56 protein-coding genes, 1 tRNA gene, 1 pseudogene and 1 riboswitch (1 of these 59 running past the window's edge) are annotated in these 57,671 nt (G+C 50.6%); of the genes and pseudogenes, 49 read left to right on the top strand and 9 right to left on the bottom strand.

The features are described 5' to 3' along the window. The first annotated feature begins 132 nt into the window (after positions 1-132). The 15 genes from B5E77_RS13055 (at position 133) to B5E77_RS13125 (ending at position 12,987) form a co-directional block, all read left to right on the top strand. The gene (locus B5E77_RS13055; protein WP_087165794.1) at positions 133-621 is read left to right on the top strand and encodes a PTS system mannose/fructose/N-acetylgalactosamine-transporter subunit IIB; all 489 of its coding nucleotides are present in this window, start codon (positions 133-135) and stop codon (positions 619-621) included. 94 nt (positions 622-715) lie between these two features. Beyond that, positions 716-1,459 carry a PTS mannose/fructose/sorbose/N-acetylgalactosamine transporter subunit IIC gene (locus B5E77_RS13060; RefSeq protein WP_087165795.1) on the top strand — a complete coding sequence of 248 codons (744 nt, stop codon included), beginning with the start codon at positions 716-718 and terminating at the stop codon, positions 1,457-1,459. A gap of 2 nt (positions 1,460-1,461) precedes the next feature. Continuing rightward, the gene (locus B5E77_RS13065; protein WP_087165796.1) at positions 1,462-2,283 is read left to right on the top strand and encodes a PTS system mannose/fructose/sorbose family transporter subunit IID; all 822 of its coding nucleotides are present in this window, start codon (positions 1,462-1,464) and stop codon (positions 2,281-2,283) included. A gap of 85 nt (positions 2,284-2,368) precedes the next feature. After that, positions 2,369-2,782, top strand: coding sequence for a PTS sugar transporter subunit IIA (locus tag B5E77_RS13070; RefSeq protein WP_087165797.1), 414 nt, complete (start codon positions 2,369-2,371; stop codon positions 2,780-2,782). 81 nt (positions 2,783-2,863) lie between these two features. After that, on the top strand, positions 2,864-3,049 hold the full coding sequence (locus B5E77_RS13075) for a hypothetical protein (protein ID WP_143468635.1): 186 nt from the start codon (positions 2,864-2,866) through the stop codon (positions 3,047-3,049). Between the two features lie 19 nt (positions 3,050-3,068). Beyond that, positions 3,069-4,109 (top strand): zinc-dependent alcohol dehydrogenase, encoded by a 1,041-nt coding sequence (locus B5E77_RS13080; RefSeq protein WP_087165799.1) that lies wholly within the window; start codon positions 3,069-3,071, stop codon positions 4,107-4,109. A 16-nt stretch (positions 4,110-4,125) separates the two neighbouring features. Then, positions 4,126-4,953, top strand: a complete 828-nt coding sequence (locus tag B5E77_RS13085) for a class II fructose-bisphosphate aldolase (RefSeq protein ID WP_087165800.1) — start codon at positions 4,126-4,128, stop codon at positions 4,951-4,953. Positions 4,954-4,957: 4 nt separating this feature from the next. Then, the gene (locus B5E77_RS13090; protein WP_087165801.1) at positions 4,958-5,782 is read left to right on the top strand and encodes an HAD-IIB family hydrolase; all 825 of its coding nucleotides are present in this window, start codon (positions 4,958-4,960) and stop codon (positions 5,780-5,782) included. A 4-nt stretch (positions 5,783-5,786) separates the two neighbouring features. Next, positions 5,787-6,944, top strand: coding sequence for an iron-containing alcohol dehydrogenase (locus tag B5E77_RS13095; RefSeq protein ID WP_087165802.1), 1,158 nt, complete (start codon positions 5,787-5,789; stop codon positions 6,942-6,944). A 151-nt stretch (positions 6,945-7,095) separates the two neighbouring features. Further along, positions 7,096-7,740, top strand: coding sequence for a ketohydroxyglutarate aldolase (locus tag B5E77_RS13100; RefSeq protein WP_087165803.1), 645 nt, complete (start codon positions 7,096-7,098; stop codon positions 7,738-7,740). Further along, a complete protein-coding gene (locus tag B5E77_RS13105) occupies positions 7,737-8,684 on the top strand; it encodes a phosphoglycerate dehydrogenase (RefSeq protein ID WP_087165804.1) in 948 nt (315 codons plus the stop codon). The genes B5E77_RS13100 and B5E77_RS13105 overlap by 4 nt, the downstream gene beginning before the upstream one ends. Positions 8,685-8,701: 17 nt before the next feature. Continuing rightward, the gene (locus B5E77_RS13110; RefSeq protein ID WP_087165805.1) at positions 8,702-9,880 is read left to right on the top strand and encodes a mannitol dehydrogenase; all 1,179 of its coding nucleotides are present in this window, start codon (positions 8,702-8,704) and stop codon (positions 9,878-9,880) included. Beyond that, positions 9,865-11,028: a 2-dehydropantoate 2-reductase N-terminal domain-containing protein gene (locus B5E77_RS13115; RefSeq protein ID WP_242963742.1), complete on the top strand. Its 1,164-nt coding sequence runs from the start codon at positions 9,865-9,867 to the stop codon at positions 11,026-11,028. The genes B5E77_RS13110 and B5E77_RS13115 overlap by 16 nt, the downstream gene beginning before the upstream one ends. Before the next feature lie 44 nt (positions 11,029-11,072). Further along, positions 11,073-11,726, top strand: coding sequence for a hypothetical protein (locus B5E77_RS13120; RefSeq protein WP_087165806.1), 654 nt, complete (start codon positions 11,073-11,075; stop codon positions 11,724-11,726). Between the two features lie 163 nt (positions 11,727-11,889). Then, the gene (locus B5E77_RS13125) at positions 11,890-12,987 is read left to right on the top strand and encodes a LacI family DNA-binding transcriptional regulator (RefSeq protein WP_162609699.1); all 1,098 of its coding nucleotides are present in this window, start codon (positions 11,890-11,892) and stop codon (positions 12,985-12,987) included. 46 nt (positions 12,988-13,033) lie between these two features. On the opposite strand, the gene B5E77_RS13130 is transcribed toward B5E77_RS13125, so the two are convergent. After that, on the bottom strand, positions 13,034-13,801 hold the full coding sequence (locus tag B5E77_RS13130) for a DeoR/GlpR family DNA-binding transcription regulator (protein WP_087165808.1): 768 nt from the start codon (positions 13,799-13,801) through the stop codon (positions 13,034-13,036). A gap of 227 nt (positions 13,802-14,028) precedes the next feature. On the opposite strand from B5E77_RS13130, the gene B5E77_RS13135 reads away from it, so the two are divergent. From B5E77_RS13135 to B5E77_RS13215, 17 genes are all read left to right on the top strand, one after another. Then, positions 14,029-14,997 (top strand): ROK family protein, encoded by a 969-nt coding sequence (locus B5E77_RS13135; RefSeq protein ID WP_162609700.1) that lies wholly within the window; start codon positions 14,029-14,031, stop codon positions 14,995-14,997. A gap of 95 nt (positions 14,998-15,092) precedes the next feature. Beyond that, entirely contained in the window at positions 15,093-17,501 is a 2,409-nt protein-coding gene (locus B5E77_RS13140; RefSeq protein ID WP_087165873.1) for a glycyl radical protein, read from the top strand. Then, entirely contained in the window at positions 17,498-18,400 is a 903-nt protein-coding gene (locus B5E77_RS13145) for a glycyl-radical enzyme activating protein (RefSeq protein ID WP_087165810.1), read from the top strand. Before B5E77_RS13140 ends, B5E77_RS13145 begins: the two co-directional genes overlap by 4 nt. Positions 18,401-18,826: 426 nt before the next feature. Continuing rightward, on the top strand, positions 18,827-19,753 hold the full coding sequence (locus B5E77_RS13150) for an Rpn family recombination-promoting nuclease/putative transposase (RefSeq protein ID WP_087165811.1): 927 nt from the start codon (positions 18,827-18,829) through the stop codon (positions 19,751-19,753). A 314-nt stretch (positions 19,754-20,067) separates the two neighbouring features. Then, positions 20,068-21,258, top strand: coding sequence for a hypothetical protein (locus tag B5E77_RS13155; RefSeq protein ID WP_087165812.1), 1,191 nt, complete (start codon positions 20,068-20,070; stop codon positions 21,256-21,258). A gap of 18 nt (positions 21,259-21,276) precedes the next feature. Continuing rightward, positions 21,277-22,293: a carbohydrate kinase family protein gene (locus B5E77_RS13160; RefSeq protein WP_087165813.1), complete on the top strand. Its 1,017-nt coding sequence runs from the start codon at positions 21,277-21,279 to the stop codon at positions 22,291-22,293. Beyond that, positions 22,290-23,195, top strand: a complete 906-nt coding sequence (locus B5E77_RS13165; protein WP_162609701.1) for a class II fructose-bisphosphate aldolase — start codon at positions 22,290-22,292, stop codon at positions 23,193-23,195. The genes B5E77_RS13160 and B5E77_RS13165 overlap by 4 nt, the downstream gene beginning before the upstream one ends. Positions 23,196-23,390: 195 nt before the next feature. Beyond that, entirely contained in the window at positions 23,391-24,134 is a 744-nt protein-coding gene (locus B5E77_RS13170; protein WP_087165815.1) for a D-lyxose/D-mannose family sugar isomerase, read from the top strand. Between the two features lie 24 nt (positions 24,135-24,158). Further along, positions 24,159-25,226 carry an aldose 1-epimerase family protein gene (locus B5E77_RS13175; protein ID WP_087165816.1) on the top strand — a complete coding sequence of 356 codons (1,068 nt, stop codon included), beginning with the start codon at positions 24,159-24,161 and terminating at the stop codon, positions 25,224-25,226. Position 25,227: 1 nt separating this feature from the next. Beyond that, positions 25,228-26,289: a substrate-binding domain-containing protein gene (locus B5E77_RS13180; protein ID WP_087165817.1), complete on the top strand. Its 1,062-nt coding sequence runs from the start codon at positions 25,228-25,230 to the stop codon at positions 26,287-26,289. A gap of 90 nt (positions 26,290-26,379) precedes the next feature. After that, positions 26,380-27,900, top strand: coding sequence for a sugar ABC transporter ATP-binding protein (locus B5E77_RS13185; RefSeq protein ID WP_087165818.1), 1,521 nt, complete (start codon positions 26,380-26,382; stop codon positions 27,898-27,900). Between the two features lie 13 nt (positions 27,901-27,913). Continuing rightward, positions 27,914-28,864, top strand: a complete 951-nt coding sequence (locus B5E77_RS13190) for an ABC transporter permease subunit (RefSeq protein ID WP_087165819.1) — start codon at positions 27,914-27,916, stop codon at positions 28,862-28,864. Between the two features lie 33 nt (positions 28,865-28,897). Beyond that, on the top strand, positions 28,898-29,569 hold the full coding sequence (gene alsE, locus B5E77_RS13195) for a D-allulose 6-phosphate 3-epimerase (RefSeq protein ID WP_087165820.1): 672 nt from the start codon (positions 28,898-28,900) through the stop codon (positions 29,567-29,569). Between the two features lie 14 nt (positions 29,570-29,583). Next, complete coding sequence (gene alsK / locus B5E77_RS13200) at positions 29,584-30,507, top strand: allose kinase (RefSeq protein WP_087165821.1); 924 nt, start codon at positions 29,584-29,586, stop codon at positions 30,505-30,507. Positions 30,508-30,509: 2 nt separating this feature from the next. Beyond that, positions 30,510-30,989, top strand: a complete 480-nt coding sequence (gene rpiB / locus B5E77_RS13205) for a ribose 5-phosphate isomerase B (RefSeq protein WP_087165822.1) — start codon at positions 30,510-30,512, stop codon at positions 30,987-30,989. Further along, a complete protein-coding gene (locus B5E77_RS13210; protein WP_162609702.1) occupies positions 30,986-31,741 on the top strand; it encodes a glutamine amidotransferase in 756 nt (251 codons plus the stop codon). The genes rpiB and B5E77_RS13210 overlap by 4 nt, the downstream gene beginning before the upstream one ends. 330 nt (positions 31,742-32,071) lie before the next feature. Beyond that, the gene (locus B5E77_RS13215; protein WP_330394701.1) at positions 32,072-32,644 is read left to right on the top strand and encodes a Uma2 family endonuclease; all 573 of its coding nucleotides are present in this window, start codon (positions 32,072-32,074) and stop codon (positions 32,642-32,644) included. A 131-nt stretch (positions 32,645-32,775) separates the two neighbouring features. Here B5E77_RS13215 and nrdG read toward each other — a convergent pair whose 3' ends face one another. After that, positions 32,776-33,339, bottom strand: coding sequence for an anaerobic ribonucleoside-triphosphate reductase activating protein (gene nrdG, locus B5E77_RS13220; RefSeq protein WP_087165875.1), 564 nt, complete (start codon positions 33,337-33,339; stop codon positions 32,776-32,778). A gap of 111 nt (positions 33,340-33,450) precedes the next feature. After that, on the bottom strand, positions 33,451-35,628 hold the full coding sequence (nrdD, locus tag B5E77_RS13225; RefSeq protein ID WP_087165824.1) for an anaerobic ribonucleoside-triphosphate reductase: 2,178 nt from the start codon (positions 35,626-35,628) through the stop codon (positions 33,451-33,453). Between the two features lie 297 nt (positions 35,629-35,925). On the opposite strand from nrdD, the gene B5E77_RS13230 reads away from it, so the two are divergent. The 4 genes from B5E77_RS13230 (at position 35,926) to B5E77_RS13245 (ending at position 40,512) form a co-directional block, all read left to right on the top strand. Next, complete coding sequence (locus tag B5E77_RS13230; RefSeq protein ID WP_143468636.1) at positions 35,926-36,405, top strand: hypothetical protein; 480 nt, start codon at positions 35,926-35,928, stop codon at positions 36,403-36,405. Positions 36,406-36,470: 65 nt separating this feature from the next. Next, positions 36,471-37,610 (top strand): leucine-rich repeat protein, encoded by a 1,140-nt coding sequence (locus B5E77_RS13235; RefSeq protein ID WP_087165826.1) that lies wholly within the window; start codon positions 36,471-36,473, stop codon positions 37,608-37,610. A gap of 11 nt (positions 37,611-37,621) precedes the next feature. Continuing rightward, complete coding sequence (locus B5E77_RS13240; protein ID WP_087165827.1) at positions 37,622-38,989, top strand: vWA domain-containing protein; 1,368 nt, start codon at positions 37,622-37,624, stop codon at positions 38,987-38,989. Beyond that, the gene (locus B5E77_RS13245) at positions 38,986-40,512 is read left to right on the top strand and encodes an ATP-binding protein (protein ID WP_087165828.1); all 1,527 of its coding nucleotides are present in this window, start codon (positions 38,986-38,988) and stop codon (positions 40,510-40,512) included. Before B5E77_RS13240 ends, B5E77_RS13245 begins: the two co-directional genes overlap by 4 nt. A gap of 27 nt (positions 40,513-40,539) precedes the next feature. Here B5E77_RS13245 and B5E77_RS13250 read toward each other — a convergent pair whose 3' ends face one another. Beyond that, complete coding sequence (locus B5E77_RS13250; RefSeq protein WP_087165829.1) at positions 40,540-41,184, bottom strand: Crp/Fnr family transcriptional regulator; 645 nt, start codon at positions 41,182-41,184, stop codon at positions 40,540-40,542. 238 nt (positions 41,185-41,422) lie between these two features. Between B5E77_RS13250 and rd the strand changes: the two genes are divergently transcribed. Beyond that, positions 41,423-41,584, top strand: coding sequence for a rubredoxin (gene rd, locus B5E77_RS13255; protein WP_087165830.1), 162 nt, complete (start codon positions 41,423-41,425; stop codon positions 41,582-41,584). Positions 41,585-41,689: 105 nt separating this feature from the next. Here rd and B5E77_RS13260 read toward each other — a convergent pair whose 3' ends face one another. Both B5E77_RS13260 and B5E77_RS13265 read right to left on the bottom strand, forming a co-directional pair. After that, positions 41,690-42,853, bottom strand: a complete 1,164-nt coding sequence (locus tag B5E77_RS13260; RefSeq protein ID WP_087165831.1) for an alanyl-tRNA editing protein — start codon at positions 42,851-42,853, stop codon at positions 41,690-41,692. Positions 42,854-42,965: 112 nt separating this feature from the next. Further along, positions 42,966-43,304, bottom strand: a complete 339-nt coding sequence (locus B5E77_RS13265) for a sporulation initiation factor Spo0A C-terminal domain-containing protein (protein WP_087165832.1) — start codon at positions 43,302-43,304, stop codon at positions 42,966-42,968. A 387-nt stretch (positions 43,305-43,691) separates the two neighbouring features. Continuing rightward, positions 43,692-43,865: riboswitch (Lysine riboswitch) on the top strand. Positions 43,866-44,050: 185 nt separating this feature from the next. Here B5E77_RS13265 and B5E77_RS13275 point away from each other — a divergent pair. Then, positions 44,051-45,676, top strand: coding sequence for a Na+/H+ antiporter NhaC family protein (locus tag B5E77_RS13275; RefSeq protein ID WP_087165834.1), 1,626 nt, complete (start codon positions 44,051-44,053; stop codon positions 45,674-45,676). Between the two features lie 286 nt (positions 45,677-45,962). On the opposite strand, the gene B5E77_RS13280 is transcribed toward B5E77_RS13275, so the two are convergent. Next, positions 45,963-46,175 carry a helix-turn-helix domain-containing protein gene (locus B5E77_RS13280; protein WP_087165835.1) on the bottom strand — a complete coding sequence of 71 codons (213 nt, stop codon included), beginning with the start codon at positions 46,173-46,175 and terminating at the stop codon, positions 45,963-45,965. An 87-nt stretch (positions 46,176-46,262) separates the two neighbouring features. Here B5E77_RS13280 and B5E77_RS16835 point away from each other — a divergent pair, with 87 nt between their 5' ends. The 3 genes and pseudogenes from B5E77_RS16835 to B5E77_RS17695 form a co-directional block, all read left to right on the top strand. Then, positions 46,263-46,592 carry a hypothetical protein gene (locus tag B5E77_RS16835; RefSeq protein WP_143468637.1) on the top strand — a complete coding sequence of 110 codons (330 nt, stop codon included), beginning with the start codon at positions 46,263-46,265 and terminating at the stop codon, positions 46,590-46,592. Positions 46,593-46,683: 91 nt separating this feature from the next. Next, on the top strand, positions 46,684-47,508 hold the full coding sequence (locus B5E77_RS13285) for a DUF2262 domain-containing protein (RefSeq protein ID WP_087165836.1): 825 nt from the start codon (positions 46,684-46,686) through the stop codon (positions 47,506-47,508). A gap of 21 nt (positions 47,509-47,529) precedes the next feature. After that, positions 47,530-47,634, top strand: a pseudogene (locus tag B5E77_RS17695) (NUDIX domain-containing protein); the annotation flags it as partial. A gap of 168 nt (positions 47,635-47,802) precedes the next feature. Here B5E77_RS17695 and B5E77_RS13295 read toward each other — a convergent pair. Continuing rightward, positions 47,803-47,873 (bottom strand) — tRNA-Trp (locus B5E77_RS13295). 197 nt (positions 47,874-48,070) lie between these two features. Here B5E77_RS13295 and B5E77_RS13300 point away from each other — a divergent pair. The 6 genes from B5E77_RS13300 to B5E77_RS13325 all read left to right on the top strand — a co-directional run bounded on the left by B5E77_RS13300 (position 48,071) and on the right by B5E77_RS13325 (position 54,190). Further along, complete coding sequence (locus B5E77_RS13300) at positions 48,071-48,394, top strand: PadR family transcriptional regulator (RefSeq protein WP_087165837.1); 324 nt, start codon at positions 48,071-48,073, stop codon at positions 48,392-48,394. Continuing rightward, the gene (locus B5E77_RS13305) at positions 48,387-49,319 is read left to right on the top strand and encodes a DUF1700 domain-containing protein (protein ID WP_087165838.1); all 933 of its coding nucleotides are present in this window, start codon (positions 48,387-48,389) and stop codon (positions 49,317-49,319) included. The genes B5E77_RS13300 and B5E77_RS13305 overlap by 8 nt, the downstream gene beginning before the upstream one ends. Continuing rightward, entirely contained in the window at positions 49,316-49,870 is a 555-nt protein-coding gene (locus B5E77_RS13310; protein WP_087165839.1) for a hypothetical protein, read from the top strand. The genes B5E77_RS13305 and B5E77_RS13310 overlap by 4 nt, the downstream gene beginning before the upstream one ends. A 162-nt stretch (positions 49,871-50,032) precedes the next feature. Beyond that, the gene (locus B5E77_RS13315) at positions 50,033-50,743 is read left to right on the top strand and encodes a response regulator transcription factor (protein ID WP_087165840.1); all 711 of its coding nucleotides are present in this window, start codon (positions 50,033-50,035) and stop codon (positions 50,741-50,743) included. Continuing rightward, positions 50,706-52,949, top strand: coding sequence for a sensor histidine kinase (locus B5E77_RS13320; RefSeq protein WP_087165841.1), 2,244 nt, complete (start codon positions 50,706-50,708; stop codon positions 52,947-52,949). The genes B5E77_RS13315 and B5E77_RS13320 overlap by 38 nt, the downstream gene beginning before the upstream one ends. Positions 52,950-52,990: 41 nt before the next feature. Continuing rightward, positions 52,991-54,190: a dipeptidase gene (locus B5E77_RS13325; RefSeq protein WP_162609703.1), complete on the top strand. Its 1,200-nt coding sequence runs from the start codon at positions 52,991-52,993 to the stop codon at positions 54,188-54,190. A 95-nt stretch (positions 54,191-54,285) separates the two neighbouring features. Here B5E77_RS13325 and B5E77_RS13330 read toward each other — a convergent pair whose 3' ends face one another. Next, positions 54,286-54,972 carry a gamma-glutamyl-gamma-aminobutyrate hydrolase family protein gene (locus B5E77_RS13330; RefSeq protein ID WP_087165843.1) on the bottom strand — a complete coding sequence of 229 codons (687 nt, stop codon included), beginning with the start codon at positions 54,970-54,972 and terminating at the stop codon, positions 54,286-54,288. Positions 54,973-55,200: 228 nt separating this feature from the next. Between B5E77_RS13330 and B5E77_RS13335 the strand changes: the two genes are divergently transcribed. Beyond that, entirely contained in the window at positions 55,201-55,899 is a 699-nt protein-coding gene (locus B5E77_RS13335; protein ID WP_087165844.1) for an ABC transporter ATP-binding protein, read from the top strand. 46 nt (positions 55,900-55,945) lie between these two features. Next, on the top strand, positions 55,946-57,671 hold the 5' portion of the coding sequence (locus tag B5E77_RS13340; RefSeq protein WP_087165845.1) for an efflux RND transporter periplasmic adaptor subunit. The gene runs 59 nt beyond the window's last position; only the first 1,726 of its 1,785 coding nucleotides appear in the window; it begins with the start codon at positions 55,946-55,948; its stop codon lies off the right edge, out of view.

A 57,671-nucleotide genomic window follows, 5' to 3' on the forward strand; every position in this document is an offset into this window, starting at 1 on the left:
ATTATACCAGAAAAGGGAGGTCAATGCTCTTTTTATTTGCAAACCTCCGAAAAATCAAGGTAAAGCGTAACTTTTACAATAAAAAAAGAAGGTAGTTTTGACACTACCAAAAGAAAGACAGAGGGTGTAAAAATGGAAAACTTGAAACTGACACGTATCGATTTCCGCCTGATCCACGGGCAGGTCATGACAAGGTGGTGCAAGGAGTATGAGACTGACGCGATTGTTGTAGTGGACGACCGCTCAGCTTCCAGCTCGCTGCTGAAGAAAATACTTCTTGGAGCGGCTCCGGCCGGAGTCGCGGTGACTGTGGAATCTGTGGAGAGCGCGGCAGAAAAATGGAAGGCTGACGAGCTTCCGAAATCCAACAGCGTTATGATTCTGTTTAAAAACACAGATACGGCTCTGCGCGCCTGGAAGGCTGGCGTAAAGTTCCCCTCCCTGCAGGTAGGAGGAATCGAGGGCGCTGGCAATAAAAAGAACATTTACAAGAATGTTGTAATGTCGGAGGAAGAGGCGGCACAGCTGAAGGAGCTTGGAGATGGCGGAGTAGATGTATATTTCCAGCCGATCCCTGAGGATGCGCATTATCCTCTTTCGGAGGCGCTGAAGAAATTTTAATCTGCTTGAATCATAGAGGAAGGAGGTGCTTGGAGACATTTACCTGTAGCTTACCATAACAGAAGAAAAAGTTTGAAGGAGGGAAAGTATTATTATGGTACAAGCGTTATTAATGGCACTGGTTGCACTCCTGAATGGTATTCAGGGGCCGTATATGTGGTATATGTTCCGTGAGCCGGTTATGGCTGGTTTCTGGGTAGGATTGATTTATGGAGATCCTGTCATGGGAACCGTTATCGGCGCTACAATCAATGTTTCTTATCTGGGCTGGATCAGCGCAGGCGGAGCGAATGCTTCTGACCTTTATTGGGCAGGACTTCTGGGAACCTTCGTAGCTATCCAGGGCGGCATGTCTTTGGATACGGCAGTTGCGTTTGCAGTTCCTATCGGTCTTCTGGGCAACTACGTGCATGTAGCTTATATGACTCTGGCTTCTGTATGGCCGACCCGTATGGATATCCTGGCCTCCAGAGGAGACTGGAAGGGGATCCGCAGGCTGCAGATCCTGGGAGGCCCTGCGTTCGTGCTGATTTTAAGAGCTCTTCCGGTATTCCTGATTGCTCTGTACGGCGGCGGCCTGATTCAGCAGATGATCGACGCTCTTCCCGTATGGGCGATGAACGGCTTAAGCGCGGTTGGAAAGATGCTTCCGGCCCTTGGAATGAGCATGCTGTTCAAGTTTATGTATAAGAAAGAGCTGCTTCCATTCTTTGTTCTCGGTTTTGTAATCGCGGCCTACACAGGACTTTCGGATCTTCTGATGTTCGCGGCTGTTGGAGTCTGCCTGGCTCTGCTTATGATTAAGCTTGGCTTTGGCAAAGAGAAAGGAGTGGAATAAGCATGGCAAATAAGGTATTAACACAGAAAGACGTCAGAAAAGCCGCTTTGTACTGGCATGCGACTTCTCATATGACTTACAACTACCAGAGACTGCAGGCAGGCTGTATGGCCTCTATGATGGGCCCCATCTTTGATAAGCTGTATCCGGACAATCCGGAGAAGATCAAAGAAGGACTGGAGCGTGAGATGCTGTATTTCAACACAGAGCCCCGCTGGGGAGCTATCATTCCCGGTATGACTGTGGCTCTCGAGGAAGCTTACGCGGTAGATCCGGACAGCGGAATTGACGGCAACACGATCACCGAGATTAAGACGGCCCTGATGGGACCGCTGGCAGGTATCGGCGATACGGTATGGGCAGGCCTGATGAAGCCCATCTTCTTAAGCATTACCCTGGCATGGGCGATGGACGGCCATGTATGGGGCGCCTGGGCTTACTGGCTGTTAGCCTTTGGCTTTGACCTTGGCATTACATATTACATGTTCATGCGCGGCTATAAGCTGGGTACCGATTCTATCGAGCGTTTCCTGGAAGGCGGCTTTGTAAAGACCGTTACGACAGCCCTTGGAATTATCGGCCTGTTCTGTCTGGGTGCGATGATAGTGAAATATGTAACCGTCGATGCGGTTCTGGTGTGGGAGACTACCTCGTCAACCCTGGACTTCGGCGCATTGATTAACCAGATCATTCCGTCCTTCCTGCCGCTGGTATTCACGATGTTTGCGTACTGGCTCCAGGTGAAAGGAAAGAAGGTTACGACAGTTCTGCTGGCTCTGTTTATAATCGGATTTGTCGGCGGCGCGGTTGGATTCTTAGGTTAAACTGTTCATATAGCAATAGAACTGCTGGGGCTGTCACAGAATTTCTGCGGCAGTCCCTTGCTGAAAAGATGAAAGGAGGACGGATATGGTTCACATTTTAATCGTGACTCATGGTCCGCTGGCGCAGGCCCTGAAGGAAAGCTCAGCAATGTTTTTTGGATCTGCGACGGACGATCTGGAAACTCTGGGCCTGTTTCCGACAGACAGTCCGGAGGCGCTTAAGGATAAGATTTCGGATAAGGTAAATGCGATAGATGATGGGGACGGCGTGCTGATCCTTGTGGATATTTTCGCAGGCTCTCCATTTAACATGTCAGCGATGGCAATAGATGAATTGAAGGAAAATCATAAGGTTGAGTGCTTTACGGGAGTCAATATGCCGATTCTCATGGAGGCGCTTGGCAGCTGCGGCTCCATGAGCCTGGAGGAGCTGAAGGAGGACATCGTCTCCGTGGCGGCAGAGTCGGTGGTGGACGTAAGAAAGGCACTGGATATCTAGCAGGTAAAATAGAAGCTTTCAGGAGTGCCTGTGTGTTCCGGAAAGTACAAAAGGGATGAAAAAAAACAGGGGGACACCGTGATGAACGGAGATGACAAGAAAAACCGGTATTATGCAGCAGCATTCATTGTAGTGGGAATCGGTCTGCTTCTGTGTATTCCGCTTGGCCAGGCAGAGGACAGCTGGGACAGGACTCTGGCGATTGCGGGAGGGATCTGTTCGCTCTGCTTTGGCGTGTACTCTTTTCTGAAGAGCAGAAAGAGTTAGGTCTGAAGGAGGAGAAAAAATGGAAAAATCAAAGGCTCTGGTTGTGAAGGAAAAGAATGTGCTGGAGTTCGTGGATCTGGAAAAACCGGAAGCCAGGGACTACGAGGTGCTGGTAAAGGTAAAGGCATGCTCCCTGTGTACCCTTGACAGACGTGTCTATCTGGGAACGAGAAGCAGGCAGTTCCCGTTCCTCGGTGGACACGAGGTGTCTGGAATCGCGGAGAAATGCGGCTACGGCGTCGTCGATATCAAGGAGGGGGATAAGGTCATTCTGACATCCGCCTACTGTAACCAGTGTGAGCTGGATCGGACAGGCCGCGGAACCCAGTGCATGAATAAAGCAAAGGAGCCCCAGCGGATCAAGTTCGACGGCTTTATCCAGGGAGGAGGCTTAAGCGAGTACATCAGTGTGCCGGCCTGGCAGCTGATTCGCATGGATGAGAAGGCGGATCTGGATCATGCGGCCCTGACAGAGCCTCTGGCCTGCTGTGTGCACAGCATCAGCAAGGCCCGGATCAAGTTTGGGGATACGGTGGTAATCATCGGCATGGGCATCATGGGATATTTCCATCTGAAGCTTGCCTTAATGCAGGGAGCCAGGGTCATCGTCAGCGAGATGGATGAGACGAGAAAGCAGAAGGCCCTGGAAAGCGGCGCCCATGTTGTCATCGATCCGGGAAAGCAGGATCTGGCGGAAGAGGTGAGGAAGCTCACGAATGGCCTTGGCGCAGACGTGGTGGTGAATACCATCCCAAGCCTTAGCGTGTGGAACAGCGCGATCGATACGCTGGCGCCCTATGGACGGCTGATCGCCTATTCATCTCAGGACAGTAAGGAACCGGTGGGCGTGGACTTTGGAAAGGTACACAGCCGGGAGATTGAGTTTATAGGAACCCTGAATCCGACGATTGAGGACAATGAGCGCGCAGTCCGGCTTATTACCTACGGAATGATTGACATGGAAGAGGTGATCGACGCACGCTTCCCCTTTGAACAGGGAAAGGAAGCCTTCGAAGCTGCGCTGAAGCCAGGCGCATACCGTGTCATCATCAATTACTAGAAGGGAGGAAGATAAAATGCTGGTGACATTGAACGACCTCCTGATAAAAGCGAAGGCGGAGAACTACGCAGTTCCTGCCACAAACATTGACAATGAACACAATCTGCGGGCGGCTGTGGAGGCGGCGGAGGAGATGAATTCCCCGCTGATCCTGAATGTGACGCCCCAGGCCAATCCGGATTTGGAGTTTTTCGGGCCGATTGCAGCTAAGATGGCCCGCCGTTCGTCTGCAAAGCTCTGTTTGAACCTGGATCACGGCAGAGATTTTAAAAGCTGCCTGCTGGGGATCCGCTCCGGTTTTACAAATATCATGATCGACCGCTCCACGCTTCCCTATGCGGACAATGTACGGGAGGTAAAGGAGATGGTCCGCATCTGCCATGAGCTTGGCCTGACCGTGGAGGCGGAGCTGGGCCATGTGGGCATGGGGGTTCAGTATGATGTGGACGGGGATCAGGCCCTTACAGATGTAGAGGAGGCGAAAGCCTTTATTGAAGAGACAGGAGCGGATGCGCTGGCAGTCGCTATCGGCACGGCGCATGGGGCTTACAAGGGAACGCCCAGGATCCGCTTCGAACTTCTGCATAAGCTTCGGGATGCAGTTCCGGTGCCTCTGGTGCTGCACGGCGGTTCCGGTACCGGAGAGGAAAACCTGCGCCGCTGTACGAGGGAGGGCATCAATAAGCTGAACCTTTCCAATGATTTGAAGAAAGCAGCAATAGAAAACCTGACGAACCGGGATCTGAGCGGCAATACCGTGTATCAGCTTTACCCGCTGCTTGCGGAAGGATTCAAAAATAAGATTAAATATTATATTGAGCTTTGCGGCTGCCAGGGGAAATGAGACGATGGAGAGATTGAAGTACCTGTTTTTTGATCTGGATATGACGCTTTTGCGGGATGACAAAAGCATTTCTGATGAGGCGCTTGCCTACCTGCGGGATTTGAAGAAGAGAAAGGACGTAAGGTATGGAATCGCCACAGGACGCGCCTGGACGGCCATCGAGCCTCTGATCGAAAGGTTTGGCCTGGATACGCTCTTTGATGTGATTGTGATGGACAACGGATCTGAGATTTACGACCTGGCAGAAGGCAGGCGGGAACGTCTTGGAATTATTCAGACAGAGCAGATGAAGCAGCTTCTTGACGCTTTCGGAGGCTACGATTTCCTGGCGGTAGCATTCCATAATCCCAAGGGATTTTTCACCACAAAGATCTCCTACCGGACGGAGCGTGTGCTGATCAACAACCGCCTGAGCGGATACCACGATCCTTATAAGGAAGAGTTTGAGGCTACAGCCAGAGTGATGCTGCTGTTCCTGATCGAGGATCAGGAAAGAGTGCTGGAGGCGGTAAGGCTGCATCCGGTACCGGGGATCCACGGCATGCTTTCTGAGCCGGAGGTCTACGATTTCCTCTGTGAGGGCGTGTCCAAGGCTGAGGGGATCCGGCACTACGTGACTGCAAACGGCGACAGGATCGAGCAGACGGTCGTTTTTGGAGACAGTGAAAACGATTTGGAGATGATTCAGAAATGCGGGGTGTCGGTCTCCATGAAAAACGGCACGGAAGCGGTCCGGGCGGCTGCGGATTATGTAACGGGATATACAAATAACGAGGATGGAGTGTTCCGGTTTTTGAAGGAGCATGAGGACTGGTTCCAGGAGGGATAGGCTTATGGAAAATTTTATCTACCATGTTCCGACAAAGATTTATTTTGGAAAGGGACAGATCGCCAGCCTGAAGGAAGAGCTCCCCAGATATGGGAAAAAGGCGCTCCTTGTGTACGGCGGCGGAAGCATTAAGCGAAACGGAATCTATGACGCCATCCGCAGGCTCTCAGAGGAGGCCGGGATAGAGCTTCTGGAGCTGCCAGGCGTGGAGGCAAACCCGCGGATCACGACGGTCTACAGGGGCGTGGAGCTGTGCAGAAGGGAAGGGATCGACATGGTCCTGCCCGCCGGCGGCGGAAGCGTCATAGACTGCGCCAAGCTGGTGGCGGCGGGAGCCTGCTATGAGGGCGATGCCTGGGAGCTGGTCAAACATCCCGGGCTGATTGAGAAGGCTCTGCCGGTGATCTGCGTGCTGACTGTTGCGGCTACGGGAAGCGAGATGGATCATATTGCCGTTATCAGCAACGATGAGACGCAGGAGAAGATCGGAACCAGGAATCCGCTGCTCCGCCCAAAGGCCAGCATTCTGGATCCGTCTTACACCTTCAGTGTAAGTCCCTATCAGACGGCGGCCGGCGTGGCAGATATCATGTCCCACGCGATGGAATCCTACTTTTCCAGGGAGCCGGCGGATCTGCAGAACTATTTTGCAGAAGCGATTTTAAGGGTCTGCGTGGAAAATGGAAAACGGCTGCTTGACGAGCCGGATAACTATGAGGCCAGAGCCAATGTGATGTGGGCAGCCAGCTGGGCGATCAATGATACGCTGAAAATGGGGCATATGGTGCAGTGGAGCGTCCATCCCATCGAGCATCAGCTAAGCGCGGTCTATGACGTCACCCACGGAGAGGGACTTGCGATCCTGACGCCTCACTGGATGCGGCGTGTGCTGGACGAGGAGTCGGTCGGCCAGTTCGAGGAGCTGGCGGTCCATATATGGAAGGTAAAGCCCTCCGGAGACCGTTTCCGGACGGCACAGGAGGGAATTGCGTGCCTGGAACGCTTTTTTGAAGGTCTGGGACTGAAAAGCCGGCTGTCACAGCTTGGTATCGACGAGAGCCATTTTGAGGAGATGGCTGCGAAGGCGGCGGCGCAGGTGAAGGGGGCTTACCGGGAGCTTACGAAGGAGGATATCATTCAGATCTACCGGGACAGCCTGTAGGTTCCATGTGCCAAGAGCTATATTGCCCCTTGCGCACTGTCCCTGCAACATTTCAGGACATAAAAAAATTACATAAAACAAGCAAAAAAACGAGCCGGAGGGGGAGAAATCCTGATTTCCGCCGGCGCAGCAGGTAAAAGGAGGAAGAAGCATGAACAAGGCAGAAACAGTATTGAGAATGAGAGACACCGGTATCATGGCGGTAGTCCGCGTGGAGACCATCGAGAGAGGGCTGGAAATCGCCCAGGGCTGCGTGGACGGCGGCGTAGACGTGATGGAAATCAGCTACACCAACGCAAACGCGGGCGATGTGATCCGTGCTATCAAGGATAAGTTTGGGGATAAAATCTGTGTGGGAGCCGGCACGGTTCTGGATGCGACCACGGCCCGCCTGGCTATCATGAACGGCGCAGAGTTCTTCGTGGCTCCGAACTTCGATATGGACGTACAGGTTATGGCAAATCTGTATCAGATTCCCTACGGCCCCGGATGCAGCACCTATACAGAGATGCTGAATGCGCTGAAGGCCGGCGCATCTTATATTAAGGCCTTCCCGATCTCCAATTACTATGGGCCAGATCTTGCGAAGGTATTCAAGGTTCCCTGCCCGCAGATTCCGATCCTGGCAAGCGGCGGCGTGAACAAGGATAATATCGCGGACTGGGTTAAGAACGGCGCAGAGGTGCTGGGCGTAGGCGGACTGTTGACCAAGGGAAGCGCAGCTGATATCACGGCGAACGCGAAGATGCTTAAAACTGCTCTGGAAGAGGCAAGGAAAGGACTGAAGAAAGCATGAAGACAATTTTAGTGACGCCCAGAGGCTATGCCAGATATGGCGGCGAGGCACGTAAGAGGCTGGAGGCCCTGGGATATACCATGGATATCAACGACACCGGAAAGCCGGTGCCCAGAGAGGTGTTTGTAGAAAAGGCAAAGGAAGCGACGGGAATCATCGTAGGCGTTGATGAGCTGGACGCGGATCTGTTAAAGGAGTGCAAAAACCTGAAGGCTGTCGTAAAATTCGGCGTGGGCGTAGACAATATCGATCTGCCCACCTGCGACGCGATGGGAATCAAGGTGGGACGCTGTGTCGGCAGCAATTCCAACGCAGTAGCGGAGCTGACCATGGGAATGATGTTCGCGGCGGCCAGGGATCTGGTGAGCAACGCGATGGAGGTCAAAAACGGAGGCTGGTCCAAGCCCACCGGCTTTGAGCTGTATCAGAAGAAGCTGGGAATCTTCGGCTTTGGCAACATCGGAAAGCATGTAGCCCGCATGGCCCATGGAATCGGCATGGAAGTCATGGTGTACGATGTGTTTGACATTCCAAAGGCAGACCTGGAGCCCTACGGAGCGGTACAGACAGATAAGGAGGCGATCCTGAAGGAGTGTGATTTTGTGACCCTGCACATTCCGCTTCTGGATTCCACCCGCGACTTCATCTCCACAGAGGAATTTAAAATGATGAAGCCCACGGCAGTCATCATCAATGCGGCCCGCGGCGGGATCATCAACGAGCATGCACTGTATGAAGCTCTGAAGAATAAGGAGATTAAGGCCTGCGCGTCCGATGTGTGGACCAGCGAGCCGCCTCTGGCTTCCGGCGAGGAGTGGGTGGCAGAGCTTTTGAAGATGGATAATTTCATCCTGACGGCTCACATTGCTTCCCGGTCCCAGGAGGCGGAGATCAATACTGTGAATATGTCCACAGACACGATGATTCAATTACTGACAGAATAAACAGGAGAACATTCATAATGAAAGCGATTATTTTAGGAGCCGGCCGAATTGGAAGGGGCTTTGTGACTGAGCTGATGACGTTAAACAATATCCAGGTGACCTTTTTTGACGCGATGCCTGCGATGGTAGAAAGCCTGAACAGAGAGAAGGAGTACACGATCCACGTGCTGGGCAATCCGGATCTGGATCTGCGGAAGACAGATGTGGTGGCGTACGAAACCTCCGATACCGATAAGCTGGCCCAGTGCTGGCAGGAGGCAGATTTCGTATTTACAGCCTGCGGAGGAAAAAATCTGAAGAGTGTGGGAGCTACGCTGGCTTCTGCCTTTAAAAAGATGGCCGCGGCAGGAAAGCTTCATGTGTCCAATATCGTGACCTGTGAGAACTGGATTGATCCGGCGAAGGATCTGAAGGAAGGAATCCTGGAAAATTTAAGCGCCCAGGAAGCGGAGGAATTCGAGAAGTATACCGGCGTCAGTGAGGCTGTCATCCTGTGTACCGGAACGGGCGCTCCCGATCCGTCCAAGGTGACGAATCCGATGGATACCTGGGTGCAGAATCTGCGGTACCTGCCGATCGACCGGGACCGCATCAAGGGAGAAATTCCCAAGCTTGAGTATGTGGAGTTCGTGCCGGCATTCGGAGATCTGCTGAAGCAGAAGATCTATACAAATAATACGAGTGTGGCGACAGTCGCTTATCTGGGAAGACTGCTTGGCAAGACTTACGTGGCTGAAAGCGCCAACGATCCGCAGATCGAGCCGATTCTGGACGGAGTGTACGCGGAGATCAACCAGGCGCTGGTAAAGGGGCTTGGCATCAACGAGGAGAGCCAGCTGGCTTTCTCCAAGCGCGCGAAAGCCAAATACACCGATCCGGATATCATCGACGTCGTGACCCGGATCGGCCGTGACCCGATCCGCAAGCTCGGGCCGGAGGACCGCTTTATCGGTCCAATGACCATCGCGATAAACGCAGGCGTAGAGCCGAAGAATATTGCGCTTGGATGCGCTGCGGCCCTGTATTTTGAAAATCCGGAGGACGAGTCTGCCGTAGAGCTGGCAAAGATGCGCAGGGAGAAGGGCATTGATTACATTCTGGAGAACGTATCAAAGCTTGACTTAAACGGGCCGGTAGCGAAGGAGATCAAGGCGGCCGTGGAGACATTGAAGCAGAAAGGATGGATCAGGGAATAATGGCGAAAAAAGCAGTCGTAATCGGAGCCGGCCAGTCAGGCCGCGGCTACACAGCCAGATATTTGTTTGAGAAGGGATATGAGATTACCTTTATCGACGAGAAAAAGGAACTGGTGGATCTGCTGAATGAGGATCGTGCGTTCTGCATTCATTTCTATCATATGGACCGCACTCCGCTGTATATCCATGGATTTCATGCCTGCATGGCCTATTCCGCGGAGGCGGATCAGGCTATCGCGGAGGCGGACTTTGTATTTACCGCCGTGGGAGAGCAGAATCTGGGCGACGTGGCGAAGCAGCTGAAGCAGGGGATGAAGGGTAAAGCAAAGAGAACGGTCGTCATCACCTGTGAGAATGGCGTCAATCCCGGCCGGGTGATGCGGGAGCATATGCAGGCGGAGAAGATAGAGGCGCCTTATGTAGTGTCACAGACGGCGATCTTCTGCTCGACTGTTGTGATTCGGGGGACGAGACTGGACATATTATCCCAGAATGAGACGTATTTCCCCTATGACTGCGATGAGTTCACGGATGAGTTTGACTTTGACGGAGCAGTGCCGATCCATGATTTCGAGAAATTCTTCAAGCGCAAGATTTATACCTATAACTGTCTGGCGGGCCTGATCTCCTACTGCGGCTACATCAAGGGCTTTGAGGTGTACGGAGAGGCAGCTGTGGATCCGGATATTTCCGAGCTGATGGACCGTCTCCTTGCGGAACTGAATCCCTGCCTGGAGGATTACTTTGGAATCTCGAAGGAGGAGCAGGCAGCTTTCGCGCAGAAGGCTCTGGATAAATTCAAGGATCAGTATATTCTGGACTATAATGTGAAAAACGGACGGGCGCCGAAGCGTAAGCTTGGCCCCACCGAGCGCATCATGACCCCGATGCATATTCTGATCGATCATCACAAGGATCCGCGTATCATGCAGTTCGTGGCAGCCGCGGCCCTTGTTTACTGGAATGAGCTGCAGGGGAAAAATGGAGAGCCTGTGCTTGAAAAGCCGCTGATGGAGACCTTCTGCGAAATTAATTCTCTGTCTCTGGAGGATCCGATTGCACAGGGCGTTGAAAAATACCTGAAGGAAATCCAGAAGAACCGGAAGGATGTCCATATTATTGACATTCTGTACGGAAGCGGCAGATAACCTGCTTTGCGCCGCGTAAAGAAACGGGAACAGGAGGGGCGGACGTGTATAAGATCATTATGATTACTCTGACGGCAGTGATTGTGGCCTTGTATCTGATTCGTTTTCTGGGAAACCGGTATTATCAGAAACGGCTTCTGAACTGCGTGCAGCGCTGCGATCTGGATGGCTTTTTGAAGCTGGAGAACAAACGGGCGGTGCGCGCTCTGATTCCTGCCTTCAACCTTCACTATATGAAGCTGAATATCTTTTTGATGAGGAAGGATGAACAGAGGACGGATGAGGAATTTGACGTTCTGCTGGATATGAAGGTTGGAAAAACCATGCGCCGGGACGCCGTCCTGAAGGCCTTTTACTATTATGTCAAGCGCCGGGACGGAGGGCGGACTAGAAAGCTCATAGCGGAAATCCGCGGCTTTCAGGATGCAGAGGATACGATCCGGGAGTGTGCGATGCTGTTTGATATCTATATTCTCGGGCGAAGCAATCATATGGAAGAGCTTTTGAAGGATCTGGACACGCTGCCTCCGCAGCAGAGGGCGGTTCATGAATATCTTCTGTCCCTGCAGTATGAGAACCGGGGCGAGAAGGAACGTGCCAGGGAATATGAGGATCGTTCCGTAAAAACCCTGAAGGATGCCCTGGAAGCAGAGAAAAAGCGGCGGGAGGAGAAACAGAAGGAGACTGTGGAAAAGTAAATAGGGATGAGTAAATAAGGATGAGCCGGTCCGGGCCATGGGGCCCGGACGAATGCAAGGCATCCTGAAAGCCGCCAGGCGGCTTTCGGGATGCCTTGTTTTTCGTGAAAAAGCATATTATAATGGAGACAATGGCGGTATTTCTGACAAAAGGGGAGATGGAATGAATGAAAAGGGAAATAATGGGAATTCCGAGGGGGGGGTGGAAGCGTTGCCTACAATTAAGGATGTAGCCAAAAGAGCGAATGTTTCTATTTCTACAGTTTCCCATGTGATTAATCAGACCAAGCATGTTAATCCGGACACGGCTCTTCGTGTAAGGGAAGCTGTTAAAGAGCTGAATTATAAGACAAACATTTTTGCAAAGAATCTGAAAAGCCAGAGTACCCGGCAGATTGGCGTCGTAGTGACGGATATCTGTGGCCTGTTTTTTCCGTATGTTATTAAGGAGATCTGCAGGGAAGCGAATAAGAACGGATATACAGTTACGCTGGTGGATTCAGGAGCTGATATTACGCTGGAGCGGCAGGGAGTTTCCGCACTGGCAGAAAGCTGTGTGGATGGGATCATTTTAAGCTCTGCAGTCGCTACGGATCAAAAGGAAGAGTATGCTGCCGAGCTTACGGAGCTTTTATCGGCAGGGACGAAAAAAATCCCTCTTGTTATGATGGAGCGTGATTTTACTGCCTATGGAATCGATTCAATCTGCACAGATACCTATACGGGCGGCTTGAAGGCCATGGAGCATCTGGTAGAGCTTGGATGCAGTTATATTGCACATATTACTACACCGTACGTTCAGGAAGGACGGTATTTTGCATACAGGACTGTTTTGGAAAAGTATCAGATTCCTTACAGGAAGGATTATGTGGAAACGGGAGATTTCACTCATGAAAGCGGATACCGGTGCATGAAGGAGATTTTAAGTAAAAAGCTGCCTCTGGACGGGGTATTTGTCTCAAATGATCAGATGGCGGTCGGAGCAGTGGCAGCACTCAAGGAAGCAGGGAAGAGGATTCCTGAGGATGTCAGGGTAATTGGTTTCGACGATGTATTTATCTGTGAATCTATGGAGCCATCCTTGTCTTCGGTTCATATCGATAAGGTTCTCCTTGGACAGAAGAGCATTTCTCTGCTTCTGGACCGGATTCAGGGGAAGAATGTACAGCTTCCCTACAAAGAGACTGTGGAAAACAGTCTGGTGGTGCGTCATTCTACAGATGAGACTGCAGCTGCCGCAAGCAGCTGGGAGCACAGATGAACCGCAGCTTCTGCTGGATAAGGGCAGTACATCTCAGGGCCCATTCTTACTGGGCGATAACGACAGGGATGTACTGCTCCAGATCCTTTTTGATGTCTGCTGGTATGTCTTCGTCAGTGATCAGAAGATCCAGGGAAGACCAGGGCGCTACTTCTATCAGAGAGGTGGTTTGAAACTTGCTGCTGTCTGCCAGGACGATCTTTTTCTTGCTTCTCTGAATCAGCTGATTTTTAATAAAGCTTTCCTGAAAGCCCTTTGTGCAGACGCCTCCTCTGCCCTTGACTCCACTGGTTCCCATAAAATACAGGTCCAGCGTCAGATTTTTTACCAGCGAAGGAATTTCATCGCTGTAATAAGCCATTTCTTCTTTATTATATTCGCCTCCGAGAGAGAGGGTACGGTTCTCTGTAGTGACAAGAGTCTGCAGGACCCGGTGGGAATTGGTAATCACCAGGAGATCCCTGCGGCGGCTCAGATAAGTCCCCAGGAGAGCTACAGTGCTTCCCATGTCCATTCCTATGATACATTCTCCCTCCGGAAGGTATTTCGCCGCAGTCCGCGCAATCTTATCCTTTGTCAGAAAATTTACTGTTTCGCGAATAGGAAGGGATTCGATTCTGTCGTTTTTGCACAGAACGGCTCCGCCATATACCTTTTTGATAATTCCCTCGTGGGAAAGGTAGAGAAGATCCTGGCGGATTGTTTCTTTAGACACGCCGAACATGGCTGCGGCTTCCTCAGTATTGATTTTTCCTGCGGAACGAATAATGGTTACGATCTGCTCTCTTCGATTTAGAATTTCTGCGTTTTTCATAATAGTTACCCCTTTTATATCTTAGCTGGAAACGGGAAAATATGCAAGTAAAAACATGAATTTAGTTAAAAAACTTGGTATTTAATCAAAAAATCTGGTGTTTAATTGGAATTATACTTGGAGTCCAATTGCTTTTATACAGAAGTATTTTATAATAATAAGTAGAAACAGGTGAGAACCAATCCCGGCAGGGCATGCCGGGAAAAGAAAACTATAGGAGGGATTGGATGAGCAAGCTGAAGCTGTGCATCGATGTGGGCGGGACGAAGACAGCCTATGGCCTTCTGGATGACGAAAACCATATAGTATACCGTTTTCAGACACCGACGCCGCTTGAGATCATGCCGGATGAATTTACCGAGAAAATTTATACGGAGACAGATGAGGTGCTGAAAAATTTCGGATGCGCCAGGGAGGAGCTGTCGGGAGTGGCGGTCGGAATGCCATCCTATGTGGATTATGAAAATGGGATTGTCGTGACTTCGGGAAGTATTCACAATATTAAGAATTATCCGGCCAGAGCGGTGCTTGAGAAAAAATTTCCCGGCATTCCGGTCTTGATTGACGGGGATACCAACATGGCGGCGCTGGCAGAGCATTATCTGGGCTCAGGGCAGGGCTTTCCGCATATGGTTTATGTTGCGTTGAGTACGGGACTCGGAACAGGCTTTATCATAGACGGAAGGCTTTTCCGGGGAAGCTACGGCGGCGCCGGAGAATCCGGACATATGATTATTACGCCCGGCGAGGGATTGACAGACGGCTGCGGAAATCCCGGGTGCTTTATGAGCTATGCCTGTGGCTCTTATATTGTAAAGCATGCAGTAAACGCGATAGAAAGCGGCATTCCAAGCAGTCTGAAGGATATGGTTTCTGATCTGTCCGATCTTACGGCAAAGCACATTGCGGAGGCTTACAAGCAGGGGGATTCTCTGGCAGAAAAACTGATGAAGCAGCTTATCAGCTATTCAGCCCTGCATATCTACAATCTATTTATTGCGTTCAATATCAATTGTTATGTATGCGGCGGCGGCCTGACCAATATGGGAGACTTTTTCCTGGAAAGGATCCAGGAGGAGGCTGACCGGCTGAACAAGCAGGAGAATCAGAAGATTTACATAAAGAAAGCAGCCCTTGGCGGTGATAACGGTCTGCTTGGCTGCGGAATTGCCCTGGATCTGGCACTGAAGCAGTAAGAGGGGCCAGGGAGACTGCGCCGGGAGTTGGCGCAAGAGAAACGTAAACAAAAGAAGCATGCAGAAATCATGTGACAGGAAAGGAAGAGGAGTATATGGAAAATTATTTTGGAACACCGAGTCCCCGCATCGCGAAGATGAGGGAGGAGCTTCTGGATACGAAGCCGCAGGTGTGCGTAGAGCGGGCGATTTATACGACGGAAGCCTATAAGCAGCACAAGGATAAGATGAAAATTCTCCAGAGAGCCTATGCGGTAGAGAATACGCTGAAAAAGATGACGATCTTCATCGAAGACGGAGGGCTGCTGGCGGGAAATCAGGCCAGTGTAAACCGCGCCGCTCCGATTTTTCCGGAATATGCAATCGACTGGGTCGTGGAGGAGCTGGATCTCTGGGAAAAAAGGGATGGGGACGCCTTCTATATTTCAGAGGAAAACAAGCAGGTAATCCGTGATATCGCTCCGTTCTGGGAAGGACGCACGCTGAAGGATAAGGGCCTTGCCCTGATGCCTCCGCTGGCGAGAAAATGCTATGACCTGGGAATCATTAAGGTAGAGGGAAATATCACGGCAGGCGACGGACATCTGGCGGTCAATTATGAAAAGCTTTTGAAGGAGGGCCTTGGCGGCATCAGAAAAGAGACGGAAGAGGCAAAGGCAAAGCTTCATTACAGCGATTATAATGATCTGAAAAAGGTCTATTTTTACGATGCTGTTCTGATTCTGATCGATGCGTCCATAGCGTTTGCGCACAGATATGCGGCTCTGGCCAGAGAGCAGGCGGCGTCCTGCACGGATCCGAAGCGGAAGGAAGAGCTTCTGCGCCTGGCTGAAGTCTGCATGCGGGTGCCGGAATATCCGGCGGAGAGCTTCTACGAGGCGGTTCAGAGCGTATGGTTCCTGCAGCTGATCCTGCAGATCGAGTCCAATGGGCATTCCCTCTCCTTTGGGCGCTTTGATCAGTTCATGTATCCGTATTATAAAAAGGATATTGAGTCTGGCGCTATGACAGAGGACGAGGCTCTGGAGCTTTTGGAGAATCTGTGGCTGAAGACCTTTACCATCAATAAGATAAGAAGTAATTCCCATACGAAGTTTTCAGCAGGCAGCCCCCTTTATCAGAATGTATGTATCGGCGGCCAGCTGGCAGGAGGCGTGGACGCGGTAAACCCGCTGTCCTTCCTGGTGCTGAAATCCATCGGACAGCTGAAGCTGACCCAGCCGAACCTTTCTGTGCGTTACCACAAGGGAATTTCGGATGAATTTATGTATGACTGCATCCAGATGATTAAGCTGGGCTTCGGCATGCCGTCGTTTAACAGTGATGAGATCATCATCGATCAGTTTATCGATAAGGGTGTGGCGCCGGAGGATGCAGTAAATTACAGCTCCATTGGGTGCATCGAGGTATCGATTCCCGGAAAATTCGGACTGCGCTGCTCCGGCATGAACTTCCTGAATTTCCCGCGGATTCTGATGATCACGCTGAACCAGGGCGTGGATGTGACGTCGGGGGAAAAGATTTACGATGTGCCGATGCATTTCCGGGATATGACAAGCTTTGAACAGGTATGGCAGGCCTGGGTAGATACGGTGAAATTCTTTACGCCCATCAGCGTGACTCTGGATAACTGCGCTGATTACGCGCTGGAGATGGAGACACCGGACTCTCTCTGCTCTGCTCTGGTGGATGACTGTATCAAGAGAGGAAAGCATCTGAAGGAGGGCGGAGCTATCTATGATTTTATAGGGCCTCTTCAGGTCGGCATCGCCAATCTTGGAGACTCTCTGGCTGCGATCAAGAAGCTGGTGTTTGAGGAAAAAAGGATCACGCCGGGAGAGCTCTGGGACGCCCTGATGAGCAATTTTGAGAATGAGGGCGGCTGGAGAATCCAGCAGATGCTGCTTCATGACGCGCCGAAATACGGAAATGACGATGATTATGTAGATAAGCTGACGGCAGACGCATACCAAGTGTTTATTGACGAGATTGCGAAGTACCACAATACCCGTTACGGAAGAGGGCCCATTGGCGGCGGGTACTTCCCGGGAACCTCTTCCATATCGGCTAACGTGCCTCAGGGAGCGAATCTCTGCGCGACGCCGGATGGAAGAAAGAAGGGCGAGCCGCTGGCGGAGGGCTGCTCTCCGACCCACAGCGTGGATACCCACGGGCCGACGGCTGTATTTAAATCTGTATCCAAGCTGCCGACTCTGAAGCTGAATGGAGGCGTTCTGCTGAACCAGAAGCTGAATCCGTCCTCTTTGCAGCAGGAGCGCGATATCCGGAAGCTGATTCTGATGCTGCGTACCTTCTTTGATGACCTGAAGGGCTATCATGTACAGTACAATGTAGTAGACAAGGAGACTCTTTTGGATGCTCAGAAGCATCCGGAGGCTCACCGGGATCTGATTGTGCGTGTGGCGGGCTACAGCGCCTTCTTTAATGTCCTTTCTACAGAGACGCAGAACGATATCATTGCGCGGACGGAACATGTATTATGACAAAAGGACTGGTTTTTAATATTCAGCGTTTTTCGATTCATGACGGACCGGGAATCCGCACCACGGTATTCTTAAAGGGCTGCCCTTTAAGATGCCGCTGGTGCGCCAATCCGGAGTCAAATCAGGCGGAGATGGAGATTCTTCATACGCCGGCGGAATGCGTCTCCTGCAGAAGCTGTGAGGCGGTATGCCGGTACGGAGCGATTCGGTTTCAGAACGGAAGCTTCCATTATGACGCTTCTCTGTGTACCCACTGCTTTTCCTGCGTGGGGGCCTGCCCCACCCATGCGCTGGCAGTGGAAGGCAGCTGGTATACGGTTTCGGAGCTGATGGAGGAAATCCGCAAGGATGATCCTTTTTATAAAAAGACGGGAGGAGGCGTCACGCTTTCAGGCGGCGAGCCTCTGTTTCAGGAGGAATTTACCAAGGAGCTTCTGGAAGAGCTGAAAAAACAGGGATATCATACGAATATTGAGACTACGGGGTACACATCCAGAGAATATCTGGAGAGTGTCGTACCCTTTCTCGATCTGATTTATATGGATTTGAAGCATCCGGACTCCGGAGAGCATTTGAAAAAGACAGGAGTGCCGAATGACCGGATTATCAGCAATATGGAGTGGCTCCTGAAGCAGAAGGTTCCGCTTGTAGTGAGGATTCCTGTGATTCCAAGGTTTAACCATTCTCGGGAGACCGCGCGGAGCTATGGAGAGCTTTTGACGAAAATTCATGCCCGAGAGGTCCATCTTCTGCCCTTTCACCAGTTCGGTATGGGGAAATGGAAGGCTCTGGGCCTGAAATATGATTATGAAAATGATAAGACCATGCACGAGGAGGACGTCCGCGAGATGGCGGATATTCTGAAGGGGTATGGGCTGAAGGTACAGATTAACGGGTGACAGCTTCCTGGTATTGTGTCAGCTGTCCTTCTGTGTACAGGCGTATGACGTGACGGATGTGTAAGTCCGGGTCATACGCCTGTGTATGGAAGGGGCAGCTGCATGGATATCAGGAAGCATTTTTTATGGGCGGGGATATGAATGCAGCGCTCTTCCAGAGAGCAGAGCAAATGAAAGAGTTTTGGGTTGACAATTATTTACATGTTTGATATTCTGTAGATGTCCAATATCTGTAGTTCAAGGAGAATTTCTCTCCAGGATTTCCAGACAGAGCAGTTGAAAATGAAAGCCAACACCTTATACGTGACGATGAGCGGATAATTCTGACTGATATGTGCGGTTATTCGAAGCGGCAAAGGATGAGCTCCTGAAAGCAGGAGGGTTGCAACAGGATGAGAATCCATGTAAAATAAAGGAGGAGGACGATTGGGAAAGAAAGAAAATCCGCTGCTCACATATTATAATCGGGAAGAGCGCTTCGCCCAGCTGATGAATGGTTGGCTGTTCAGAGGAAAGCCATATCTGAAGGCAGAAGATATAGGGGAAGCGGACCGGAGAATGGAAGGAAAGAGCAGGAAAAGCAGAGAGTACCGCGGCAGATACCGGGATTTGTTTAAAAGGCTGAAGCATGTGATGATACGGCTTTATATTGGAACAGAGCTTATGGAGTATGTGGATTATGCGATGCCTCTGCGGATTATGGACAGCGACACGCTGTCGTATTTACATCAGAAAAAGGCGGTCAGCAAGAGACATCTGGAACAAAAGGATCTGGAGAAGGACGAATACCTGTCCCGGTTTTCGAAGAAGGACAAGCTGCTTCCTGTAATCACTCTGGTTTTGTACTGTGGGGAAAAGCCCTGGGATGGAGCTGTGCATCTTCATGAAATGCTGGATCTGCAGGGGGTTCCTGAGGAACTGAGGGAATATGTAGAGGATTACTCAATACATATTCTGGATATCCGCCGCACAGCGGATGAAAGGCTCAGAGAGTTTCCGCCGGAGGTCTGTTTCCTGCTGATGTGCATAAAGTACGCAGAGGATGAAGAGGCGCTGCTGCGCTTAAGAGAGTTGAGCGGCTGTTCCGATATTTCAGAGGATACGATGGAAACAATCAAGGAATATCTGGAAACGCCGGAATTTCTGGAGTACAGAGACACAGTGGAAGGAGGAAAAATCAACATGGCAAGTGGGTTTCGGAGGCTGCTGGAGGAAAAGCGGAGAGAAGGAAGAGAAGAAGGGATAGAATGGGCGAAACAGGTTTTTAAGATGAGCAGAGAGGGAGTGCCCGGAAAACAGATAGCTGAGAAGCTGGATGTTTCTGAAGAACAGGTGAGGAAGATATTGGAATAAAAAATAAGAGGGAGCTGTCAGGAAACAGGCGGCCCAGAGGGATTTCCTGCTGGGTATCAGGATGATGAAGCCGCCGTTTCCTGACAGCTCCTTTTAAATTTTACTTAACAGAAAAACGTTTATCCATATAGCACAAAAAGATGCGGCAAATTTTGTTGAAAATCAATATATTGACTGAAATTTGTGATTGTGATATGCTTTTGTTTGATAGAAAAACGTTTTTCTAAAGATGAAGCAAACAGCAGTAGCAGCTTAAAATTGGTGTAAGCAGACTACAGGATAAAAAAGCGGGAAAAATTCAGAAAGGAGTTCAGATGTCACAGATCAGAGACACATTCGAAAAGGGAGAGGGAATCCTTCAGCTGACGCCCACCTGGGTGCCGAGACCGTTTAACCGGCCGGGAAGAAGGCTGCGTCTTCACCCGGATGATTATTTTGCGATGGGAATGGAGCGTGGAGCCATCGTAGAACGCTGGTTCAGTTCAATTACGCACGTAGAAACAAAAGGAGCTGGAAAATATGAGGGCATGAGCTTTGTCAATGTGGATGATAATCCGGAGCATGTGATCCTGTTTAAGGATTTTATTGATGAGCTGGGGGCCGAGTTGATCGGGCAGGAGTTAATGGAAGAATACGGAACCTGGCCCATGTATTCGAAATTTTATGATTATGAGATGCCGTTGTTTCATCATATTCATCATGCAGAGGATGCCTGCAGAAAGGTAGGGGTTAAGCCGAAGCATGAGCATTATTTCTTTCCAAAGCAGTATAACCAGCATCTGGGGAAAATGCCGGTCAGCTATTTTGGTTTTGATCCGTCGGTGACAAAGGAAGAGGTGATAGAGAGGCTTCGGGATTATACGACGCGGGATACTAGAATTACGGAGCTTTCACGGGCATGGAGAATCGAGCTGGATACCGGCTGGTATACGCCTGCGGGGGTTGTGCACGCTCCGGGTTCCCTGTGCACCTATGAACCCCAGTGGAACAGTGACGTGATGGCAATCTGGGAAAATGTGGTCAATGGTGAAGTATTCCACTATGATGACCTGAGCGCCTATCTGCCGGAGGAAGACAAGAAAAGCATAGAAAGGATCTTTGAGGTGGCCGACTGGGAGAAAAATACGTGTGCGGATTACAGAAAAAGGTACTTCCGAAGGCCGGTTACAGAAAAGACGGGCGAAGGCTTTGAGCAGAAATGGATTGTTTATGGCAACGACTATGTAGGAGGAAAAGAACTGATTGTAGAACCTGGAGCCTCTGTGGTGATTGAAGATCCCTGTGCTTATGGCTGTGTGGTGATACAGGGAAGAGGAAAGCTGGGAGGATTTGACTGCGAGTCTCCGACATTGATACGGTACGGACAGCTGACGGCAGATGAATTCTTTGTCAGCCGGCCTGCAGCCGTGAAGGGTGTGAGAATTGTCAACCAGTCTAAGTATGAGCCGCTGGTGATGCTGAAGCATTTTGGACCTGACGGACATATCCTGCCTGCCCAGGCTTAAGTGGAAAGGTGGAATAGGATGAGGAAGGGCGGAAAAGGAATCGCTGTGGCAGGTTCACTGCTGGCAGATTTGTCGTATTTTATTGACACCTATCCGGAGCCGGGGCTGCTTACAAAGATCCGGAAAAGCGTCTGTGATGCAGGCGGAAGCGGGAACCTGATTCTGGATCTGGCCAGGCTGGATGGAGAGCTTCCGGTAAAGGTCAGCGCCGTCATAGGGGAAGATGAGCATGGGTGGATGCTTGCAGAGGCTCTTTCCAGGTATCCGAATATTGATCTGGGAAATATCACAAGGCAGGGAGAAAGCTCGGTAACCATTGTAATGAATGCGGTGGACACCAGGCAGAGGACCTTTTTCTTTCGGCCTGCCGGAAGTGATATTTATGATGAGACGTATATAGACTGGGATAAGATAGAGGCAGATATTTTTCACCTGGAATATCTTCTTCTGATGGAACGGGTGGATTCAGAGGATGATGAATATGGGACACACGGAGCCAGGATCCTGCACGAAGCACAGAGAAGAGGAATGAAAACCTCTATTGACGTTGTATCAGAACAGGGCACAAGGGCAGAAAGAATCGTATCAGCATCGCTGAAATATACGGATTACTGCTCGTTGAATGAGATAGAGGCGCAGGCAGTTACAGGAGTAAGCTTTCTGAAGGACGGACAGGTTCAGGAGCGGCAAATCAGGGAAGCCTTTCGCCGTCTGGCTGAAAAAGGAGTTGCTGTCTGGGCGGTTATACATGCGCCGGAGTGGAGCTATGGATATGACTGCCGGCAGGAGCAAATGGTTTATCTGCCCAGCCTGAGGCTGCCAGATGGGTACATAAAGGGCACTACAGGAGCAGGTGATGCATACTGCAGCGGGATACTGTACGGAGCATATCAGGGGTGGGGACTGGAACAGGCTATGAAGCTTGGAACAGCCTGTGCAGCCTGCTCCCTCTCAGAAGCCAATGGAACCGACGGCATGCGCTCTTATGAAGAGGTGATGGAGGTCTGGGAAAAATACAGGAGGACAGAAAAGTGAAGGCAGAAGAGACAGTACGGAAGGCACGGGAGCAGGAAGCCTGTATTCCGGCATTTAATGTTCCATATCTCTCTATGGTAAAGCCAGTGATTCAGGCGGTGGTGGATGAAAACAGCATAGCTATGGTTCAGATTGCGCGGGTCGAGTGGGAAAAGTTCGAGGCGGAAAGCCTGGAGCGGGTCGCGGAGGAATATGAAAAATATAAAAAGGAAGGATATACACTTCTTCATTTAGACCATATTCCGGTAATTGACGAGGATTATCAGCAGGTTGATTATATGGCGTTTCTTGAGCGTGCCGTCAGAGCAGGCTATCAGTCTCTGATGGTAGACGGATCGCGGCTTCCTTTGGAAGAGAATATCCGCGTGACAAAGGAGGCTGTCAGACTGGCCCATGAGGCTGGGATCGCCTGCGAGGCAGAGCTGGGAGCTGTAATGGGCCACGAAAACAGGGAAATGCCTCCTTACGAGGAAATTTTTGCTTCCAGAACAGGCTTTACGAAAACGGAGGAAGCCGAAAGGTTTGTGAAGGAAAGCGGATGCAGCTGGCTTTCTGTAGCGGTGGGAAATGTTCACGGGCAGATTGCAGAAGCATTTCGTGATAGAAAGAAGCCCCAGGCACGTCTGGATGTGGAGCATATCAGAGAACTGCATCAAGCTGTGCAGATTCCCCTTGTACTGCATGGCGGATCCGGAGTGAGGCAGCAGGATATTCTGGAAGGAATTGCAGCCGGGATTGCCAAAATCAATGTGGGCACAGAGCTGCGGCAGACATATGAGGCGGCGCTTAAGGAAGGTGACGGCGATGTTTCCTGCGCTCAGGACAGGCTTTATCACAGAGTCAGAGCTTATATTGCAGACTATCTGCATAATACAGATTTGAAGGACAGACTCTCACAATAACAGGATATTTTCCGTCTGTTATGACCAATAAATCTGTTATTGTAAAAAACGTTTCTCTAATTTTCACAAAATTATGGGTGGATTTTTGTACAATATGGATGTATTGACGGTAGTGAAAGGATATGCTAATATTGATTTTGTAGAAAAACGTTTTACCAAAGTAAATATATTATCCAAAGAATGGAGGAAGAATACATGAAACGTTCAGAGGCTAACAGAATTATCCAGTATACGATTGATGTGGCAAAGAAGGCGGGCTTCCCGTTGCCGGAATTTGCTTACTACTCACCGGACGACTGGAAGAACCTGAAAGAGGATGAGATCGAGCTGGTAGAGAATATGCTGGGCTGGGATATTTCTGATTTCGGAAGCGGCGATTTTGAAAAAATCGGACTTACCATTTTTACATTCCGAAATGGCAACTTCTATGCGAAGGATAAGTACCCGAAGCCTTATGCGGAGAAGCTTCTTCTGGTAAATGACGGACAGATCCTGCCGTTCCACTATCACTGGAGCAAGATGGAGGACATCATCAACAGAGGCGGCGGCGACCTGGAGGTGACTCTGTACAATTCCACGGAAGAGGATTTTAAGGACGTGGAAGGCGGAAGAGCCGGAAAGATCGGACAGTTCGCAGATACAGATGTCACAGTCACCATGGATGGAAAGAAGGTTACGGTTCCTGCCGGCGGCAAGGTAGTATGCCATCCGGGAAGCAGCATTACGCTGATGCCGGGCCAGTATCATTCCTGGCAGGGCGTTCCGGGAACAGGCGACGTGATTTTGTTTGAGGTATCTACAACGAATGATGATACCATTGACAACCGGTTCCATACCGCGGGAGACAGAATTCCGACCATGGAAGAGGACGAGCCGGCAAAATATCTGATGTTTGCAGATTATCCGAAGTACACGCCGTTCGGCTTCCTGAAAAAATAGGAATCCGGGAAAGGACAGCAGAAGATGAAGACATTATCCAGAAGAGAAGCGGAAAGCTGGTGCGGGGATCTCTCACAGCTGTATTACATAAGGGAATGCCGTCTGGAAGAGGGAAAATCCAAAGGGACCAGAGCGTATCAGGTCAGGAACGGCCGGGGTCTGGAGCTTCTGACACTGCCGGATAAATGCTTTGCGGTTCCGGAGCTGACCTTTCAGGGGATGAATATGGGCTTTATCTCGAAGACAGGCATCTGCGCGCCGGAGTTTTATCAGGAAGAGGGAACGAGAGGCTTCTTGAGGAACTTTGAAGCCGGCTTCCTTACCACCTGCGGACTGACCTATATGGGGACGCCGGGAGTGGAGGATGGACAGGCAAACGGTCTGCACGGGGTGATTTCCAACACGCCTGCGGAGCATATCTTTTCCGGAATCAGCTGGGATGACGGGGAAGCAGTCATTACCTTTGGAGGCGAAGCCAGGGAAGGTTATCTGTTTGGACCGAATATGAGAATATTCCGGAAATTCCGGATCAGCACAGCGGAGAATAAAATCACAATCTGTGACCGGGTGGAAAATCAGGGGTTTGAGAAGACCCCGCTGATGCTTCTCTACCACTTCAATTTCGGCTATCCGATGCTGGATGAGAGCTGCAGGCTGTATACGAACTTTACGGAGATTGAGACGAGAGATCCATTGAAGGAGGAACAGATTTCCAGGGCCTGCGAGTTTCAGAAGCCGGAGGAAGGCTTTGAGGAAGAAGTCTATTTCCGCAGAGCAGCGAAAGAAGTAAAGGAAGGTCTTGCGGTTCTGTATAACCCGAAGATGGAAAAGGCGGCAGTCCTGAAAATCAATCCGGATCAGCTGCCGGTGCTGAACCAGTGGAAGAGCATGCGGGCCGGAGATTATGCTCTTGGATTGGAGCCTGGAACAGCTCATGTGGGCGGAAGGATCCGTGCGGCGGAGGATGGAAGTCTTCAGTATCTGGAAGGCGGTGAAAGCCGGGAGTTTGAACTGGAAATAGAATTTCTGGATACGGCAAAGGAGAATGATAAGCTGGAAGCTTTCATTAATAAATTAAATCGGGAGGTTTAAGATGAAGAAAAAAGTTTTAGCGGTATTACTGACAGCAGCTATGGTTATGAGCATGGCGGCATGCGGCGGAGGAGGAGAGCCGGCAGAGGAGGCCACGACAGAGACCACGGAAGACGCGGCGGCAGAGGATGACGCAGCGGCAGAAGAGGACACAACAGAGGCCGCGGACACGGCGGATGGGGACATTACGATCGGCGTTCTGCTGAAACCTGAATCCAATGAGTACTGGGCTTCCATGAAGGCTGGTATCGAGGAGTGGGCAGCAGGACAGGAAGGCGTCACCGTAGATATTCTGTGCGCTGAGTCTGAGGACAACATCATCGGACAGCTGGAGCAGTTGGAAAACATGATTTCCAAGGATTATGACGCAATCTGTGCGGCTCCTCTTTCTGCTTCCAACCTGGTAGAGGGAGTAATTGCTGCCTGCGAAGCAGGGATTCCGGTTGTAAACGTGGATGAGGCCATTGACGCGGCAGCTGTACAGGAAGGCGGCGGAAACATGGTTGGCATGTACACCACCGATAACGTACTGGTAGGCCAGAAGGCAGCTGAGTACATTATGGGACTGGGACTTACCAAGGTTGCCATCATCGAGGGAACGGCAGGAAATGTGACCTCCAACGACAGAACCAAGGGAGCTACCGATTACATCAATGAGAATGGCGGAGAAGTAGTAGCGAGCCAGCCGGGCGACTGGGATCGTCTGACCTCCATCGACGTAGCTACGAACATCATGCAGGCAAATCCGGACGTGGAAGCCTTCTACTGCGCGAATGACACCATGGCCCTTGGCGTATACGAGGCCGTTGTGAATGCAGGAAAGCAGGACAGCGTGATCGTAGTGGGTACTGACGCTGTACAGAACGCAAAAGAGTCTGTAAAGAATGGCGAGATGTCCGCGACTGTAGGACAGGATAATGTAGGAATCGGCGTGGCCTGCTGCGAGTTGGCAGTACAGGCTGTAAAGGATGGCTGGACAGCAGATCCGTCTGCAGAGATGCCCATCTACTACATCGACTCCTTCCTGGTAACTCAGGAGAATGCAGACGAATATCTGAACTAGTCTGTAAAACAGTAACTGAAAATGGATGAGAGGGCCGGGAATGCTGCGGAAGGTTGGCGGCATTCCCGACTGTTTAAAGAGGAAATGCATATGGAATATTTAGTGGAAATGAAAAATATGACTATGAAATTTCCCGGCGTCATCGCGCTTAACAACGTATCCTTCGCTCTGAAGCCCGGCGAAGTCCATGTTCTTCTGGGAGAGAACGGCGCCGGGAAATCTACGCTGGTCAAGATGCTCAGCGGAATCAACAGGCCGACGCAGGGAGAGATCATAATCGGCGGAAAAAGCTATGCATACCTTACGCCAAAAAAATCGGCGGAAAATAAAATAGCGCTGATTTATCAGGAGCTCAGCGTAATCAATGAATTATCGATCGCTGAGAATCTGTATGTAGGAAAGCTTCCTCATAAGAAGGTAGCGGGAATCAGTCTGGTAGATTATAAGACTATTAACGAGAATGCCAAAAAGTATATGGACGCCATAGGATTGAAAAGGAATCCGTCTACCCTGGTTCAGGATATTTCCATTTCTGAGAAGCAGCAGGTGGAGATTGCGAAGGCGCTGGCGTCAGAGGCGAAGATCATTGTCATGGATGAGCCGACGTCGTCCCTGTCTATTGAGGAGACGGAGGAGCTGTTTCGGATCATCCGGAATCTGAAGAAGCAGGGCATCGGAATTATTTACATTTCCCATAAGCTGAAGGAAATCAAAGAGATTGGCGACCGGGTAACCGTTCTCAAGGACGGCTGCTATGTGGGAACCAGAGAGGTAGCGGAGCTTGAAGTAGACGATCTGATTCCGATGATGGTAGGACGTAAGATTACAGGAAATCATTTGGGAAACAGAGAGCAGATCGAGAAGGATAATGAGGTTATTTTTAAGGTTGAGAATTTAACCCGAAAGGACGGAACCGCAAGAAACATCAGTTTTGAAGTCAGAAAAGGTGAGATTGTAGGTTTCGGAGGACTGATTGGCGCAGGACGCTCTGAGTGTATGGAAGGAATTTTCGGAGCGAAGCCGATCTCCAGCGGGAAGATATATCTGCGCGGAAAAGAGCTGAAGATTAAGGACACCTATGAGGCGCTGAAGCAGGGAATCGCCATGGTGACAGAGAACCGCCGTGAGACGGGATTCTTCCAGAACTTTAATATCTGGCAGGAGACCTCTGTGACGACGAATCTGAAAAAATCAAAGCTGGGAGGCGTTACAGGTCTCTTAAATGAAAAGGCTGAGCGTGCGAAGGCCGAGGAAGAGGTAGAGGCTCTGAACACCAAATGTTCCAGCGTGGATCAGATGACGGTGAACCTGTCCGGAGGGAACCAGCAGAAGGTGATTATCGGAAAATGGCTGGCTATCGACGCCGACGTATTTATCTTTGACGAGCCGACGAAGGGAATCGACGTGGGCGCGAAGTCTGAAATATACGCGATTATGAGAAAGATGGCAGAGGCAGGAAAGGCAATCATCATGGTTTCATCCGATATGCCGGAGCTTTTGCAGACCTGCGACCGGATTATCGTATTTAAAAACGGCGAGATTTCCGGAGTATTAAACAGTGAAGAGGCTACTGAGGAAAAGATTATGTACGCCGCGGTAACTGTAGATTAAGAGGTGGAAGAACATGACAAAAACAAAATTTAAATCCTTTTGGGACAAATTTGGTACCTTGAGTATTCTGATTTTAATTATGATTTGTTTATCCATTGCTTCTCCCAAATATTTTATGACGCTGGATAATATCAAGCAGATCGGTCTTCAGAGTACGGTATATATTCTTCTTGCGTTTGGCGAGTTTTTTGCCATTCTTCTGGCAGGTATCGACCTGTCGGTAGGCTCGGTGGCGGCTCTGGTAGGAACGTTTATCGCGATGATGCTGAAAGCCGGTGTCCCGGTTCCGGCAGCAATTCTGGCAGGCCTGCTGATTGCGCTGGTTCTGGGAGTGATCAATGGTCTTCTGATCAACGCCCTGGATCTGCATCCCTTCGTGGTAACTCTGGGTACCAATACGGTATTCCGTGGACTGACCCTGCTGATCTCAAACGGTTCCCCCATTTTTGGGCTTCCGAAATCCTTTAAGGATATTTCCGGATATGTGTTTGGTTTTCCGATTCCGTTTCTTTTTGCGCTGGTGATGGCGGTAGTTCTGATCTGGTTTACCAACCGGACGGTTCTGGCCAGAAATCTTTACGCTTTGGGCGGAAATAAGCAGTCTGCCTGGTATTCCGGAATTAATACCAAAAGATTTACATTGTACGCTCATATGCTGGCCTCCTTCCTGGCAGGTATCGCAGGCGTGATTATGACTTCTCGTGTAGGCGCGGCGGAGCCGACTGCAGGCGATGGCTATGAGACGTATGCGATCGCGGCATGTATCATCGGCGGAACCTCCTTCTTCGGAGGCAAGGGAAAGATTTTCGGTGTTCTGCTTGGCGGTCTGACGATTGGCACGATTACCAACGGTCTGAACATTCTGAACGTATCCAGCTATTGGCAGAAGGTTGTAATGGGAGCGCTGATCATTGCCTCGGTAGCCCTTGAGAAGCTGGTAGGAAGCACAGTAAAGAATAAATAAGCTCTGCGGGGCTGGAAGGAGCGTAATAAAGAAATGAAATTCTCACCATCACTGATGTGCATGGATTTTCTGGAAATCCGTGAGCAGATGGAAGCCATGAATTCCCATATGGATCTCTATCATGTGGATATCATGGATGGCCATTACTGCAAAAATATTACGCTGTCTCCGGATCTGGTAAAGACATTTCATAAGGTGGCGTCCATTCCCATGGACTGCCACCTGATGACTACCAATCCCGGAGACTGGGTGGAGCTTCTGGCAGAGGCAGGAGCTTCGTATATCTCTCCCCATGCGGAGACGATCAATTCTGACGCATTCCGCATTCTGAATCTGATAGAACAGTGCGGCTGTAAAAAGGGAATTGTACTGAACCCGGCCACGCCGCTTTCCTATGCGGAGGCATATCTGAACAGGATTGATATTCTGACCCTGATGACTGTGGATGTAGGCTTTGCAGGCCAGCCCTTTATCGAAGAGGTTCTGGATAAGATTGCTCTTGCCAAAAAATGGCGGGAGGAGAGAGGCTACCACTATGAGATCCAGATCGACGGCTCCTGCAATACAAAAACCTTTAAGAGGCTGACGGACGCGGGAGCGGATATTCTGATTGTGGGCTCCTCAGGACTTTTCAATCTGGACGAGGACATTAACAGAGCCATCGATAAGATGTATGAAAATTATGCGGCCTGTATAGGCGCCTAAAGGGATGGGAAAGCATGGATAAATATGTATTGGGTATGGATGTAGGCGGTACACATACGCGTCTGGGTCTCGTAGCTTTGGACTGCAGCCTTACGGATTTTGAAATTGTGAAGACGGAGGAGCTGCAGAAGAGCGAAGATACCGTAGGCAGCTTTATCCGCGTCATCCGGGAATATCTGCAAAGGCATGCGGCTGGAAAAGAAATTTCAGCGGTAAGCGCGGGCTTTCCCTCGACGCTGGATCGGGACAGGAGAACCGTGCTGTCCACGCCGAATATCCGGGGGTTCAATAATATTGCCATCGTGGACAGACTGGAGGAAGAGTTTGGAATTCCTGCCTTTATTGAGACAGATGTAGATATGCTCCTGCTGTATGACATGTTTGAGCATCAGATTCCGGCGGAGGGCATCACCTGTGGATTTTATTTCGGAACGGGTCTCGGAAACGCTGTGGTGATAGACGGGAGGCTTCTGATCGGAAAGACGGGAGCGGCCGCGGAGCTTGGCCATATTCCGGTGCGCGGGCTTCACGGAGCCTGCGGCTGCGGCAATACAAGCTGCATCGAGATGATTGCCTCGGGCTATCATCTGAAGGATCTGTGCGTGGAAAAATTTCCCGGCGTGGAGATCGGAGAGGTCTTTGCTAAATGCAGAGATCAGGAAGAAATCCATGGCTTTATCGACGATCTGGCTCTGGCGGCGGCGACAGAGATCAATATCCTGGATCCGGATCACATTGTGATTGGCGGTGGCCTTGTCTATATGGAAGGGTTTCCGCGGCATGAGCTGGAAGAGGACATTTACAAATATGCAAGAAAGCCGTATCCGGCCCGGGAGCTTCAGTATATCTACTCCCGCCAGGGACAGGAAAACGGAGTGATAGGGGCAGGAATTCTGGCTTATAAAAGGCTGGAGGAGCTCAGGAAAGAGGGACGATAGAGATGAGGATAGGATTTGGAAGCGATCACACGGCTGTAGCGCTGAAGCTGGAGTTGATCCGCCATCTGGAGGAGCAGGGACATGAATGTATCGATTACGGAACGCATGATCCGAATGTACGCATGGATTATCCGGTTCCCGGAAAAGCAGTAGCTGAGGCCGTAAGGAAGGGTGAGGTAGAGAAGGGGGTGCTGATCTGCGGAACAGGAGTCGGCATTTCTCTGGCAGCAAACAAGGTACCCGGAATCCGGGCGGCGGTGTGCAGCGAGCCCTACACGGCACGGCTGACGGTTCAGCATAACAATGCCAATATCATTGCTATGGGAGCCAGAGTCGTGGGAACGGAGCTGGCAAAGATGATTGTAGATGAGTTTTTCAAGGCGCAGTATGAAGGCGGCCGCCATGAAGCACGCATCCGGATGCTTGCGGATATCGAAAGAGAATATGGGGCCAGCTGGGAGAAAGGAGCGGGAAAAGCGTGAAAAAGGTACTGATTGTGGGGGAGTCCTGGACAGTCCAGGAAACGCATATCAAAGGATTTGACACCGTGGATTTGGGACGCCTGGAGAAGACAAGCGCAGATCCACTGCTTGGAGCGCTCCGTGCGGCGGGAATCGAGGCAGAATATATGCCAAGCCACATCGCCCAGTATCAGTTTCCTGATACCCAGGAGGCGCTGAATGAGTATTCTGTAATCGCCTTAAGTGATATCGGGAGTAATACGCTGATGATGGATCCGGTTATGCAGTTCCAGGGAGTTCGTAAGCCAAACCGGTTTTACGAGCTGGACAAATATGTGAAAAACGGCGGCGGCCTGGTAATGTTCGGCGGTTACTTAAGCTTCGCCGGCATTGAGAACAAGGCCCGTTATGCCATGACGCCTCTTGCCAGGCTGCTTCCGGTAGAGATGCTGAACTGGGACGACAGGATGGAGCATCCGGAGGGGATCTGCCCGGAAATCAGGCTTGCGGATCATCCGGTGCTGAATGGCGTGGAGGGAGCATGGCCCTGGTTCCTCGGTTATAACAGGATTAAGGCGAAGAAGGAAGCCCAGGAGATTGCAGTTATAGACGGAGAGGATACCTTTATGGCCTCCATGGAATATGGGGAGGGAAGGACATTTGCTTTCGCCTCCGATTGTGCAATGCACTGGGGTTCAAAGGAGTTCCTGGAATGGGATAGCTATCAGAAGCTGATCCCGAATATTTTCCGGTGGCTCGCAAAGGAATTATAGGTTTCCACTAATATTTTCTATATACCCTGATGTATGACAGGAGAGCCGGCCCGGGATGTATCCCAGGCCGGCTTTCCTGTCTGTCCGCCTGCGTGCACTCTTTCCATACCCTTGTCTGTCCGCTGCGGGGTATCAGGCTTCCGGTGTTCTTAAACGCTGGAAAGGATTGACAGCATATGGCGGATTTATTATAATAAAACTGTCACAGAAATCATCTATGTGCGTGCCGCACATTCTGGCAGTTCTGCCATGATTTCCCAATTATTATTTTATTATGGCAGAGGCCCGAAGGCTTTTCTTGGAGAGCCCTTTGCCGGAAAGGAAGGCAGCATGAGAGCAGCTTTACGAAAAGAGGATGGATTGATGTCTGATCAGGAAAAAAGAGAGTATACTACAGATGATATTTTGGCCCTGCCGGAAGGCGTGAGGGCAGAGCTTATCGACGGAAGGATGTATTATATGGCGTCGCCGACCATGACGCACCAGCGCCTGCTTGTGGGACTTACCGTACAGATTTATAATTACATCAGGGAGCATGGAGGCGGCTGCCAGGTGTTCGCAGCTCCATTCGCAGTGTTTATCATGAATGATAAGCGGAACTATTTTGAGCCGGATATTCTGGTGGTTTGTGATCCGGACAAGCTGGACGAGGCAGGCTGCCACGGCGCGCCGGACTGGGTGATTGAGATTGTGTCGCCCTCCAGCAGGACCATGGACTATTATAAAAAGGCCGGAAAGTATGCGGAAGCCGGAGTGCGGGAATACTGGATTGTCGATCCTGCGCGGGAGGCAGTGGTGATCTGCCGGCTGGAGAAGGGAGAGGAGCCTGTGATTTATCCTTTTACAGATAAACTGGCTTCCGGCGTGATGGAAGGCCTGGAGCTGGATATTCAGGCAGTTTAAGAGGGGGATCTTATCAAAGAAGACGATGATCATACAAAAGAAAAATACAACAGAAAATAAATGTACAAAAGAAAAGGAGCGCCGGGGGTTGGAAAAGACAGGTTGATTTTCCAAAATCCCGGCGTTTCCGTCTATATCTCTTCAATATCCCCGCTTCCCATCGTCCGGCGCCAGACGCCCTCCAGCAGAACCATATGCCCCGCTTTCAGGGATTTGGGCACGTCAATGATATTCTGGTTGGATGAGCCGCGGAAAATAAGCCCTGCATCCTTTAATTCCTCTACAAATTTCCCATCTACCAGCACGTCAATGAGCGACAGAAGCTCACGGAGTGTATTTGGGTTTCCCACAGAGCCGCTCATCAGATCGGTCTCGAAGGTAAATCCTGTATAGCACCAGAGCGTTTTTCCCGGGCAGCGTTCCCTGAACTGGCGGGCAAGCGAAAGAAGAGGAGCCTGGTTTTCGGGCTCAAGGGGTTCGCCGCCCAGAAAGGAGAGGCCGGCTACATAGGATGGGGCGAGGGCCTCCAGAATTTCGTCAGCTGTTTCCTGGGTAAAGGGCCTGCCATAGGCAAAATCCCAGGCCTCCCGGTTAAAGCAGCTTCGGCAGTGGTGGCGGCAGCCGCTCACAAAGAGGGAGACGCGCACACCGGGACCGTTGGCAATGTCATTTTTTTTGATGGCAGCATAGTTCATAAAAATCTCCATTCAGCCGCTTTTTTGCTGGCGGCATAACAGCGTCCTGTACGGGTAGAAAATGGCAGGCCGCTATAAGGGACACTGCCATTTTCTGGTGTCTTATTGGCTTTACAGGTGCAGCACACGCTCCCGGATTTCCTGGGTTCTTCCCTGGTTCCAAAACTGGGTTCCGATATAGCCGCAGGTTCGTCTGGCCACGTTCATCTTGTTCTGATCGGTGTTGCCGCAGTTCGGGCACTGCCAGATGAGCTTTCCGTGCTCATCCTCCTTGATCTCGATTTCGCCGTCGTAGCCGCATACCTGGCAGTAGTCGCTCTTGGTATTCAGCTCTGCGTACATGATGTGATCGTAGATAAATTTCATGACAGCCAGCACAGCCTCCAGATTGTTCTGCATGTTCGGAACCTCCACATAGGAGATGGCTCCGCCCGGTGAGAGCGCCTGGAATTTGGCCTCCAGCGCCAGCTTGTCAAAGGCGTCGATCTCCTCGGTTACGTGGACATGGTAGCTGTTTGTAATATAGTTGCGGTCAGTTACGCCCTTTACGATGCCAAAACGCTTCTGCAGGCATTTGGCGAACTTATAGGTCGTGCTTTCCAGAGGCGTGCCGTACAGAGAATAATCAATATTTTCTGCGGCCTTCCATTTTGCCGTATATTCGTTCAGCTTCTTCATAATCTCCAGCCCCAGAGCCTCGCCCTCCGGCTCTGTCAGCTTTTTGCCGTTCAGGCTGTAGACGCACTCCCAGAGGCCTGCGTAGCCAAGGGACAGAGTCGAATAGCCGCCGTGGAGATATTTATCGATTTTCTCACCCTTTTTCAGCCGCAGAAGCGCGCCATGCTGCCAGAGGATCGGAGCGGCGTCGGAAAGCGTTCCGGTCAGGCGCTCATGACGGCATTGAAGGGCCCGGTGGCACAGCTCCATACGCTCATCAAAGATTTCCCAGAATTTATCCATATCGCCTTCGGCGGACAGTCCGATATCTACAAGGTTTACCGTCACGACGCCCTGGTTAAAGCGGCCGTAGTATTTGGGCTTTCCGTTTTCATCCACGTAGGGAGTCAGGAAGCTCCGGCAGCCCATGCAGGTATAGCAGTGGCCCTCGCCGTTTTTGTCAATCTTGTTCTGGAGCATGATTTTTTCGGAGATATAATCCGGTACCAGGCGCTTGGCGGTACATTTGGCGGCCAGCTTTGTCAGATAGTAGTACCTGCTGTCCTCATGAATGTTGTCTTCCTCCAGCACGTAGATAAGCTTCGGGAAGGCAGGGGTGATCCAGACGCCCTTTTCGTTCTTTACACCCTGATAACGCTGGCGCAGGGTCTCTTCGATAATCAAAGCCAGATCCTGCTTCTCCTGCTCGTTTTTCGCCTCATTCAGATACATGAAGACGGTGACGAAGGGAGCCTGTCCGTTGGTTGTCATCAGGGTTACGACCTGATACTGGATCATCTGGACGCCATTTTTTACCTCTTCGCGCAGCCGTTTTTCCGTGATGGCAGAAATCTCATCCTCTGTCACAGCCTCCCGGATAGAATGAAGCTCTTCCGCCACCTGGCGGCGGATTTTCTGACGGCTTACATCCACGAAGGGCGCCAGATGCGTAAGAGAGATGCTCTGGCCTCCGTACTGGCAGGAAGCCACCTGGGCAATGATCTGAGTTGCGATGTTGCAGGCTGTGGAAAAGCTGTGGGGCTTTTCGATCAGGGTTCCGCTGATGACGGTACCGTTCTGCAGCATGTCCTCCAGGTTGACCAGATCACAGTTGTGCATGTGCTGGGCAAAATAGTCCGCGTCGTGAAAGTGGATAATGCCCTGCTCGTGAGCGTTCACAATATCTGCCGGAAGCAGAAGCCGCTTCGTGATATCCTTGCTGACCTCTCCAGCCATATAATCCCGCTGCACGCTGTTGACGGTAGGGTTTTTATTGGAATTTTCCTGCTTGACCTCCTCGTTGTTGCACTCGATCAGGCTTAAGATTTGTTCGTCCGTGGTGTTGGACTTGCGCACCAGCGCGCGGCGGTAACGATAGGTGATGTAACGTCTCGCCACATCGAAGGCCCGCTGGTTCATGATCTGGTCTTCCACCATATCCTGTATTTCTTCTACGCTTAAGGAGCGGTTCATATTCTGAGCGGCGCTCTCCACATCCTCCGCAATCCGCTTGATCTGGATGGCGGACATGCGGGCACTGGGAACGACGCTTTCATTGGCCTTGGTCACGGCAGTCACGATTTTCTGCGGATCAAAGGCCACCTCGGATCCGCTGCGCTTGATGATTTTCATAAAACGTTCTCCCTCTCAAATAATTTTTCTGTTCATGTACTAAGACACCTTCAGCTGGCAGGGACTGTGTATGCTCTTGTCAGCTGAGGATAGTATCTGATTAATCAACAGGAATTATTTTAACAATATATAGTGGTGTTGTCAATGAAAAATAGCTAGATATTGTTGGATGAAAATATGTACAAAATGCCGGCTAAGCTCGTTGCAGAATATCGCTCAATGATATACAATGAATTCAAAAGCTGTATAAGAGCTATGCACTGCCGCTGGAAACAAGGAACAATTCGGGGGGATTCTATGCTAAGAAAATGGATGCCATGCCTTGCAGCAGGGGCACTGATTCTTCTCTTTGCACTCTCATTAAAAGAAGCAGAAAAGAATGGAGCCGGAGGCCGGCTTACTTCCAGTCTTCCGATTCAGATAACAGCATCCAAAGCTGATACCCGGGAACTTACCCGGTTAGTTGAGCAGCTCTTGTATACGAACGTGCCGGAACTGAAAGCGTATGAAGCCTGGATCCATGAAAAGAGCCGGGGGCAGGCCTTTTTGATCGCAGAGGCATGGAGCAGTCCGGAAGAAATCTGTATGGACGGAAACGTCGCCGGAAGGTACTATAAGGTCTATGTCGGGGAGAAATGGGAGGATCACAGAGTAAACTGGGACTGGTTTCTGGTCAGTGAAAATATGGACGAGGTCTTGTGGTATGATATAATAGAGGAAAAATATCTGACGCTGGACGAATGGAGGGCATCTGACAGCTACAGGGACTGGCTTTAGGAGAAAAGGATTCCGTAGAAAATTTCGTTCAAAATGACAGGATAGAAAAAATTCGGAGGAGAAGCGTGAAACTTGTTTATGAAATAAAGGAGGGCGGGGCTGTCGTCTGGCGCTGCTATGATTATGGAACGGAAGCTGGGATTCCAGAGACGATAGAGGAATGTCCGGTGACAGAGCTTGCGCCCTATGCGTTTTCGGCTCATATGGAGGAAAGGCTTCTGGAGAGGGGAATTCGGGAGGGACGGCTGAGGCTGTGGGATTCTGATGGCGGGTTTCCTTATGACAGCGCCTGCTTTTCTGATTCCGCAAAGGCGGACGCAGATACAGGCGCTTTGATATCTTTTGAAGACGTGGAACTCCCGCCGGCCCTTACGGGTGCAGTCCTGACAGCAGTCAGCCTGCCCTCTCTGCTTCGAAAAATCGGCGCTTACGCCTTTTATAACTGCAGCAGGCTTCAGACGATCAGCTTTTACGGCGGGCTTATCGATTTGGGCGCAGGCCTTTTCACCGGCTGTCATGCTATAAAGGAGCTGGTTCTGCGCCTGGACGGGACAGGCGTCTCCTGCCTCAGGGAAATCCTGATTGAGGTGCCGGAAAAGCTGACGGTGTCTCTGGAAGGAAGCGTAAATGCAAAGCTGATCTTTCCGGAATTTTTTGAGGAGAGCGTGGAAAATACGCCGGCGCGGATTCTTGTGATTCATACTCATGGGAGCGGCATGAATTTTCGGAACTGCTTTTATGACCGGAAATTTGACTTCCGGGCTTATGATGCCTGCTTTTATCATGCGAAAGCAGAGGAGGACTTTGATACGGTACTGGAGATGACTATGGCAAGGCTGATGTACCCAGCCGGGCTTCTGCCGGAAAACAGGGCGGCCTATGAAGCGTGGCTGCAGGCTCATGCCGGGCAGGCTGTGGAAAAGGCCGTGTCCGGCCGGGATATGGAGGCTCTGGAATATCTGGCAGAATATTTCCTGAAGAAAAAGAAGACGGGGGACGCTATGCAAGGACAGCCGGAGGATATACTGGAGCATGCGGTGTCTCTGGCAGCGGAGCGCGGCTTTCCCGAGGGCGTGTCCTTTTTGATGGATATGCTGTACCGGTGCAGGGCGGAAACGGACGGGGACACAGAAGGCTTGAAAAGCGCAGACGCGGCCGCAGAGGCGGGCTGCACGGAGACAAAAGCAAAGAGATTTGAGCTGTAGGAGGAAAAAAGATGTGGAACAGTCCGATTCTGGAACAGCAGAAAACGGAGTTGGAAAAGGAGAAGCTGGGCCGGCGGATTCTGGCCAGCGCCAGAAATGAGCTGTACCTGAAGCTTAAGCTTCTCGATCTGGCCCTTGGAAGTCTGCCGTTTTCGGCGGGGCAGGCGGAGCCGGCAGGTACGGACGGGGAGGCGCTTTATTTTACGCCGGACAGTCTGATGCGTCTCTATCAGAAAAACCGGTCCTATGTGATCCGGATCTATCTTCATATCCTCCTGCACTGCCTGTTCTGCCACCCGTTTGACCGGAAGGGAAGGCAGGAGGAGCTGTGGAACCTGGCCTGTGATGTAGCGGTGGAGGCATTGATAGACAGCCTGTATCTGAAGTGCGCCCATATTCCTTCCGGAGCGTTTCGAAAAAGCTGCATCGCCAGGCTGGAGAAGGGACTTTCTGTTCTGACGGCGGAGGGAATCTGCCGGGAGCTGGAAAAGTATGCTCTTTCTGATGCGGAAAGGAATCGCTGGGAGAAGGAGTTTCATCTGGACGATCACCGGCTTTGGACACAGGGAAGAAGACCCGGGGTCCAGAATCCGAACCGGCAGCGCTGGGAGGATATCCGGGAGCGGATGCAGACAGAGATCGCCCTCTTTTCCAGGGAGGCCTCAGAAGGGGAGGGGGATCTGCTGGAGCAGCTTCGCATCAGCAGCCGTCCCCGCTATGATTACAGGGAATTTTTGAGGAAGTTCACGGCGCTTCGGGAGGAAATGCAGGTGGATCCCGACAGCTTTGATTATATTTTCTATCATTACGGCATGGAGCTTTATGGAAATATGCCCCTCATCGAGCCGCAGGAGACCAGAGAGGTTCGCCGCATTGAGGAATTTGTAATCGTGATCGATACCTCCATGTCCTGCCGCGGAGAGCTGGTGAGAAGATTTCTGGAAGAAACTTATCAGGTACTTTCCGAGACAGAGAGCTTTTTTAAAAATGCGAGAATACACATTCTTCAGTGCGATGAGAGGGTACAGTCGGATGTGATGCTTACGAACGCCGGAGAGCTGAAGAGATATATGGAGCATTTTACCCTGAAAGGCGGAGGGGGCACAGATTTCCGTCCGGCCTTTGCCTATGTGGAGGATCAGATGGCCCGGAAACGTTACGGACGCCTGCGGGGACTTCTGTATTTTACGGATGGATACGGCGTTTTTCCGGTGAAAATGCCGCCCTTTGAGACCGCGTTTGTCTTTCTGCAGAACCAGTACCGGGATGTGGACGTGCCGCCCTGGGCGATCAAGCTGATTCTGGGAGAGCAGGAGCTTGGATCAGGGGATGATTCCCGCAGGGGATTTGACTTGACAGAGGAGGAGAAAGCATTATGAATATCAAGCGGGCAAAGCAGGAGATTAAGGATGCGGTAGAAGCCTATCTTCTGAAGGATGAATATGGCGCCTACGAGATTCCGGTCATCCGGCAGCGGCCGGTTCTGCTGCTGGGCGCGCCGGGAATCGGTAAGACTCAGATTATGGAGCAGATAGCCAGAGAGTGTGGGATCGGCCTGGCGGCGTACACGATCACGCATCATACAAGACAGAGCGCTATCGGGCTGCCTTTTATCTCGGAAATGGAATTCGACGGCCAGAAAAAGGCAGTCACAGAGTACACCATGAGCGAGATTGTAGCTTCTATTTACGAGAAGATGAAGAAAACCGGCCTTCGCGAAGGAATCCTTTTTATAGATGAAATCAACTGCGTGTCTGAGACGCTGGCTCCGGCCATGCTGCAGTTCCTGCAGTGTAAAACCTTTGGAAACCATCCGATCCCGGAGGGCTGGATTATCGTGGCGGCAGGAAATCCGCCGGAGTACAATAAGTCTGTCCGCGATTTTGATGTAGTGACGCTGGACCGTGTAAAAAGAATCGAGGTGGAGCCGGATTACGAAGCGTTCCGGGAGTATGCGGTTCAGGCACGGATTCATCCGGCGGTTATCTCTTACCTTGATGCGCGGCCGGGAAATTTTTATCAGATGGAGACGACGGTAGATGGCAGAAGATTTGCGACGCCCAGAGGCTGGGAGGACCTGTCGCGCCTTTTGGAGGTCTATGAAAAGCTTGGAAAACCGGTGGACAAAGAGGTTGTGCGCCAGTATATCCAGCATGACCGCATCGCGGGAGAATTCGCAAATTATCTGGAGCTGTATCGAAAATACGAGAGCGATTACGGGATGGATGAGATTTTGAAGGGTGTGATCCGGGAGGGGACGCTGAAGAAGCTTTCTCATGCGTCCTTCGACGAGCGTCTGAGCGTTGTCAGCCTTCTGTTGTCCGGCTGTATGGCAGGCTTTCACAGAGTGCGTGTGCAGGAGCTGTTTACAGAGCTTTTGTACGGAAAAATGAAAGAGGCTGGAAGGATTCTGAATGGAGAAAAATTATCTCCTGCAGAGATTCCCGGCGTGCTGGAAACGCTCCGGAAGGAGGTTCTGGAAGAACGGGAAAGAAAGAAACAGGCAGAGCTTTTGGGCCGTGAGGAGGAGAGAAGACTGCTCCGGCTGGAGGAGGCTCTTGAGCGTTACAGGATGGAGCTGGAAAAGCTCCGCCCGGAAGACGGGCGCGCAGCCTTTGAGATTCTCCGGGCGCTTTTTGCAAAGGAGCGGGAGCGCTACGAAGAGCTTCAGGCCGCCGGAAGTGAAATGCTGGAGCATGCCTTTGATTTTCTGGAGGCGGCCTTTGGAGACAGCCAGGAAATGGTCGTATTTCTGACCGGACTCAACAGCTCCGGAGATGCGGCTGCGTTTCTGAAATCCTGCTTCTGCGAGCGGTATCACAGATACAACCGGAGCCTGCTGTTTCAGGAGAGCGACCGGGAGCTCCGAAAGGAAATCGAGCATTTGATTGCAGGAAAGTGACCGGATTCTGTGAAAACAGCCGTATTCCTACAGAAGAGTGATGGTGCGCCGGGAAATCCGGATCAGCCCCTCCTTCTTCATTTTCCCCAGCTCACGGATCATGGCGCTGCGGTTGACAGAAAGAAAATCGGCGAAGTCGATCATGGTAAAGGGCAGCTCGAAGGTCGTATTTTTAGTTTCGGCCGCCAGCTGCATGAAATAGCACATAAGCTTTTCCCGGATGCTGCGCTGGCTTAAGACCTCTACCCGCTCGCTCAAGGCCCGTGTTTTGTCAGACAGGAGCTGCAGCAGGTTCCGGATTAACTGAGTATGGCATGCGCAGGCGTTCTGGCAGGTCCGGGTCAGGCTTTGATAGTCGATGAACAGAACCTGGCAGTCAGTCTGACAGACTACCGCGATACAGGAATCATCGCTTGGCACAAAGGAAAGATGCTCTCCGAAAATTCCTTTGGGCGACAGGTTTTCCAGGATGCTCCGGGTTCCGTTGTATTCATAGCGGATGACGGAAGCCTGGCCGTTCAGCAGAATTCCTACGATTTTGCGGGGAGTGTCAAAGGAGTAGATCTCTTCTCCGGCAAAAAAGCTGCGTTTCTGCGCTTTCATGCAGCTCAGCATCCGCTGGCAGTCCTTTTCGCAGATGTCTTGAAATAATAAGGTTTCCGAGTAATCCATGCCTGGTATGTTTCCTCTCTTGTGTATTTTCCGGCGCTTTGACAGGCTGGAAGAGGACTGCTTTTATCCGATGGATAGAGGCTGTGCTTCAGCAGTCCGATTTTCTTAAGTATTGCATAAAAATGTTGCAAAAGCAACAGAATATATGAAAAACTTTTGATATAAACTAGGTATACGAGAGATATAGCTGACTCTCTTCAAAAAAGGAAAACAGAGAAACAGATTAGGAGGAAAAATCATGAAAAAATATGTTTGTGTTCCCTGTGGATATGTATATGATCCGGAAGTAGGCGATCCGGACAGCGGAATCGCTCCCGGTACTGCATTCGAGGATCTTCCCGATGACTGGACATGCCCGATCTGCGGTGTAGGCAAGGATGATTTCGAGCCGGAAGAGTAAGGAAGCAGCCGGAAAAGCAGTTTTCTGATGATAGAGGGTATCTCAAAGACCAGGCAATGATCTTTGGGATACCCTCTTTTGACGGCTTCAAAGCCTTTTGAATAGTCAGTTCTTTGCTGTGAAGCTTAAAATAGATTCTATGATTTTACTTTGCATTCCCTTTAGCGACCCCTGCGCCATCTCGGGCTTTCCGCCGCCCTTCCCCTGAAATGCCTCGTTGAGATGCCTGCACAGGGGCCGGACATCTTCTGTATGACTGCCAAGAATATAGCGCCAGCCGTTTATGTCACTTCCGGAAAAAACGCAGACAATCCCTTTGCAGCGCGCGGTCAGCAGATTAACAAGCTCCCGGCAGGCATCCATGTCGAGATTTTCCTCGAAAAAAACGGGATTGGCAGTTCCTTCGGAAACAGAAGCAGCCTTCTCCTGTATTCTGGTGAGATTTTGCTGCATAAGCTGTCCTTTCAGTTCATAAGCCTCCTGTCTGAGGCGTTCGACAGCCTCAGTCACCCGGTTTTCCTTGGCGGAGAGAAGTACCGAGATGGATTTGACGCTGCCTTCCTTTTCCCTGTAGTCCAAAAGAGCGCGGCTGCCTGCCAGCAGATTCACCCGGACGCCGCCCCGATGGCTCTGCACGCTGGTCAGCTTGACCAGGCCGATTTCACCGGTACGCTCCACATGAGGCGCACAGCAGGCGCAGACATCAATGCCGGGAATTGTGACAATCCGGACCTGGCCTTCGATTTCGATCTTGCTTCTGTATTTCAGATGATTCAGCTCTTCCCTGGAAGGATAGGAAATCTGTACGGGAATATTGGCAAAAACCGCTTCGTTGGCTGCAGTCTCGAGCTCTGCCAGCTCCTCCCTTGTGATGACGCCGTTAAAATCCAGCGTTACCTCCTGCTCTCCAAGGTGAAAGCCTACATTGTCATAACCGAAACGGGCGTGCACCAGCCCGGAGACAATATGCTCTCCTGAATGCTGCTGCATACGGGAAAAGCGTTTTTGCCAGTCGAGCTGACCTGTGACCCGGGAGCCCGGCTCCAGTGGAGTCCTCGCGTAGTGCCAGATGCCGTTCTTGTCTTCCCGGGTATCGAATATTTCTACCGTATTTAAGAAGCCGGAATCACCGGATTGTCCGCCGCCTTCGGGAAAGAAGGCTGTCCTGTCGAGGCTGATACGCCAGAAATCTTCAAATTTCTCACAGGCTGTTACGGTTGCCTGGAACTCTTTCAGATGGCTGTTTTCATAGTAGAGCCGTTTTGTCATTTGGTCTGTCCTCCCTGTATCTGAATGAAGCTTTGCATTCTTGGTTTTTAGTATAGCATGTTGTCAGAGGATATGCACGGAAAAATGAGAGGACAGGTACAGGCTTCGGGGTTCAGCAGCATTCCCGGAGAAGGTAATCGCAGAAGATGGCAATCAGATCTCTGGGATAGGGAACCTTATGTGACCAGGCGGAGCTTCCGGTCATCTGAATGAGAAGCTGTTCTCCGCCATTTTTCATCATGACGTCACGAATGGTTCGGATGTCACGTTCTACGCTTGTGATGGTAGTCCTGAATTCTGATGCGACGATGATATAGATTTCTTTTTGGATGCTCTGCAGACGATCTGGGTCCTGGACGGCTAATTCCACGGAACGGATGAAGTATTGGTAGCCGCAATAGTAGTTGAACACCCCGGCCCTATGGAGCAGCAGCTGAATCTTTTGCCTCATAATACAAATTCTCCCTCTTTTGTGAAAATAGCAAATACGGAGAGCCGTTTGCCTGTGGAAATTATATCTTGAAAAGGATAATATTAACAGGCAATGAAGCGGAATAGACAGTAATCGACAAAAAAAGCCCCTATTTATTCAGATACTTATAGGTTCTATAAGTACTGTTCTCTGTTTTAATTGATATAATCCGAAAATTACAATTGGATGAACAAAAAGTGGATTTACAGAGGCATAAAAGAGGATAAACAGAGTATTTTAAGGGAACAGAATGTCGGAATACTATAAAATACAGAAATATAGAAAATTGTGTATTTATCTCTTGTAATACCGCAGACTTCATGATACGATACGCAAAGAAGAATTATTTCAGAGATAAAAGGAATGTATCATGATAGAGGTGCGGATTTCATCAGTACTCTGCGGCAAAAGGCTCGGGAGCCGCCGGAGGGAAAAGGGGAAGCCGCCGAAGGAATCCATCAGCGTCCCGGAGCAAGGATTCCTGGGCTGCTGCAGAAGATGCAGCAGACTGTCACAGGGCTGTGGAGAGCTATCATTGGCATAGAAAGACAGAGACCATGAACGCGCAGTCAGATTTGTGTTCATGGCTTTTTTATTGTTATGGTCAGCGGAGGCCAGGCAAAAGCGTGTGCGTCCATTTGGCTTAAATTTCATTTGAGCTCATCTGCAGCGTTCTTTGGGCGGCAGATGTCAGATAAATTCTTAAGAAAAGAGGGTAAGAGGTTATGTATGTAACTGGAAAACGAAAAGGGATTGCAGCGCTGTTTCTGCTGGTAATTCTGACTGCGGGTATGGCTTTTCCAGCCCTGGCGGCTGAGACAGAGGCGGCGGAATACGTGCCTTCCATGTATGCCACCTTTTGGGCTTTGGTGCCGCCTATTGTGGCTATCGGGCTTGCGCTGATCACCAAAGAGGTGTATTCCTCTCTGTTCCTGGGAATTTTGGTGGGAGGACTCTTCTACTCGAATTTCAGCTTTGAGGGGACGGTGCTGCACGTTCTGGAGGATGGGATTGTGTCAGTGCTTTCTGATTCCTACAACGTAGGAATTCTGGTATTTTTGGTGATCCTGGGCGCCATGGTATCTTTGATGAACCGGGCCGGAGGCTCCGCGGCCTTTGGCCGATGGGCCGGGGAGCGCATCAAGAGCCGGGTGGGAGCCCAGCTCGCTACGATTGCTCTGGGTGTGCTGATTTTTATAGACGACTATTTCAACTGCCTGACTGTGGGAAGTGTTATGCGACCTGTGACAGACAAAAATCAGATCTCGCGGGCCAAGCTTGCCTACCTTATCGATGCAACAGCGGCGCCTGTCTGTATCATTGCACCCATTTCTTCCTGGGCGGCGGCTGTGACAGGCTTTGTGGAGGGAGAGGACGGGCTGTCCCTTTTTATCCGGGCTATCCCCTATAACTTTTATGCGCTTTTGACCATTGTAATGATGATTGCCATCGCTGTGATGAACTTTGATTACGGTCCTATGAAGCTTCATGAGGATAACGCCAGAAAAGGCGATCTTTATACGACGCCGGATCGTCCCTATGCTAGTGCGGAGGCTTTGGATTCTGCAGGGGCCGGGAGTGTCAAGGATCTTCTGATTCCCATCGTGTCTCTGATCATCTGCTGCGTCGCGGGAATGCTTTATACGGGCGGATTTTTCAGCGGTACGGATTTTGTGACTGCCTTCTCCAACAGTGATGCGTCTGTGGGCCTGGCGCTTGGAAGCATGTTTGCCATGGTCATTACGGTATTTCTTTATGTGGTCCGCAAGGTGCTGTCCTTCGGGGACTGCATGGACTGCATTCCTGAGGGCTTTAAGGCCATGGTTCCTGCTATTCTGATTCTGACCTTCGCCTGGACGCTGAAGGCTATGACAGACAGTCTGGGAGCGTCGGAATATGTGGCGGCGCTGATCAAGAGCAGCTCTGAGGGAATTGTGAATCTGCTGCCGGCTATTATTTTTGTAGTGGGATGCCTGCTGGCCTTTGCAACGGGAACCTCCTGGGGAACCTTCGGTATCCTGATTCCGATAGTAGTGGATGCCTTTTCGCAGACAAATCCGACGTTGATGACCATCGCAATCTCTGCATGTATGGCAGGAGCCGTATGCGGGGATCACTGCTCACCGATTTCAGATACGACGATTATGGCTTCGGCAGGGGCTCAGTGTAATCATGTCAACCATGTCTCTACGCAGCTTCCTTATGCCATCAGTGTGGCTGCTATTTCCTTCCTGGCCTATATCGTGGCAGGCTTCGTGCAGACGGCATGGATTGCTCTTCCGGTGGGAATTATTCTGATGCTGGCATTTCTTGTAGTGGTAAAGAGGGGTTATGGAGAGAAGAGCTCCTGATATTTCTGTAAACGGCTTTCTTTGCTGGCGGTTCCGATAAAATTGGAAAAAACAAAGGGCGCGCAGAATCATTTGGTCTAACGATTCTGCACGCCCTTTGTTTTAAAAAAGAAAAAGATGGCTGACAACGACCATCTTTTGAAAGAACGGCTTTAAATGCCGTGTTCTATAATACAGCATTTCTTCAAATCCTGTTTGACTACATTTTGACTACATGGATATAAATAACAATCAGAAAGGAGAAATCGTTCAGCATGGTATCGGTCTTAAACACTTCTGCTATTCATCAGAAAACATTATCGTCTGGATAATGCGTCATAATATCTTCAACGTTACAATTCAAAATATTACACAATTTACCTATGGTGTTTACTTCTACATTCTTATTATGTCTTAGTCTGTTTAGTTGGGAATGATTCATATGATAACGAGTATACAAATCATATTGAGTAATTCCCTTAGACTTCATTGTTTCCCACAACTTGTCATATTTTATCATTTCACGCTTTTCCGCTTTCTTACAGTATTTGTATTCATTACCATTGTTGTTAGTTTGCTTTACTTACAATACGGACGTGACGTTAAAGTGGAAACAGGTAGTTTAAATTGCTCCAGTGAATTTTATGAGCAAAAATTGAATGTTATAGCGAATAAGCTCTTTGTTTCAAATAAAGAAAAGTTTGCTGAAAAAATGATAGAACGATGTATAGATAACACTTTTCATGAGGTGCGTTTTTCGTATGACATAACAGGATATCCAAATAGAATATATATTTCTGTTTATCCAAATGAATTAAGTCGAAAGCTTGGTGTTAATCATTTTACAATTTTATATCGAGCAGGCACAGAAAGTGATTACGTCTACAATGTCAAAGACCACCCGGAAATGTTCAAAATCAAGATTGAAACCGAATGACAGTATTATATTAGAGTGATATAATGTTGTAGGAAAAAGTTGATAAAATTGGAAGTTGTGGTGGAAAAGAAATAAACAAGGGGAATGAATAATGTCAGTACAAATAGATTTTGAAAAAGAATTTGAAGCAGAAGAATATGAAATGCTTATTTTAGTACAATCATCATGTAAAGGGGCAGTAATCATAAAAGATATGTTGAAACCATCTGTTGATTTTTTTGCGTCCATAGATTTGCGTACAGGTCAGTTCTCTCATGAGAAAGGTCGTCTTGAATGGCTTATAAAAAATGACAATGCTCGTAAGGGATGGGGGTATGAATTTGAACAATTCGGTATTTATCGTGTCACTGTCAGAAAATGTATACCACAAGATCAGACACAATATATGAACAATAGATATATGCTTATCAATGTGCTTGAAGAAAATGCTTCAAATGAAAAATTGGAGACTTTGAAAGAATATTATTCTAAACCAATTTCTATAGAAAATGAATTAGGTTCTTTTGCCTTAGATAGAGAATTTTCATGGTTTGAAGGAATTGTCAATTGGAATGGAGTAGAAGCACATGTCTATTTAGAAACCGATGAGGAGGATGGAGATACAGCCAAACAGGCAATGAAGGTATTAAAAAGGGTAGTAGATAATATTGTGGAGAATGATATAAAGTACCGTGAATTTGCGGCAGAAGAACTCACAGAACTGGCAAATGAATGGATGGACGCATCAGATGAAATTGATACAGAAGAAATCACAAAAGAGATATTTATGAAGCGTATGGAAATGAGTGAAATAATGGTTAGCTCAAATGGAAGTTTATCTTTGTTTTACGATGATGATGATATGTTCTGGGGACATGTTATTGAAATAGAGGTTGATCCAAGTGGAGAGATTATAAGTGCTCAGATAGCAGGATGACTTGATTCTTCCGGTGGTTCTGTTGAAATTGACGAATATGTTGAGGATTGTGCAAAAAGGGAGCTATTTGAGGAAATAGGTATCATAGCGGAAGAATTGGAGGTTGTGGGAGAGAATATGATATGAATTTAACATATAAGAGAGCAACGAAAAATAAAGAAAAGCAGATTGAAAATGTTATCTCATTTTAGGAATGATTCCTGTTTGACTACATACTTGACTACATAGGATTTTTTCAAAAAATGAAAAGTGCCGGAAGCCTTGAAAAATCAAGGCTTCCGGCACTTTCTGAAGCAGGGGATGAGAGAATCGAACTCCCACTAAGGGTTTTGGAGACCCCTGTCATGCCATTTGACCAATCCCCTGTGTGAAACGTACCTATTATTTATAGCATAGACCCTTCTCAATGTCAAGCAAATCTTTTGAAAGAATTTAATCCCTGTACTATTTTTAATTGAATAGTATTTATATATTTTTAGTACTTGACAATACATAGTAGTTGGTATAATCTAATATCAGAGAAGAGCATAAACCTATGAGGCGGCAGGCGGGGAGGGATTGTATGAACCCACAGTTTAAAAAAGGAGTGCTGGAGCTCATTGTGCTGGAATGTGTAAGGCGGAAGGACAGATATGGCTATGAGCTTGTGGAGGAGGTTTCCAAGGTCATAGATGTAAATGAAGGAACCATTTATCCGCTTTTGAAGCGTCTGACGAATGAACATTATTTCGAGACGTACCTGAGAGAATCATCAGAGGGACCGCCCAGAAAATATTATCATCTGACAGCGGCAGGGATCCTGTATCGGGATTCGCTGGAGGCCGAATGGGAAGAGTTCCAGCAGCAGGTCAGCAGATTTTTAGAGGAGGGCAGGACATATGAATAAAGAAACATTTCTGGAAGAGCTTCGGGGGTGCCTGGAGGTCCTGGAGGACCAGGAGCAGCAGGATATTTTGGAAGAATACGCGCAGCATATCGACATCAAAATACAGAATGGACAGAGTGAGGAGGACGCGATCCGCGATTTTGGACCGTTAAAGGAGCTGGCGGCAGAGATCCTGGAGGCTTATCATGTGAAACCGGAATTTGGGGAGGGCAGAGGAAGAAAAGGGCTCCCGGGAATCGGAAGCGTGAATCTGAAAGCAGGAGAGAAAAAGCTCCGTGGCTTTGGGACAGCTTTAAGGAACGGACTGGCGGCGGCCGGGAATGGAATCGGAAGAGCTTTCCGAAGCGTGGGGCGTGCAGGAAAGAGATTTTTTTGCTGGATTGCAAGTCCTTTTCGCAAAAGAAGAGAGGCGGGAGAGGGCAGGCAGGATGGCGCGGCGGAAATTCCGGAGATAAACCGGACGGAAAGGGCCGAAGCCGGGAAGGCAGCGCCTTACGGTTTTCTGAAAAAGCTGGGGCATGGAATCGGAAGCCTGATTTGCTGGTTTCTGAGGCTGTGCTGGAATATTTTCTGGCTGTTTTTTGCTCTGTGTACAGGCTGCTTTGCACTGGCTGCCCTGTTTGGGTTCGGGATGATGCTGATCCTGCTGTTCCAGGAATATCCGCTTGGTGGAGCGACGCTGGTATGCCTGGGCTGCTTTCTGGCAGGAGGAAGCATGGCAGGTATCTGTATGAGCCTGATCCGCCGGAAGGAGCAGAAGAAGGAAGCGGATAAAGGACCAGGCAAGGAACCGGCAGAAGGGCAGGCAGGTGTCAGCTCGGGAGCTGGAGCAGAGCTGGAGACAAAGGAAGCGCCTGAAGAATCAGAACCGGAAAATGATGGGGACAGAGAGCCGGAGGAAGAATGGCAGGAGGTGCAGAAATGAGAAGATGTCATAAAATACTGCTTGGGGTGCTCTGCGGCGGCGTGCTGCTGTGCGGGATTGGAACAGGAGCCGCCCTTGTGGAATTTTCATCCCTTGCATATGCGGGGGAGCGTACGATAGGCGAAGTCAGAATGGAAACAGTTACGCTGGAGGAAGAGATTGATCCGGAGGCAGGAACGTGGCACCTGGCTGACAGCTTTCCCTGGTCTGCAGAAATAGGGCTTGAGACAGATGAAACAGTGCCGGAGAATACCGTCCGTTTTCAGGTGACCTACAATGCGGCCCGGGTTACGCCGCAGGTACAGGCTTCTGTCTACACAAATGAGTATTGGGATGAAAATGATGAATATGTGACAGAGGAGTACCCGGTATTGGAGCTGTATTGCCTTTGGGAGCATCAGGATGACATGAAGCTTTTTATGGAGCTTAAGGATCAGTTTCTTGCGGATTTGAAGGAGGGGAAGATAGCGTCCTATCAGGAGCCGGTATATGTGGAGCGTGTAGAAATCCGGATCAATCCGGCCAACGAAGACGACGTCGATTTCTCCTGACAGGCAGCCGTAAGAATTTTGTAAGAAATCCCACGGAGCTTTTGTAAGAAATTTGGTTTATTCTGTGACCATACCTGAAAGCGCGCAAAATATATGTTCGGTCCGAGTGCAGATTCCGGGCTGAAAAGCAGGTATGGAGACAGAAAAAGGAGACGGAACGAGATGAACGAATGTGTGCTGGTGGTGGATGATGACCGGGAGATCGTAAAAGCGATAGCGCTGCTGCTGGAAAAGGAGGGCTATCAGGTACTGAAGGCCTACGACGGCCTGGAGGCGCAGGAGCTTGCGGCAGAGAAGCCGGTCCGGCTGATTATCATGGATGTGATGATGCCGCGCCTGGATGGATTGTCGGCGGTCATGAAAATCAGGGAACGAAAAAATATCCCGATTATTGTTCTGAGCGCAAAGAGCGAGGAGACGGATAAGATCCTCGGGCTTTCCATGGGAGCGGACGATTATGTGGCGAAGCCTTTTTCTCCCCAGGAGCTTGCGGCCAGAGTAAAGAGCCATCTTCGGCGCTATACGATGCTTGGCGATATTCATGCGGAATCCATGGAAGACAGCATTCAAAACGGACGCCTCTGCTACCGGCTTTCTGAGCGGACGCTTTACGCGGACGGAGAGCCGGTGAGGCTGACAGCCACAGAGACAAGGATTGTGGAGCTGCTGATGAGAAATCTGGGCCGGATCTTTCCGGCAGAGGAGATCTACAGCCGTGTCTGGGAGGAAGAGGCTTTTTCCGCAGAGAATACGGTCATGGTCCATATCCGGCGCATTCGGGAAAAGATCGAGCTTAATCCGAAAAAACCAGAATATTTGAAGGTGGTGTGGGGAATTGGATACAAAATGGAAAAAATGCAGGATTATCGTTAGCTTTACAGCCTTCTTCCTGGGCATGACGCTGCTCCTCGTGAATTTCTTTTCGATGCTGCGTCTGCTGGCAGAGACGGATTATCAGGCGGGGAGCGATTACCAGAGGACAGAAGAATTTGCGGACTATATGTCGGGGTGTCTGGAGACACTGATAAGCGCGGCAGCCGGAGGCGAGAACTGGGACGGCGGCAGCTACAGCTCTGATACGGCAGCAGGTTACGTCTATGAAGAGGCAGTGAGCTCAGAGGCCGGAGGCTTTGACTTCTCAGACTGGATGCGGAGTACCTTTGGTGTGTCAGTGGGAAGCACAGAAGTGACCGGAGAGACAACAGCAGAGGAGACGTCTGGCGTCCAGAACAGCAGGGAAAACTACCGGGATTCTTATATGGAAGAGCTGTCTGAAGACAGAAATATTCTATTTGCGGTGATGTACCAGGGAGAGCTCCTTTATACAAATCTGGATGGCCTGACTGCGCAGGAGACGGAAGAAGAGGGAACGCCGGATTTTGCATCCTATCTTCCGGAAGAGGAGTACAACTTTACTCTCTGCTACAATGCGGCCGGGGACGGCAAGGTTGAGATTGTCAAGGACGGCGAGCCTGTGGATGTCTATGGCGATGGAATATACAGGCAGGACAGCCGCTGGCAGGTACCGGGCTATGCCAATTTTGAGGCGGAGGGAAATGCAAGAGAAGCGGTAGTCTTTCTGGCGGCGGCCAGGGAACCCAGGCTTTATATGGAAACCACTGCGCAGGGAACGATACAGAGAGGCGGAACGCTGTACTATATACAGGAGAATCTGCGGAACCAGAGGTGGCTGTCCAGAGTAGAGGCAGTCCGTGTGGGAGCGGCTCTCCTTCTTTTGCTGCTGGCCTTTTGCCTGCGTGCCTCTCTTCGGGAAGCGCGGAAACAGATTGGCAGCTGGCTCGGAAAGCTCTGGATCGAAGGGAAGCTGCTTGTATTCTGGGGGATTCCTTTCCTCTTCCTGTTTGTGGGCTTCCTGACAGGCTCCCTCGGACTTATGCTTTCTCAGGGAACAGGGCTGGCGCTGCTCTTCTGGCTGCTTTATTTTGGATTTCTTGACAGAAGGTACAATAAGGGCAGGCAGAGAAGCCTTCTGCGTCCATTCCGGGAAAGCCTGCGGACCAGGGATTTGGAACGGCCGCTGCAGAAAAGGCTTGTGAGAAGGCAATGGCTGGCTTTCGCGCCGTGCCTGCTTCTTTTGGCAGTTCTGGCATGGTTTTTCCTGCTTTTGTGGGATGTGATGTACTGGAAAGCAGTGGTTCTGCTCCTTTTGATTCTGCTCATCTGCGGAGTGCTGGTCCTGGGATGCAGCCTGGTCTATCTGAAGAAAAACAGAAGGCTGGCTGAGGACATCGGAGCCTTGGCAGACCGGATAGCCAGGGTGCGTGCAGGAGAGCTTTCGGAGCAGCTGGAGCTTCCGGAGGATACCGATCTGAGAGAGGCGGCAGAAAACCTGAATGAGATTTCTCAGGGGATGGAAAAGGCTCTGGAGGAACGGACAAAGAGTGAGCGGATGAAGGTAGAGCTGGTGGCGAATGTCTCCCATGATCTGAAGACGCCGCTGACCTCTATTGTAAGCTATATTGAGCTGCTGCAGCAGGAGGAAGAGCTCACAGAGCATGTCAGGGATTATATCCGGATTCTCGGAGAAAAATCGGAGCGTCTGAAAAATATGGTGCAGGATGTGTTTGAGGTGAGCAAGGCGGCCTCCGGGCAGCTGCCTGTCCATCTGGAGGAGCTGGATTTCGGAAAGCTTCTGCGGCAGACCCTGGCAGATATGAATGTCCAGATAGAAAAAAGCGGGCTCTTCTTTCGCGTGGCGGTTCCGGATGAGCCTGTGCTGATCCGGGCAGACGGGCAGCGGCTGTACCGGGTGTTTCAGAATCTGATTCAGAACGCGCTTCAGTATTCTCTGAAGGGCTCCAGGGTTTACCTGACGCTCTCGGAGGAGAATGGCACAGCCTGTGCGTCGGTCAAAAACACCTCGGCAGCAGAGCTGGACGGAGGTGTGGATTTTACAGAACGCTTTGTGCGGGGAGATTTAAGCCGCAGCGACGGCGGAAGCGGTCTTGGCCTTTCTATCGCCAGAAGCTTTACGGAGGCCTGCGGCGGGAAATTCCAGGTGAAGGTGGAAGCGGATCTTTTTGTGGCCTCTGTGACCTTTCCGGTAAAACCTGCATAAATCATAATAGAAAAGAATAGGGAGAGAGGATGTTCCGGGCTGTGAATCGCTTAACGCTGCAGGGAGCATCCTTTTTTCAGCGGCGCTGCGAAAGCAGGACAGGAACGAAAACGGGGGCGGTTCATGTGGAAGAAGTATTTCTGGACCGGGCGAGGCAGATACATAAGGAAAATCCGGTAGCTGACGCACATTTTGATCTGGCTGCGGAGGTGTATGAAAGGAGGCTTGCCGGAGAACGGAACGTGGTGGAGCGAAGGTATCTGCCGCATTTCCGTGAGGCCAGCCTGAACGTACTGGTGTCGTCCGTGTACGTGTCAGGGAGGGATTTGCCGGAGCTGGGGCTCAGAAAAGCGCTGGGGCAGATCACGGCGCTTCGTGAGGATCTGGAGGCTGCCAGTGATCAGATCTGTGTGGTGACCAGAAAAGAGGAGCTGGATAAGGCCCTCTGGGCAAAGAAAATTGCGGTAATTCTGTCTCTGGAGGGGCTGGATCCTCTGGGCAGTGATCTGATGCTTCTTAGGACCTTTTATGATCTGGGCGTGCGGGGGGCCAGCCTTACCTGGAGCAGAAGAAATGCTTTTGCCACAGGCTGCTGCAAGGCGGGAGAGTACAGGGAGATTCCGGGCGGTCTGACGGAGCTTGGCCGCGAGGCGGTAAGCGAGCTAGAAGCGCTCGGCATGTACCTGGATGTGAGCCATTTGAATAACGAGGGCTTTGCTGAGGTGTGCGCCTGTGCGAAGAAGCCGTTTACTGCCAGCCATTCTAATGCCTGGAGCGTTCATAAGAGCTATCGGAACCTGAAAGACGATCAGATAGAAGCGATTGCAGCGCGCGGGGGCGTCATAGGGCTCAACGCCTGCGCGCTGCTGACAGGCGCAGGTCCGGAGGCTGCAGGGCACAAGGCAGGAGAATTGTCTCCTGCCCTGCAGTCCCCCGGAGTCCCAGGTGGAGCTTTGGGTTCTGCCCGCGAGGCGGCAATGACTCAGCTCTGCCGCCATGCGGAATATCTGGTTTCAAAGGCGGGAGACGCACATGTAGGCTGCGGCTTTGATCTCTGCCGCGGGCTCTCTGAGGCCACTCCCAGGATTTATTTTGAGACGGAGGATGACGATATCCTGGCTCATCACGGGGAGATGGTGAAGCTTACGGCAATGCTTCTGGCGCGGGGAATGCGGGAGGACACCGTAATTGGGCTGATTGGAGAAAATTTCCTGCGTTTTTTCCGTGAGAGGCTTGGGTAAGCTGCCTGCAGAAGCCTGAAAGGGCGCCGGCAGAAGGCTGAGGCGGAGAAGCCGGCAGAAGCAGGCAGTGGACGCTCCTTCTGCCGGAATCCTTCTCAGAGCTGGGAAATAAAATATTTCAGCAGAAGGGACCCGTCTGCGGCGTCTCTCCGGGCGTGTGCAAAGCATAGGCGCTCTGGATGCCATTGAACCCCGAAGACGGGAAAGCGCTCATGATACAGGGCTTCTACAACAAAGTCCTGAGCGTACTGGGCCGCGCGCAGCCCTGTGCCGAAAGAGGCTATGGCCTGATGATGGGCGCTGTTGACTACAGAGCAGGCTCCGTACAGCTGGAACAGGAAGGTCCCTCTGGCAGCCTTTGTAGTGTGAATTCTGTCTCCTCCGTTCCAGGCATGGATAGATAAGGAGGCGGGATTCAGATCCTGGCGGATGGTTCCGCCGAACCCGGCGTTGATGAGCTGAAGCCCCTTGCAGATGCCAAGGACAGGCTTTCCGGCCTGGATAAACGCATGCAGCAGGGAAAACTGAATCCTGTCCAGCGCCTCATCGATATTCCGCGATCCCTGGTTCTCGGAATGGAGCAGAGACGGGGAGATATCACCTCCGCCGGGCAGCACAAGCCCGTCGCAGAGGCAGGCGAGGGAGTTTACATTTCGAAAATGTTCCGGGACAAGCTGTTCCGGAGAGGGGCAGAGCACAGAAACGGACGTGCCGAGCATGGAAAACGCGTTCCGGTAATGGACGGTCTGGGCTTCATAGCCGGCGATCAGAATATGTTTCATATTTAAGACAGCCTTTTTGTATAAATATATGGCAAAAATGAAGAAAAAGACGCGGCTGCTTCGTTATGAATATGTAAATACCTGCGGCTGGTGCAAAAGCAGGAAGTTTTAAACTTTTTTTAAGATTTTATGAAGATGCTTGATCTTAAAATGCAATGTGTTATTGTATTAAGGGATTAATACAATAACACAAAAAGGAAAAGACAGAATGGAGACAAGGAGAATAGGATGAGCGCATTGGTGGAGGTGAAAGACATCTGCAAGGTCTATAACCCTGGCGAGAATGAGGTGAGGGCGTTGGATCATGTAAGCCTTTCTATAGAAAAGGGAGAGTTCGTGGCGATTATCGGCCAGTCGGGCTCCGGAAAATCCACGCTGATGAACATGCTGGGCTGTCTGGATGTGCCTACGTCCGGAAAGTATTATCTGAATGGCCGGGATGTGTCTACGCTGACAGACGACGAGCAGTCGGATATCCGCAACCGGGAGATAGGCTTTATCTTTCAGGGCTTTAATCTGATCAGCAATCTGACAGCGCAGGAAAATGTGGAGCTTCCGTTGATTTACCGGGGAGTGCCCAAGAGGGAACGGGAGCGTCTGGCGGTGGAGTCCCTGAAAATCGTAGGGCTTTCGCACCGGATGGATCACAAGCCGAATGAGATGTCCGGCGGACAGCAGCAAAGGGTGGCGATCGCAAGAGCGATTGCGGCGAAGCCCCCGGTGATTCTGGCTGATGAGCCTACCGGAAACCTGGATTCGGCCTCCAGTAAGGAGATTCTTCAGATCCTGAAGGAGCTGTACAAAGGCGGGAGAACGGTGATCCTGATTACTCACGATAATGGTATTGCAGCCCAGGCAAAGAGAGTGATCCGCATCCTGGACGGCAGGATTGAATCGGATACGATCAATCCCGATGTGACCTTCTGATAGAAAATACGCATAAGGCGATGAATGCAGACGAGGAGAATAAGTAATGTTTGGAAGAAAGAAAAAATTTGACGAATCCGAAGACATGGAGCTTTTGAGCGGGGAGGCCGGAAGTACAGAGCCTTCGGAAAGAAGCCTTCTGGATGAATGGGAGGATGACCAGGAGGCGCAGGAAGAGGAGGAGCGGAAATCCAGCTTCTTCGGAAGGCGGAAGAAGAAGGAGAAGGCGGAAAAGCCGAAAAAGGAGAAGCTTCCGCTTACGCCTGCGCAGAAGAAAAAGCGCAGGAAACGTATCATTATCGGAGGAATCGTTGCCGCCCTGCTGGCTGTCATGGTGCTTCCGAACCTGTTTGCGCCTGATGTGCTCCCGGTGGTTACGGTAGCGGAAGCCTCCCTTGGAAGCGTCCAGCAGGTTGTGGAAGGCAGTGGAACCGTACAGTCCGAGGAGGTTAAGACCTATTTCTCTCCGGTGGCGGCTACGGTAGACAGCTTCAGCCTGAAGGTGGGAGATACCGTAGAGGCAGGAGAGACTCTGCTGACCTATGACGCGGCTGAGCTGGATGAGCTTTATAAGCAGGCTGAGCTGACCGGAAGCGCGGCCAATTACAGCTACCAGGATTCCATTGCCAGGGACAATGAAAACGTGGCGGAATACAACCGTTCCACAGCAGCCCTGGAAATTATCAACCGCCAGCTGGATGAGGAGGATGACAACCTGGATCATCTGAACGACAGAGTGCGGGAATATACAGGATATCAGGGGGATTCCGCAAACAAGCTGTCTTCCCTGAAGGAGCAGCAGGCGCAGGCGCAGGCGGCTGTAGCAGCGCTGCAGGAGAAGCAGGCGGCTCTGGATGCGGCAAATACCGCGCTTAAATCATCCACCCTGGATCCGAATTCGGAAGATTACAAGAAGCTTCAGGATGCGGTGACTGTAGCGCAGGCAGAGGTAGAGGCAGCCACGCCCGCCGCCCAGGAAGCCCAGGCAAAGCTTCCGGAGCTGGAAAAGAGCATCCAGGAGGAGCAGGATCACTACAACAGCATCGTGATCAAGCTCGACGAATACCAGGGACGTCTGGAGGCTTCCCAGGAAAACAAGCAGAAGCTGGAGAGCAGCAAGGCGGAAGAGGAGGGAATCCAGGATTCCACCGACGCGTCGATTCTGTCCTCGGCGGCAAGGAGCGAGCTGGCGGCAAACAAGAATCTGAGCGACCTGAACGCACAGATGACAAAGGATGACATTACAGAGGGCAGGGAAGGAATTAAGGCCGAGTTTTCAGGAGTCGTGACAAGCGTATCTGCGGTGCCCGGCGGCCCTGCAGCTAAGGGCGGAGAGCTTTTTACGGTAGCCAGCAACGAAGATGTAGTCGTAGAGATGAGCATTACCAAATACGATCTGGAGAAAATGGCGGAGGGGCAGACGGCAGTTGTCACGCTGGCAGGCCATGAGTACACAGGAACTGTTACGGGCTTAAGCCGTATCGCGGAGGCAAACGCCCAAGGAACCCCGGTCGTAACCGCACAGATCAAGATTGAGAACCCGGACGAGAATATTTATCTGGGGCTGGAGGCTACGGTCACTGTGAACGGACAGGAAGCTAAGGATGTGCTGATTGTTCCCACAGAGTGCATCAATTCCGGACAGGACGGAAGCTTCTGCTATGTGGTGCAGGAGGACGGCACGCTGGTGAGAAAGAATGTAGAAACGGGACTGGCGGCTGACGATTATACGGAAATCAAATCCGGTCTGGAATTTGGCGACAGGGTGGTAT

The sequence above is a fragment of the Lachnoclostridium sp. An131 genome (assembly GCF_002160825.1).
Classification (GTDB): Bacteria; Bacillota; Clostridia; order Lachnospirales; family Lachnospiraceae; genus Laedolimicola.

Coding starts and splice junctions, on each gene's coding strand:
- B5E77_RS13055 (WP_087165794.1), top strand. CDS start 133: ATGGAAAACTTGAAACTGACACGTATCGATTTCCGCCTGATCCACGGG.
- B5E77_RS13060 (WP_087165795.1), top strand. CDS start 716: ATGGTACAAGCGTTATTAATGGCACTGGTTGCACTCCTGAATGGTATT.
- B5E77_RS13065 (WP_087165796.1), top strand. CDS start 1,462: ATGGCAAATAAGGTATTAACACAGAAAGACGTCAGAAAAGCCGCTTTG.
- B5E77_RS13070 (WP_087165797.1), top strand. CDS start 2,369: ATGGTTCACATTTTAATCGTGACTCATGGTCCGCTGGCGCAGGCCCTG.
- B5E77_RS13075 (WP_143468635.1), top strand. CDS start 2,864: ATGAACGGAGATGACAAGAAAAACCGGTATTATGCAGCAGCATTCATT.
- B5E77_RS13080 (WP_087165799.1), top strand. CDS start 3,069: ATGGAAAAATCAAAGGCTCTGGTTGTGAAGGAAAAGAATGTGCTGGAG.
- B5E77_RS13085 (WP_087165800.1), top strand. CDS start 4,126: ATGCTGGTGACATTGAACGACCTCCTGATAAAAGCGAAGGCGGAGAAC.
- B5E77_RS13090 (WP_087165801.1), top strand. CDS start 4,958: ATGGAGAGATTGAAGTACCTGTTTTTTGATCTGGATATGACGCTTTTG.
- B5E77_RS13095 (WP_087165802.1), top strand. CDS start 5,787: ATGGAAAATTTTATCTACCATGTTCCGACAAAGATTTATTTTGGAAAG.
- B5E77_RS13100 (WP_087165803.1), top strand. CDS start 7,096: ATGAACAAGGCAGAAACAGTATTGAGAATGAGAGACACCGGTATCATG.
- B5E77_RS13105 (WP_087165804.1), top strand. CDS start 7,737: ATGAAGACAATTTTAGTGACGCCCAGAGGCTATGCCAGATATGGCGGC.
- B5E77_RS13110 (WP_087165805.1), top strand. CDS start 8,702: ATGAAAGCGATTATTTTAGGAGCCGGCCGAATTGGAAGGGGCTTTGTG.
- B5E77_RS13115 (WP_242963742.1), top strand. CDS start 9,865: ATGGATCAGGGAATAATGGCGAAAAAAGCAGTCGTAATCGGAGCCGGC.
- B5E77_RS13125 (WP_162609699.1), top strand. CDS start 11,890: ATGAATGAAAAGGGAAATAATGGGAATTCCGAGGGGGGGGTGGAAGCG.
- B5E77_RS13130 (WP_087165808.1), bottom strand. CDS start 13,801: ATGAAAAACGCAGAAATTCTAAATCGAAGAGAGCAGATCGTAACCATT.
- B5E77_RS13135 (WP_162609700.1), top strand. CDS start 14,029: ATGAGCAAGCTGAAGCTGTGCATCGATGTGGGCGGGACGAAGACAGCC.
- B5E77_RS13140 (WP_087165873.1), top strand. CDS start 15,093: ATGGAAAATTATTTTGGAACACCGAGTCCCCGCATCGCGAAGATGAGG.
- B5E77_RS13145 (WP_087165810.1), top strand. CDS start 17,498: ATGACAAAAGGACTGGTTTTTAATATTCAGCGTTTTTCGATTCATGAC.
- B5E77_RS13155 (WP_087165812.1), top strand. CDS start 20,068: ATGTCACAGATCAGAGACACATTCGAAAAGGGAGAGGGAATCCTTCAG.
- B5E77_RS13160 (WP_087165813.1), top strand. CDS start 21,277: ATGAGGAAGGGCGGAAAAGGAATCGCTGTGGCAGGTTCACTGCTGGCA.
- B5E77_RS13170 (WP_087165815.1), top strand. CDS start 23,391: ATGAAACGTTCAGAGGCTAACAGAATTATCCAGTATACGATTGATGTG.
- B5E77_RS13175 (WP_087165816.1), top strand. CDS start 24,159: ATGAAGACATTATCCAGAAGAGAAGCGGAAAGCTGGTGCGGGGATCTC.
- B5E77_RS13180 (WP_087165817.1), top strand. CDS start 25,228: ATGAAGAAAAAAGTTTTAGCGGTATTACTGACAGCAGCTATGGTTATG.
- B5E77_RS13185 (WP_087165818.1), top strand. CDS start 26,380: ATGGAATATTTAGTGGAAATGAAAAATATGACTATGAAATTTCCCGGC.
- B5E77_RS13190 (WP_087165819.1), top strand. CDS start 27,914: ATGACAAAAACAAAATTTAAATCCTTTTGGGACAAATTTGGTACCTTG.
- alsE (WP_087165820.1), top strand. CDS start 28,898: ATGAAATTCTCACCATCACTGATGTGCATGGATTTTCTGGAAATCCGT.
- alsK (WP_087165821.1), top strand. CDS start 29,584: ATGGATAAATATGTATTGGGTATGGATGTAGGCGGTACACATACGCGT.
- rpiB (WP_087165822.1), top strand. CDS start 30,510: ATGAGGATAGGATTTGGAAGCGATCACACGGCTGTAGCGCTGAAGCTG.
- B5E77_RS13215 (WP_330394701.1), top strand. CDS start 32,072: ATGAGAGCAGCTTTACGAAAAGAGGATGGATTGATGTCTGATCAGGAA.
- nrdG (WP_087165875.1), bottom strand. CDS start 33,339: ATGAACTATGCTGCCATCAAAAAAAATGACATTGCCAACGGTCCCGGT.
- nrdD (WP_087165824.1), bottom strand. CDS start 35,628: ATGAAAATCATCAAGCGCAGCGGATCCGAGGTGGCCTTTGATCCGCAG.
- B5E77_RS13230 (WP_143468636.1), top strand. CDS start 35,926: ATGCTAAGAAAATGGATGCCATGCCTTGCAGCAGGGGCACTGATTCTT.
- B5E77_RS13240 (WP_087165827.1), top strand. CDS start 37,622: ATGTGGAACAGTCCGATTCTGGAACAGCAGAAAACGGAGTTGGAAAAG.
- B5E77_RS13245 (WP_087165828.1), top strand. CDS start 38,986: ATGAATATCAAGCGGGCAAAGCAGGAGATTAAGGATGCGGTAGAAGCC.
- B5E77_RS13250 (WP_087165829.1), bottom strand. CDS start 41,184: ATGGATTACTCGGAAACCTTATTATTTCAAGACATCTGCGAAAAGGAC.
- rd (WP_087165830.1), top strand. CDS start 41,423: ATGAAAAAATATGTTTGTGTTCCCTGTGGATATGTATATGATCCGGAA.
- B5E77_RS13260 (WP_087165831.1), bottom strand. CDS start 42,853: ATGACAAAACGGCTCTACTATGAAAACAGCCATCTGAAAGAGTTCCAG.
- B5E77_RS13265 (WP_087165832.1), bottom strand. CDS start 43,304: ATGAGGCAAAAGATTCAGCTGCTGCTCCATAGGGCCGGGGTGTTCAAC.
- B5E77_RS13275 (WP_087165834.1), top strand. CDS start 44,051: ATGTATGTAACTGGAAAACGAAAAGGGATTGCAGCGCTGTTTCTGCTG.
- B5E77_RS13280 (WP_087165835.1), bottom strand. CDS start 46,175: ATGATAAAATATGACAAGTTGTGGGAAACAATGAAGTCTAAGGGAATT.
- B5E77_RS13285 (WP_087165836.1), top strand. CDS start 46,684: ATGTCAGTACAAATAGATTTTGAAAAAGAATTTGAAGCAGAAGAATAT.
- B5E77_RS13300 (WP_087165837.1), top strand. CDS start 48,071: ATGAACCCACAGTTTAAAAAAGGAGTGCTGGAGCTCATTGTGCTGGAA.
- B5E77_RS13305 (WP_087165838.1), top strand. CDS start 48,387: ATGAATAAAGAAACATTTCTGGAAGAGCTTCGGGGGTGCCTGGAGGTC.
- B5E77_RS13310 (WP_087165839.1), top strand. CDS start 49,316: ATGAGAAGATGTCATAAAATACTGCTTGGGGTGCTCTGCGGCGGCGTG.
- B5E77_RS13315 (WP_087165840.1), top strand. CDS start 50,033: ATGAACGAATGTGTGCTGGTGGTGGATGATGACCGGGAGATCGTAAAA.
- B5E77_RS13330 (WP_087165843.1), bottom strand. CDS start 54,972: ATGAAACATATTCTGATCGCCGGCTATGAAGCCCAGACCGTCCATTAC.
- B5E77_RS13335 (WP_087165844.1), top strand. CDS start 55,201: ATGAGCGCATTGGTGGAGGTGAAAGACATCTGCAAGGTCTATAACCCT.